Annotated in this window: 45 protein-coding genes and 2 tRNA genes (2 of these 47 only partly in view); 24 read left to right on the top strand and 23 right to left on the bottom strand. The window is 73.0% G+C overall.

Going from position 1 to position 57,671, the window contains the following annotated elements; all coding sequences use genetic code 11:
• The 3 genes from ACFQ46_RS16170 to ACFQ46_RS16160 form a co-directional block, all read right to left on the bottom strand.
• Nucleotides 1-732, bottom strand: partial view of an ABC transporter substrate-binding protein gene (locus ACFQ46_RS16170; protein ID WP_380260388.1) — the 5' portion only. 597 nt of this gene lie to the left of the window's left edge; the window shows 732 of its 1,329 coding nt (coding positions 1-732); it begins with the start codon at nucleotides 730-732; the stop codon falls past the left edge of the window.
• A 121-nt stretch (nucleotides 733-853) separates the two neighbouring features.
• Entirely contained in the window at nucleotides 854-3,193 is a 2,340-nt protein-coding gene (locus ACFQ46_RS16165; protein WP_380260387.1) for a beta-galactosidase, read from the bottom strand.
• A 71-nt stretch (nucleotides 3,194-3,264) separates the two neighbouring features.
• Nucleotides 3,265-4,140, bottom strand: a complete 876-nt coding sequence (locus ACFQ46_RS16160) for a helix-turn-helix domain-containing protein (protein WP_380260386.1) — start codon at nucleotides 4,138-4,140, stop codon at nucleotides 3,265-3,267.
• A 121-nt stretch (nucleotides 4,141-4,261) separates the two neighbouring features.
• Between ACFQ46_RS16160 and ACFQ46_RS16155 the strand changes: the two genes are divergently transcribed.
• Genes ACFQ46_RS16155 through ettA form a run of 3 tightly spaced genes read left to right on the top strand, consistent with a single transcriptional unit; the run spans nucleotide 4,262 to nucleotide 9,832 of the window.
• On the top strand, nucleotides 4,262-7,204 hold the full coding sequence (locus ACFQ46_RS16155) for a DUF5107 domain-containing protein (RefSeq protein WP_380260385.1): 2,943 nt from the start codon (nucleotides 4,262-4,264) through the stop codon (nucleotides 7,202-7,204).
• Complete coding sequence (locus ACFQ46_RS16150) at nucleotides 7,201-8,139, top strand: aldose 1-epimerase family protein (RefSeq protein ID WP_380260384.1); 939 nt, start codon at nucleotides 7,201-7,203, stop codon at nucleotides 8,137-8,139. The genes ACFQ46_RS16155 and ACFQ46_RS16150 overlap by 4 nt, the downstream gene beginning before the upstream one ends.
• Before the next feature lie 10 nt (nucleotides 8,140-8,149).
• Nucleotides 8,150-9,832: an energy-dependent translational throttle protein EttA gene (ettA, locus tag ACFQ46_RS16145; protein ID WP_328295314.1), complete on the top strand. Its 1,683-nt coding sequence runs from the start codon at nucleotides 8,150-8,152 to the stop codon at nucleotides 9,830-9,832.
• Here ettA and ACFQ46_RS16140 read toward each other — a convergent pair.
• The 3 genes from ACFQ46_RS16140 to ACFQ46_RS16130 all read right to left on the bottom strand — a co-directional run bounded on the left by ACFQ46_RS16140 (nucleotide 9,819) and on the right by ACFQ46_RS16130 (nucleotide 13,459).
• Entirely contained in the window at nucleotides 9,819-11,309 is a 1,491-nt protein-coding gene (locus tag ACFQ46_RS16140; RefSeq protein WP_380260383.1) for a diguanylate cyclase domain-containing protein, read from the bottom strand. The two genes, ettA and ACFQ46_RS16140, sit on opposite strands and share 14 nt — an antisense overlap.
• An 83-nt stretch (nucleotides 11,310-11,392) precedes the next feature.
• Nucleotides 11,393-12,553 (bottom strand): acyl-CoA dehydrogenase family protein, encoded by a 1,161-nt coding sequence (locus ACFQ46_RS16135; protein ID WP_380260382.1) that lies wholly within the window; start codon nucleotides 12,551-12,553, stop codon nucleotides 11,393-11,395.
• A 48-nt stretch (nucleotides 12,554-12,601) separates the two neighbouring features.
• The gene (locus ACFQ46_RS16130) at nucleotides 12,602-13,459 is read right to left on the bottom strand and encodes an acyl-CoA thioesterase (protein WP_380260381.1); all 858 of its coding nucleotides are present in this window, start codon (nucleotides 13,457-13,459) and stop codon (nucleotides 12,602-12,604) included.
• Nucleotides 13,460-13,496: 37 nt separating this feature from the next.
• On the opposite strand from ACFQ46_RS16130, the gene ACFQ46_RS16125 reads away from it, so the two are divergent.
• Nucleotides 13,497-14,480 (top strand): zinc-binding dehydrogenase, encoded by a 984-nt coding sequence (locus ACFQ46_RS16125; protein ID WP_380260380.1) that lies wholly within the window; start codon nucleotides 13,497-13,499, stop codon nucleotides 14,478-14,480.
• A gap of 14 nt (nucleotides 14,481-14,494) precedes the next feature.
• On the opposite strand, the gene ACFQ46_RS16120 is transcribed toward ACFQ46_RS16125, so the two are convergent.
• From ACFQ46_RS16120 to ACFQ46_RS16110, 3 genes are all read right to left on the bottom strand, one after another.
• On the bottom strand, nucleotides 14,495-16,120 hold the full coding sequence (locus ACFQ46_RS16120) for a glycoside hydrolase family 13 protein (RefSeq protein WP_380260379.1): 1,626 nt from the start codon (nucleotides 16,118-16,120) through the stop codon (nucleotides 14,495-14,497).
• The gene (locus tag ACFQ46_RS16115) at nucleotides 16,117-17,004 is read right to left on the bottom strand and encodes a phosphatase PAP2 family protein (protein WP_380260378.1); all 888 of its coding nucleotides are present in this window, start codon (nucleotides 17,002-17,004) and stop codon (nucleotides 16,117-16,119) included. The genes ACFQ46_RS16120 and ACFQ46_RS16115 overlap by 4 nt, the downstream gene beginning before the upstream one ends.
• A 95-nt stretch (nucleotides 17,005-17,099) precedes the next feature.
• Complete coding sequence (locus ACFQ46_RS16110; protein WP_380260377.1) at nucleotides 17,100-18,995, bottom strand: phosphoenolpyruvate carboxykinase (GTP); 1,896 nt, start codon at nucleotides 18,993-18,995, stop codon at nucleotides 17,100-17,102.
• Nucleotides 18,996-19,113: 118 nt separating this feature from the next.
• On the opposite strand from ACFQ46_RS16110, the gene ACFQ46_RS16105 reads away from it, so the two are divergent.
• The 5 genes from ACFQ46_RS16105 (at nucleotide 19,114) to egtD (ending at nucleotide 25,248) form a co-directional block, all read left to right on the top strand.
• Complete coding sequence (locus tag ACFQ46_RS16105; protein ID WP_380260376.1) at nucleotides 19,114-20,628, top strand: helix-turn-helix domain-containing protein; 1,515 nt, start codon at nucleotides 19,114-19,116, stop codon at nucleotides 20,626-20,628.
• A 353-nt stretch (nucleotides 20,629-20,981) separates the two neighbouring features.
• Entirely contained in the window at nucleotides 20,982-22,235 is a 1,254-nt protein-coding gene (locus ACFQ46_RS16100) for a glutamate-cysteine ligase family protein (RefSeq protein ID WP_380260375.1), read from the top strand.
• A complete protein-coding gene (gene egtB, locus ACFQ46_RS16095) occupies nucleotides 22,232-23,539 on the top strand; it encodes an ergothioneine biosynthesis protein EgtB (RefSeq protein WP_380260374.1) in 1,308 nt (435 codons plus the stop codon). Before ACFQ46_RS16100 ends, egtB begins: the two co-directional genes overlap by 4 nt.
• Nucleotides 23,540-24,262, top strand: coding sequence for an ergothioneine biosynthesis protein EgtC (gene egtC / locus ACFQ46_RS16090; protein WP_380260373.1), 723 nt, complete (start codon nucleotides 23,540-23,542; stop codon nucleotides 24,260-24,262).
• Nucleotides 24,259-25,248, top strand: a complete 990-nt coding sequence (gene egtD, locus ACFQ46_RS16085; protein WP_380260372.1) for an L-histidine N(alpha)-methyltransferase — start codon at nucleotides 24,259-24,261, stop codon at nucleotides 25,246-25,248. Before egtC ends, egtD begins: the two co-directional genes overlap by 4 nt.
• A 27-nt stretch (nucleotides 25,249-25,275) precedes the next feature.
• Here the strand turns inward: egtD and ACFQ46_RS16080 are convergent, their stop codons facing one another.
• A complete protein-coding gene (locus ACFQ46_RS16080) occupies nucleotides 25,276-25,887 on the bottom strand; it encodes a malonic semialdehyde reductase (protein WP_380260371.1) in 612 nt (203 codons plus the stop codon).
• 93 nt (nucleotides 25,888-25,980) lie between these two features.
• Between ACFQ46_RS16080 and ACFQ46_RS16075 the strand changes: the two genes are divergently transcribed.
• Nucleotides 25,981-26,349 (top strand): winged helix-turn-helix transcriptional regulator, encoded by a 369-nt coding sequence (locus ACFQ46_RS16075; protein WP_380260370.1) that lies wholly within the window; start codon nucleotides 25,981-25,983, stop codon nucleotides 26,347-26,349.
• Between the two features lie 7 nt (nucleotides 26,350-26,356).
• On the opposite strand, the gene ACFQ46_RS16070 is transcribed toward ACFQ46_RS16075, so the two are convergent.
• From ACFQ46_RS16070 to ACFQ46_RS16055, 4 genes are all read right to left on the bottom strand, one after another.
• Nucleotides 26,357-26,767 (bottom strand): globin, encoded by a 411-nt coding sequence (locus ACFQ46_RS16070; RefSeq protein ID WP_380260456.1) that lies wholly within the window; start codon nucleotides 26,765-26,767, stop codon nucleotides 26,357-26,359.
• A gap of 35 nt (nucleotides 26,768-26,802) precedes the next feature.
• Nucleotides 26,803-28,368: an SDR family oxidoreductase gene (locus tag ACFQ46_RS16065; protein WP_380260369.1), complete on the bottom strand. Its 1,566-nt coding sequence runs from the start codon at nucleotides 28,366-28,368 to the stop codon at nucleotides 26,803-26,805.
• 53 nt (nucleotides 28,369-28,421) lie between these two features.
• Complete coding sequence (locus tag ACFQ46_RS16060) at nucleotides 28,422-29,498, bottom strand: mechanosensitive ion channel family protein (protein ID WP_380260368.1); 1,077 nt, start codon at nucleotides 29,496-29,498, stop codon at nucleotides 28,422-28,424.
• 154 nt (nucleotides 29,499-29,652) lie between these two features.
• Nucleotides 29,653-31,794: a prolyl oligopeptidase family protein gene (locus ACFQ46_RS16055; protein WP_380260367.1), complete on the bottom strand. Its 2,142-nt coding sequence runs from the start codon at nucleotides 31,792-31,794 to the stop codon at nucleotides 29,653-29,655.
• Nucleotides 31,795-31,925: 131 nt separating this feature from the next.
• On the opposite strand from ACFQ46_RS16055, the gene malQ reads away from it, so the two are divergent.
• Nucleotides 31,926-34,079: a 4-alpha-glucanotransferase gene (gene malQ / locus ACFQ46_RS16050; protein ID WP_380260366.1), complete on the top strand. Its 2,154-nt coding sequence runs from the start codon at nucleotides 31,926-31,928 to the stop codon at nucleotides 34,077-34,079.
• 96 nt (nucleotides 34,080-34,175) lie between these two features.
• Here the strand turns inward: malQ and pepN are convergent, their stop codons facing one another.
• Nucleotides 34,176-36,731, bottom strand: a complete 2,556-nt coding sequence (gene pepN / locus ACFQ46_RS16045; protein ID WP_380260365.1) for an aminopeptidase N — start codon at nucleotides 36,729-36,731, stop codon at nucleotides 34,176-34,178.
• A 137-nt stretch (nucleotides 36,732-36,868) separates the two neighbouring features.
• On the opposite strand from pepN, the gene ACFQ46_RS16040 reads away from it, so the two are divergent.
• On the top strand, nucleotides 36,869-37,507 hold the full coding sequence (locus tag ACFQ46_RS16040) for a DsbA family protein (RefSeq protein ID WP_380260364.1): 639 nt from the start codon (nucleotides 36,869-36,871) through the stop codon (nucleotides 37,505-37,507).
• Between the two features lie 3 nt (nucleotides 37,508-37,510).
• Here the strand turns inward: ACFQ46_RS16040 and ACFQ46_RS16035 are convergent, their stop codons facing one another.
• Nucleotides 37,511-38,188 carry a DUF429 domain-containing protein gene (locus ACFQ46_RS16035; protein ID WP_380260363.1) on the bottom strand — a complete coding sequence of 226 codons (678 nt, stop codon included), beginning with the start codon at nucleotides 38,186-38,188 and terminating at the stop codon, nucleotides 37,511-37,513.
• Between the two features lie 36 nt (nucleotides 38,189-38,224).
• Between ACFQ46_RS16035 and ACFQ46_RS16030 the strand changes: the two genes are divergently transcribed.
• The 3 genes from ACFQ46_RS16030 to ACFQ46_RS16020 are packed head-to-tail and all read left to right on the top strand — an operon-like array spanning nucleotide 38,225 to nucleotide 40,689.
• Nucleotides 38,225-38,713, top strand: a complete 489-nt coding sequence (locus ACFQ46_RS16030; protein WP_380260362.1) for a ribose-5-phosphate isomerase — start codon at nucleotides 38,225-38,227, stop codon at nucleotides 38,711-38,713.
• Complete coding sequence (locus tag ACFQ46_RS16025; protein ID WP_380260361.1) at nucleotides 38,713-39,510, top strand: Fpg/Nei family DNA glycosylase; 798 nt, start codon at nucleotides 38,713-38,715, stop codon at nucleotides 39,508-39,510. Before ACFQ46_RS16030 ends, ACFQ46_RS16025 begins: the two co-directional genes overlap by 1 nt.
• A 54-nt stretch (nucleotides 39,511-39,564) precedes the next feature.
• Complete coding sequence (locus ACFQ46_RS16020; protein WP_380260360.1) at nucleotides 39,565-40,689, top strand: PP2C family protein-serine/threonine phosphatase; 1,125 nt, start codon at nucleotides 39,565-39,567, stop codon at nucleotides 40,687-40,689.
• Here the strand turns inward: ACFQ46_RS16020 and ACFQ46_RS16015 are convergent.
• Together ACFQ46_RS16015 and ACFQ46_RS16010 are read right to left on the bottom strand one after the other, a co-directional pair.
• Nucleotides 40,686-41,906 (bottom strand): glycerate kinase, encoded by a 1,221-nt coding sequence (locus tag ACFQ46_RS16015; protein ID WP_380260359.1) that lies wholly within the window; start codon nucleotides 41,904-41,906, stop codon nucleotides 40,686-40,688. The two genes, ACFQ46_RS16020 and ACFQ46_RS16015, sit on opposite strands and share 4 nt — an antisense overlap.
• A gap of 82 nt (nucleotides 41,907-41,988) precedes the next feature.
• Nucleotides 41,989-42,059 (bottom strand) — tRNA-Gly (locus ACFQ46_RS16010).
• 111 nt (nucleotides 42,060-42,170) lie between these two features.
• Between ACFQ46_RS16010 and ACFQ46_RS16005 the strand changes: the two genes are divergently transcribed.
• The 5 genes from ACFQ46_RS16005 to clpX all read left to right on the top strand — a co-directional run bounded on the left by ACFQ46_RS16005 (nucleotide 42,171) and on the right by clpX (nucleotide 46,829).
• Nucleotides 42,171-42,244 (top strand) — tRNA-Pro (locus tag ACFQ46_RS16005).
• Nucleotides 42,245-42,399: 155 nt separating this feature from the next.
• Nucleotides 42,400-43,806 carry a trigger factor gene (gene tig / locus ACFQ46_RS16000; protein WP_380260358.1) on the top strand — a complete coding sequence of 469 codons (1,407 nt, stop codon included), beginning with the start codon at nucleotides 42,400-42,402 and terminating at the stop codon, nucleotides 43,804-43,806.
• A gap of 189 nt (nucleotides 43,807-43,995) precedes the next feature.
• The gene (locus ACFQ46_RS15995; RefSeq protein ID WP_380260357.1) at nucleotides 43,996-44,637 is read left to right on the top strand and encodes an ATP-dependent Clp protease proteolytic subunit; all 642 of its coding nucleotides are present in this window, start codon (nucleotides 43,996-43,998) and stop codon (nucleotides 44,635-44,637) included.
• Nucleotides 44,638-44,680: 43 nt separating this feature from the next.
• Nucleotides 44,681-45,334, top strand: coding sequence for an ATP-dependent Clp protease proteolytic subunit (locus ACFQ46_RS15990; RefSeq protein WP_380260356.1), 654 nt, complete (start codon nucleotides 44,681-44,683; stop codon nucleotides 45,332-45,334).
• Nucleotides 45,335-45,536: 202 nt separating this feature from the next.
• Entirely contained in the window at nucleotides 45,537-46,829 is a 1,293-nt protein-coding gene (gene clpX / locus ACFQ46_RS15985; protein ID WP_380260355.1) for an ATP-dependent Clp protease ATP-binding subunit ClpX, read from the top strand.
• A 101-nt stretch (nucleotides 46,830-46,930) separates the two neighbouring features.
• On the opposite strand, the gene ACFQ46_RS15980 is transcribed toward clpX, so the two are convergent.
• The 4 genes from ACFQ46_RS15980 to ACFQ46_RS15965 all read right to left on the bottom strand — a co-directional run bounded on the left by ACFQ46_RS15980 (nucleotide 46,931) and on the right by ACFQ46_RS15965 (nucleotide 51,420).
• Nucleotides 46,931-47,770: a YceI family protein gene (locus ACFQ46_RS15980; protein ID WP_380260455.1), complete on the bottom strand. Its 840-nt coding sequence runs from the start codon at nucleotides 47,768-47,770 to the stop codon at nucleotides 46,931-46,933.
• A gap of 20 nt (nucleotides 47,771-47,790) precedes the next feature.
• Nucleotides 47,791-50,391, bottom strand: a complete 2,601-nt coding sequence (locus ACFQ46_RS15975) for an MFS transporter (RefSeq protein ID WP_380260354.1) — start codon at nucleotides 50,389-50,391, stop codon at nucleotides 47,791-47,793.
• Entirely contained in the window at nucleotides 50,388-50,888 is a 501-nt protein-coding gene (locus ACFQ46_RS15970; protein WP_380260353.1) for a MarR family winged helix-turn-helix transcriptional regulator, read from the bottom strand. Before ACFQ46_RS15970 ends, ACFQ46_RS15975 begins: the two co-directional genes overlap by 4 nt.
• A 103-nt stretch (nucleotides 50,889-50,991) precedes the next feature.
• Nucleotides 50,992-51,420 (bottom strand): MarR family winged helix-turn-helix transcriptional regulator, encoded by a 429-nt coding sequence (locus tag ACFQ46_RS15965; RefSeq protein ID WP_380260352.1) that lies wholly within the window; start codon nucleotides 51,418-51,420, stop codon nucleotides 50,992-50,994.
• A 137-nt stretch (nucleotides 51,421-51,557) separates the two neighbouring features.
• On the opposite strand from ACFQ46_RS15965, the gene ACFQ46_RS15960 reads away from it, so the two are divergent.
• Nucleotides 51,558-52,130: a PadR family transcriptional regulator gene (locus ACFQ46_RS15960; protein WP_328295345.1), complete on the top strand. Its 573-nt coding sequence runs from the start codon at nucleotides 51,558-51,560 to the stop codon at nucleotides 52,128-52,130.
• Nucleotides 52,127-53,212, top strand: a complete 1,086-nt coding sequence (locus tag ACFQ46_RS15955; RefSeq protein WP_380162176.1) for an inositol-3-phosphate synthase — start codon at nucleotides 52,127-52,129, stop codon at nucleotides 53,210-53,212. The genes ACFQ46_RS15960 and ACFQ46_RS15955 overlap by 4 nt, the downstream gene beginning before the upstream one ends.
• Before the next feature lie 75 nt (nucleotides 53,213-53,287).
• Here the strand turns inward: ACFQ46_RS15955 and valS are convergent, their stop codons facing one another.
• The gene (gene valS, locus ACFQ46_RS15950) at nucleotides 53,288-55,918 is read right to left on the bottom strand and encodes a valine--tRNA ligase (protein ID WP_380260351.1); all 2,631 of its coding nucleotides are present in this window, start codon (nucleotides 55,916-55,918) and stop codon (nucleotides 53,288-53,290) included.
• A gap of 95 nt (nucleotides 55,919-56,013) precedes the next feature.
• Here valS and ACFQ46_RS15945 point away from each other — a divergent pair, with 95 nt between their 5' ends.
• Nucleotides 56,014-57,489 (top strand): GGDEF domain-containing protein, encoded by a 1,476-nt coding sequence (locus ACFQ46_RS15945; RefSeq protein WP_380260350.1) that lies wholly within the window; start codon nucleotides 56,014-56,016, stop codon nucleotides 57,487-57,489.
• A gap of 52 nt (nucleotides 57,490-57,541) precedes the next feature.
• Nucleotides 57,542-57,671, top strand: the start of a protein-coding gene (locus ACFQ46_RS15940; protein ID WP_380260349.1) for a long-chain fatty acid--CoA ligase. 1,391 nt of this gene lie beyond the right edge of the window; the window shows 130 of its 1,521 coding nt (coding positions 1-130); the start codon lies at nucleotides 57,542-57,544; the stop codon falls past the right edge of the window.

Here is a 57,671-nt window from a genome sequence, read left to right as displayed (position 1 = left end):
GTCGACCGTCTCCACGGCCTCGGGGGAATCCAGGACGAGCTTCCCGTCCTCGTCGAAGAACCCGCCCCCGCGTTGCAGCAGCCACTGCAGCAGGGAGTTCGCGGTGTCGCCCGGGGTGCCGGTCCCGACCATGGCCAGCGACTGCCCGGTCCTGCGGTGCAGCGCCGCGCCGACCTCGAGGAGGTCCTCCCAGGTGTCGACATCGGTCGGGAGACCGTTCTTCGCGAACTCGTCCTCGCGGTACCAGTAGATGCTCAGGCAGGTGTCGGACTCGATCGCGTAGACACCCCCGTCGACGGAGTAGGGCTGTCGGCGCAGCAGGTCGTCGCCGTACTGCTCGAGGTCGTCGGTCCAGTCCACGAGGATGTCGCCGGCGACGCCGCTGCGCATGACGCGGTTGAACTGACCGACCTCGATGCCCGTGAGGTCCGGGGTGCCCTTGCCGACGATCGCCTGGTTGACGAACCGGGTCATGACGTCGCCGGCGGCGCTCTGGGTGACCTGGACGTCGTAGCGGAACGGGGACGTCGTCGAGAGTTCCGCGGCGGACTCGGTGAACGTCTTCACGTACCCGGGGTCGTGGGTCCACATCTGCAGGTCCACGGCGCCGGACGAGGCCGCGGGGCCATAGGCCGCGTCCGCGCAGCCGGCGAGGGAACCCGTCGCGGCGAGTCCGGCACCGGCCAGGAAGGTCCGGCGGGAGGGGGTGGGCTGGGGCCATCGGGTCTGCATCGCGTCCTCGTCGACTCGGGGGTGGGTGTCACGGGGGACCACGCCGTGGGTCCGACGTCGTCGTCCGCCCACGCCGTGACGCTACGTCGCGCGGAGTTCCCGCAACCATGGGTGATCCGACTCAGACCATGGACGAAACCCCGGTGGCCACGACCACCCGCGCGATCCGCACGACCTCGACGGAACGGACGTGGACACCGTCCGGCACGTCGCGCACGGACGGGTCCACGAACACCCCCGTCGCCACGCGCCACGGCAGGAGTTTCAGGTCGAGGCCGTCGCGGCTCACCGCGTCCCGCCACGGGGTCAGGTCGAGTTCCCACACCCGGCCGTGCCAGAAGTGGTCGCTGACCACGACCCCGTCGACCACGGCCCGGCCGACGTCACCGGTCCAGTCCACGCGCAGCAGCACCCGGTCGGTCCCGGTGAGGAGTTCCGGCGGGACGTCCACGTGGACCCGGGCCGCGCCGGAGAAGTCGGTGGGGGCGCTGAGCCGGTCCGCCGGCCCGCCGCGACGGGGCGCGGGCGGGGCCGGGGCGATCGGGTGCAGGTCGCGCAGCAGGGTCACCGTGCCGCTGCCGGCCACCGCCACCGTCCGCGTGGACCACGGGTCCTCCGCCCGGCCCGTCAGGACCGAGAGCGTGATCGCGTCCCGGTCGGTGTGCAGGACGAGCCCACCCTCGCCCGCGTAGAGCGGGGCGTCGCTGAGGACGAGGCGCCGCGCGCCGTCCAGGTCGAGGGCGTAGAGGCGGTTCGCGGTGGCCTCGTCGAGCACCACCACCCGCACCCCGGGGAGTTCGACGACGCACGAGGGACCGGGCTCCCGGGTGAGCGCGACGACGGTCGCGCCATCCCGCAACTGCGCGCGGGCGGTCCCGGACACCGCCGGCCGCCCCTCGAGGACGAGTTCGACGGGAACCCCGTCGGTGGCGACGAGGACCACGAACTCCTGCTCGGCCACGGTGGTCCGGGTGAGGACCTGCGCGGTGGCGCTGCGCAGGACGAGCCCGTCGGTGAGGGGGTAGCGGACCGGCCACGCCACCGACACCCCGGCGGGCAGGTCGACCGGGCGGCTGGGCAGGGTCACCGCGCCGTCGTCGAACTCCACGGTGAACCGGACCCCGGGCTGCGCCGCGAGGGGTCGGCGCGCCGGTTGGTAGGTGGTGACGAACACGTACCCGCGCCGGCCGTCGGAACGCACCGCCCAGCGCAGTTCCGCGGGGTCGTCGCTGCCGCCGCCGACGACGGTGGGCATCGTGGCCAGGGCCGGACCGTCCTCGGCGAGCCACAGGTGCTGGCGGCGCAGCAGGTGGTGGTGCCGGCGGACCTGCCCGTGCTCACCGATCGGGGCGGCGAAGTCGTAGCTGCGGGTGGGGACGTCGTTGGGGTACCCGGTGGCGTGGGACTCCTGCTGGGTCCCCTCCACCCCGGTCCGCTGGGTGCCCCCGGCGTAGACGTAGTACCCCTGCCAGACCGAGCCGCTGCCGATCTTCGCCAGGGCCAGTGCGGCGACGTCCTCGGGGGTGACGAGCGGTCGCCGGTGGTACGCGACGTGCATGCCGCCGCCGAGTTCGCAGGTGGCGAAGGGGAACGCGGTGTCGTCCGTGCGCGCCACCGCCGCGGAGGTGACCCCGTCCAGGGCGGCCCGCACGTCGGCCCCGACGCTGAGGTCGTCGCGGTCCTCGGTGTAGCGGAAGTGCAGGCGGCCGTAGGCCGGCCAGTCGGTGCCGGCCTCCTCCCAGAACCCGTCGGCGTAGGCGCCGTAGACCGGGAGCAGCGTGTCCGGGACCTGCGCCCCGCCCCAGCCGGTCGCGGTCCAGACCGGCACCCGGAGCCCGAGCTCCTCGGCGGTCTCGCGCAACCGGGCCAGGTGCTCCGGCTGGTCGTAGAGCTCGTTGTCGATCTGGACGGCCACGACCGGGCCCCCGGACGCGTGGGTCAGGTCGGCGACCTGGGCGGTGGTCTCGGCGTAGAAGCGGCGGGCGAGCTCGAGGTAGGCCGGGTCGTTCGTCCGGGTCGCCAGGTCACGGGCCACCAGCCAGTCCGGGAACCCGCCGTGCCGGGACTCGCCGTGGGCCCACGGGCCCAGCCGCAGCACGACGTCCAGGCCGTTCCCGGCCGCGGTCACCACGAAGGCGCGCAGGTCGAGGTCGCCGTCCCAGCGGAAGTCCCCGGGGGCGGGTTCGTGGGCGTTCCAGAACACGTAGGTGGCCACCGAGGTCAGCCCGCCGGCCCGGGCGTGGCCCAGGACCTCGGACCAGCGTTCCCGCGGCACGCGGGAGAAGTGGACCTCGCCCGTCACGGGGAACCACGGCCTGCCGCCCCGTTCGAGCCGGCCGCTGGTGACCTCGATGCGGTCCGGGGTGCCGGCGGGTTCCCCCAGCGGGAGGTGCTCCCGGCGGACGTCCGCGGGCCTCCCGGCGCGCAGGGTGCGGGTGGGGTGCGCGACGTCGGCGTCCATGACGGCTCAGGCTAGGTGCGCGCCCCGGTGGGGAACCATGGGTGATCCCGCGCCGGGGATGGACGAAACGCTCACGCGGTCCGGGCGCGGAACGCCGTCGGCGACTGGCCGTGGGTCCGGCTGAACTGGCGGGAGAAGTACAACCCGTCGTCGTAGCCGCAGGCGGTCGCGACCTCCGCCACGCTCAGCGACGTGCCGTCGAGCAGTTCGCGGGCGCGCGCCATCCGCAGGTCGCTCTGGTAGCGCAGCGGGGAGGTCCCGACGTGCTGGCGGAACAGGGTTCCCAGCTGCGAGGGACTGAGCCCGACCATCGCCGCGAGGGCGTCGACGGGGGTCCGGCGCGGCGTGGTCGCCCGCAGGTGCTCGACGGCCCGTTCCACCGGGCTCAGCGCGGGGCCGCGGGGCCGGCGCCCGGTGGCGATCACCTGCGTGAGCGCGTGGAACGCGGCCCCCGAGGCCTGGACGAGCCCCCCGGCCGTCCCGGTGTCGAGGGCGTCCAGCACTCCCGACACCAGGCTCGTCAGCGCACCGGGGTCGCGCAGGTGCGAGACCGGACCGCCCGCCGCGGAGGCCGCCGCGGTCAGCAGGTCGTCGGCGTCGGGGCCCGTGACGTGCATCCACCACAACGTCCACGGGTCCTCGCGGTCGGCCCCGTACTCGTGGGCGACCCCGGCGCGCAGCAGGACGGCGTCGCCGCGGTGCACGGGGTGGGAACCCTGCGGGGTGCGGCACCAGCCCGCACCGTCGGTGCAGAAGAGCACGACGTGCTGACGGGCACCCTGCGGGCGGCTGCGGCCGTGGTCGGCGGCGCGGGGGAAGAACCCGGCGTCGGTGACCAGCAGCCGGTCCGTCACGGGGCGGGTCGTCGCCTCCCGCACGACGGGCCGGGGGAGGACGAACATCCGCTGCCCGGCGAAACCGTCGCGCACCGGAACCACTTCGTCCATCCGGCCATGCAACGCGGTTCCCCGGCCGGGGTCAAGCGAGCCGCCGTCCGGTGGTTCGTCCATGCCCACCGTCGATCGGGCCATGGCGCCGGCGTCGTGGCCCGGCCTAGCGTGCTCGACCGTGGAGCAGAGAGCAGTCCCGGCCATCACCCTGCCCGAGGTCCCCGACGAGCTGCAGCCGGAACTGGCGGCGGGCTCGGCCGTGGCGTGGAACGCGCCCCTGACCATCCGGACCTACGAGGCGGGTGGACCCAGCCCGTTCCCGATGTACCTCGACCGCCGCGTCTACCAGGGCTCCAGCGGCACGGTGTACCCGCTGCCGTTCGTGGAGCACGTCGCCGACGAGGGCGTGGACCGGGAGTGGCAGGCGGTCCACCTGGAGAACCGCTACGTGCGGCTGGTGGTGCTGCCCGAACTCGGCGGCCGGATCCACGTCGGCCACGACAAGGTCACCGGGTACGACTTCTTCTACCGCAACGACGTGGTCAAACCCGCGCTCGTCGGGCTCGGTGGGCCGTGGATCAGCGGCGGGGTCGAGTTCAACTGGCCGCAGCACCACCGGCCCGGCACCTACCTCCCGGTCGAGACGACGATCGAGCACGACGAGGACGGGACCGTCACCGTCTGGTGCGGTGACCACGACCCGTTCCACCGCATGGCCGCCCAGCACGGGGTGCGGTTGCGCCGGGACAGCTCCGTCGTGGAACTCGCGGTGCGGTTGCACAACCGGACCAGCGAACGGCAGTCGTTCCTGTGGTGGGCCAACGTCGCGGCCCGCGTGCACGAGGAGTTCCAGTCGTTCTTCCCCGAAGACGTCCGCCACGTCGCCGACCACGCCCGGCGGGCGGTCACCGCGTTCCCGCGGGCCGATCGCCCCTACTACGGGGTCGACTACCCGCAGCGGGCCCGCGAGGAACCCGGCGCCGACCGGATCGACTTCTACCGCAACATCCCCGTCCCCACCTCGTACATGGTCATCGACTCCCAGGGCGACTTCTTCGGCGGGTACGACCACGCCGCCGGGGCGGGTTTCGTGCACTGGGCCGAGCGGCGGATCTCCCCCGGGAAGAAGCAGTGGACCTGGGGCGACGCACCGTTCGGGCACGCCTGGGACGCGCAGCTGAGCGACGACGGCGGTCCCTACGTGGAACTCATGGCCGGGGTCTACACCGACAACCAACCCGACTTCAGCTGGTTGCTGCCGGGGGAGACGAAGACGTTCGTGCAGCACTGGTACCCCGTCCCGGCCGTCGGCGTCGTGCACCAGGCCACGCCCGACGCCGCGGTGCACGTCGAGCGGGGTTCCGCGGTGGTGGCGCGCTGCGCGGTCACCTCGCCCCGGCCCGCCGCCGAACTCCGGATCCTGCGGGACGGCGAGGTCGTCGCCGCGCGGACGGCGGACCTGGTGCCGGGGGTTCCCGCGGAGCTGACCTGGGCAGGGTCCGGCGGGGGGCTCGGGGTGGAACTCCTCGACGCGGCCGGTCGCGTCCTCGTGCGCTGGGCTCCGGTCCAGGGGGGCGAGGTCGAGGCGGACGCCGGCGAACCCGAGGTCGCGGAGGAACCTCCCGCTCCCGAGGCGACGGGGTCGGTGGAGGAGTTGTTCCTCACCGGCCTGCACCTCAGCCAGTACCGCCACCCGACGCGGTCGCCGGTGCCGTACTGGCGCGAGGCGTTGCGTCGCGATCCCGGCGACGTCCGGACGAACCTCGCCCTGGCCGACCGGGCCTACCGCGCCGGGTCCTACGAGACGGCGCGGCGGGGGGTGGAGACGGCGTTGCGCCGCCTCACCCGCCGCAACGCCAACCCCCTCGACGCCGAGGCGTACTACCTGCACGGTCTGGTGCTGGCCCGGCTCGGCCGGGTCGAGGACGCCGAACGGGCGTTCGGGAAGGCCGGCTGGGACGGCACCTGGGCCGCGGCGGCGGGTCTGGAACTCGCCCGGTCGCTGGCGCGCCGGGGTCGTGACCGCGCCGCGCTGCGCGTCCTGGACACCCTGGACGGCGTGGTCGGTCACGACACCCGGCGGATCGCGGTGCGGGTGCTGCTCTGGCGTCGGAGCGGGAACCACCGGGGTGCGGCCGAGGTGCTGCGGGCCGCGCTCGCGGTGGACCCGCTGGACGCGACGCTGCGCTTCCTGGACCAGCGCGAGCTCGCCGACGACGCGGGTCTGCTCCTGGACGTCGCGCTCGACCTGCGCGCGGCCGGCGAGCGCGGGCAGGCCCTGCGGTTGCTCGAGCGCGTCGCCGCGGTCCCCGCCGGTGCCGCCGGGAACTTCCGGCCCGTCGCGGAGTACACGGCCGCGGTCGTCCACGAGGAACTCGGCTCCCCGGTGCAGGCGGCGGCGGCCCGCGAGCGGGCCCGGCGCAGCGACCCGACCCTGGCCTTCCCCGCCGGCCTCGACGCGCACGACGTCCTGCTCGCCGCCCTCGACGCCGATCCCGCGGACACCACCGCGGGGTTCCTGCTGGGGAACCTGCTCTACGCCCACGGTCGTCGGGTCGAGGCGACGGAACTCTGGGAGACGTGCGTCGCCCGGGGGATGCGTCACCCCGTCCTGCTGCGCAACGCGGGCCTCGCCGCCCACAACGTCTCCCACGACGACGAGCGCGCCTGGGCGCGCTACGCAGCGGCGGTCGAGGTCTCCGGTGCGGACGCGCGGCTGCGCTACGAGCAGGACCAGCTGGCCGTCCGGCTCGGCCACGACCCCGCGCAGCGCTTCGCGCGCCTGCGACCGGTCGAGGACCTCGTCCTGACCCGCGACGACCTGACGGTGGACTACGTCGCCCTGCTGCTCGACCAGGGGTTCGCGGCGCGGGCCCGCGAGATCCTCTCCACCCGCCCGTTCCACCCCTGGGAGGGCGGCGAGGGCCGGGTCGTCGCCGCCTGGGACGCGACCGCCGCCGCGCTCGGCGTGGACCCCGGGGACCCCCCGACCTCGCTCGGCGAGGCCCGCCCCCTCCACCCGGCCCCGGCGGCCGTGGGCGCCGACGGCGCCACCGACTACTTCGCCACCAGCCTCCCGGACCTCCTGCTCTTCGCGCGGGAGGACGGGGACGGGTGGTGAGCGTCCCGGGACGGGCGTTCCACCTGGTGGCCGCCGGGTACGAGGCCCACGTGGTGAGCGTCGGGGCGACGCTGCGCCGGCTGACGTCCCGGGGTCGCGACCTCGTCCTGCCCTTCGAGGCGGCCCAGGTGCGGCCGGCGATGTCGGGCGCGCTGCTGGCGCCCTGGCCCAACCGGGTCGGCGACGGTCGCTACGTCTTCGGGGGTGCGACGCACCAGCTCGACGTGAACGAGGTCGACCTGGGCAACGCCACGCACGGCCTCGTCGCGTGGTCGGACTTCGAGGGCGCCCGGACCGCGCCGGACCACGTGCGGCTCACCACGACGATCGAGCCCCGGCCGGGCTACCCCTGGCGCATCGACCTGTCGGTCGACCTCACCCTCGGGGAGTCCGGGCTGCGCCAGGAGGTCACGGCCGTCAACCGCAGCGGCTCTCCCGCGCCCTTCGGGGTGGGCGGACACCCGTACCTGCTGGCGGGGCCGCCGGGGGAGCGGGCGCTGGACGCCTGGTTCCTCGAGGTCCCCGCCGAGCGTGTGCTCACGACCGACGAGCGCCGGCTGCCGGTGGGGGACATCGCCGTCGCCGGCGCGCTCGACTTCCGAGCGCGGCGGCCCGTGGGTGACGTCGTCCTCGACCGGTCCTTCACGGGGCTGCGGGCGGGGCCCGACGGCCGCGTGCGGGTCCGGGTCACCGACGCCGGGGGCCGGGGCGCCGAGCTCGTCCTCGATCACCGCTGCCCCTGGGTCCACGTCTACTCCGCCGACCTCTCCACGGGAGCAGCCCACCGCGCCGCGCTCGCCGTCGAACCCCTGACCTGCCCGCCGGACGCGTTCCGTTCCGGCCGCGACCTCATCGGCCTGGCCCCGGGGGCCTCGACCACGGCGGGCTGGACGATCCGGGCCGTGGGTGGCGGCGGGGACGTGGCGAGCGACTAGCCTGGGGCCCGTGGCGGAATTCATCTACGTGATGTCCAAGGCTCGCAAGGCGCACGGGGACAAGGTCATCCTCGACGACGTCTCGATGTCGTTCTTCCCCGGCGCGAAGATCGGGGTCGTCGGCCCCAACGGTGCGGGCAAGTCGAGCGTGCTGAAGATCATGGCGGGGCTCGACCAGCCCTCCAACGGCGAGGCCCGCCTCTCGCCGGGCTACAGCGTCGGCATCCTCATGCAGGAGCCGGCCCTCGACGAGACCAAGACCGTGCTGCAGAACGTCCAGGACGGTCTCGGCGAGCTCAAGGTCAAGATGGACCGCTACAACGAGATCACCGGTCTCTTCGAGGACCCCGACGCCGACTTCGACGCCCTCATGTCGGAGATGGGCCAGCTGCAGGAGGAGCTCGACCACGCCAACGCGTGGGACATGGACTCCCAGCTCGAGCAGGCCATGGACGCGCTGCGCTGCCCGCCCGGCGACTCCGACGTCTCGGTCCTCTCCGGGGGGGAGAAGCGTCGCGTCGCCCTGTGCAAGCTGCTGCTCGAGCAGCCCGACCTGCTGCTGCTCGACGAACCGACCAACCACCTCGACGCCGAGTCGGTGACCTGGCTGGAGCAGCACCTCGCGAAGTACCCCGGTGCCGTGCTGGCCGTGACCCACGACCGCTACTTCCTGGACAACGTCGCGCAGTGGATCCTCGAGCTCGACCGCGGCCGCGCCTACCCCTACGAGGGCAACTACTCCACCTACCTGGAGAAGAAGCAGTCCCGCATGGAGGTCCAGGGCAAGAAGGACCTCAAGCTGGCCAAGCGCCTCAAGGACGAGCTCGAGTGGGTCCGCTCCAACGCCAAGGGCCGCCAGACCAAGTCCAAGGCGCGCCTGAACCGCTACGAGGAGATGGCCGCCGAGGCCGAGCGCACGCGCAAGCTCGACTTCGAGGAGATCCAGATCCCCGCCGGTCCCCGGCTGGGTCAGGTCGTCATCGAGGCGAAGGACCTCAAGAAGTCCTTCGGTGACCGCACCCTCATCGAGGGTCTGTCCTTCTCGTTGCCGCGCAACGGCATCGTCGGCGTCATCGGGCCCAACGGCGTCGGGAAGACGACGTTGTTCAAGACCATCGTCGGCCTCGAGGACCTCGACTCCGGCGACCTCAAGATCGGCGAGACGGTCAAGCTGTCCTACGTCGACCAGTCCCGCGGTGGCCTGGACGCGTCGAAGTCGCTGTGGGAGACCGTTTCCGACGGCCTGGACTACATCCAGGTCGGCAACCAGGAGATGCCCTCGCGGGCCTACGTCTCGGCGTTCGGCTTCAAGGGCCCGGACCAGCAGAAGCCGGCCGGCGTCCTCTCCGGCGGGGAGCGCAACCGCCTCAACCTGGCGCTGACGCTCAAGGAGGGCGGCAACGTCCTGCTCCTCGACGAACCCACCAACGACCTCGACGTCGAGACCCTGGGGTCGCTCGAGAACGCCCTGCTGGAGTTCCCCGGGTGCGCCGTCGTCGTGAGCCACGACCGCTGGTTCCTCGACCGGGTGACGACCCACATCCTGGCCTACGAGGGCACCGAGGAGAACCCGGGGAACTGGTACTGGTTCGAGGGGAACTTCGCCGGCTACGAGGAGAACAAGGTCTCCCGCCTCGGGCCGGACGCCGCGCGCCCGCACCGCGTGACGTACCGCAAGCTCACCCGCGACTGACGGGAACCTCCACCGGCGAGGGGGGTGCGGCGGCGACGACCCGGTCCCGCCCACCCTCCTTGGCCGCGTAGAGCGCGGTGTCGGCGCGGGCGAACAGCTCCGCCGGGCTCTCCAGCCCGTCCCAGCGCGCCACCCCGGCCGAGAACGTCTGCCCCGCCGGGGTGAGCCCGCGCAGGCCGTCGACGAGGGCGAGCGCCGCGTCGGGGTCGTGACCCAGCAGCAGCAGCACGAACTCCTCCCCGCCCCAGCGGCCCAGCATCGCCGCCCGGCCGGGGCCGACGGCGGCGTGCGCGGTCTCCAGACCGGTCCGCCACCCGGCCGCGGCCGCGACGAGCAGGCTGTCGCCGGCCTGGTGGCCGAAGGTGTCGTTGAAGGACTTGAAGCGGTCCAGGTCGAGGATCGCCACGTGCAGCGTCGAACCCTCCCCGCGGGCGCGGGTCTGCAGGCGCTCCAGCTCCGCGTCGCTGGTGCGACGGTTCGGCAGCCCGGTCAGGGCGTCGGTGCGGGCCAGGGCGGCGAGGCGGGCGGTCTGCCCCTCCAGGTGGCGCAGCAGCCCCGACATGCGCAGCACGACGAGCAGGAACAGCACCACCGAGGACAGCGCCACCGCCCACGCCTCCAGCTCCAGGCCCAGCGCGAGCTGGAGCATCAGCATCCCCGGGGAGACGAGGCTGGCCAGGGTCAGGGCGGTGAGGCGACCGCGGGTGAAGCGGGTGTCCCCCTCCCCGTCCACGACGTCGGTGAGGCGGCGCATCGAGGGGTGCAGGGCGGCCGCGGAGAAGGCGACGTAGCCCAGCAGCCAGGGCAGGGTGATCAGCCCGTGGGCGTCCGCGCCGGTCATCGTCGTGTACTGGTAGGCGCAGTCGGCCACCAGCAGCAGCGCGTTGGCGCCGACCAGCCAGCGGAACGCGACCGTGCGCGCGCCCCCCGTCGTGAGCAGACGCACCAGCAGGGCCAGCAGCAGCACGTCACCCAGCGGGTAGGCCGCGGCCAGCACCTGGGCGACGCGGGACCCCTCCGCGGCCGCCAGCCCCGGACGCATCAGCAGGACCCAGCTGACCAGGACGAAGCCGACGGTGAAGATCGCCGAGTCGATGAGGCCCTCGCGGTCGCGGCCGCCGCCGCGGGCCCGCACGAAGCGCCAGAACCCGGCGGCGATGAGGACGTAGCTGGTGAGGTACAGGACGTCGGCGGGCGAGGGGAACGGCGAGACGTGCAGGACCCAGGTGTAGGCGGCCCACAGCAGGTCGGCGCAGGCCCACACCCCGATGCCGGCCGTGACCAGCCACCAGCCGCCGGCGGCCCGCGGGGCGTGGCGCCGCACCCCCGCGGCCATCACCGCCACGCACCCGAAGCTGACGACCGTGTACAGGGCGTCGTGGCCGATCCCGGCGGGCAGCAGCACGCACAGGACGGAGAGCAGGGTGGCGACGATCAGGTGCACCCGGAACAACGTGTCGGGACGGCGGGGGGTCACGGTGGTGGATCGGCGCCGCGGCCGGTGCCGCTGAGGTGGGGCCACCCGTTCGGCCCTCTCCTGCGGGCCCCCGGACGCGCGCGTCAGCCCGCCGGCAGGTACCGCCGCGTCGCCGTCCCGTTGAGGTCGTGGTCGCCGATGGCGCGGCGGCGGTGGATCGCGGGGTTGTGGGTCGCGATCGTGCGGGCGTTGCGCCAGTGCCGGTCCAGCCCGAGGTCCACGTCGACGGCGGAGGCACCACCCACCTCGAACAGGTTCGCCGTCGCGTCGACGACCAGCGGCAGGACGACCTGCTGGGCGCGGTAGACCTCCAGCTGGGCCTGCAGCAGGACGTCGTGGTCCCCGTCGGCGAGGTGCCTGCTCAACGCGGCGTCCAGGGTGCGGGCCGCGCCGAGGACGATCGCCCGGGCCGCCGACGCCGCGCTGGAGAGCGCACCGACCTCGGCCTGCACCAGGTGGTGCTCACGGGGCAGCGCCTCCCCGGCGTAGCCGAAGATCCGCCGCCGGCCCCGGACGTAGTCGACGGTGTCGTCCAGGGCGGCGAAGCCGATCCCCGCGACCACCGCCAGCAGCACCAGCTGGAAGAACCCGAGCATGTACGTCTGCGCGTCGTCGTCGGGGTCGATCCGCCGCACGTGCCCGGGGTCGATCACGACGTCGGTGAACGTCGTCGTGCCGCTGCCGGTGAGGCGCTGCCCGAAACCCTTCCAGTCGTCGACGACCTCGACCCCGCTCGCGCCGGTCGGGACGAAGACCTGGACGCTGTCGCCCTCGAAGGCGGCGGAGGTGTCGATCCAGTCCGCGTAGATCGACCCCGTCGTGTAGAACTTCCGGCCCCGCAGCCGCAGACCCTCCGGCGTGCGTTCCAGGACGGTGGACAGGTCCGAGGTCGTCGAGGCCTCCGAGACGGCGTTGCCGACGAGGTCACCGTCCAGCACCCGCTTCCACCAGCCCTCGCGCGCCCCCGGGTCGGCCTCGAAGTACTGCTTCTCGACGAACGCGAGATGGCCGCGGAAGACGTGGGCGACGTTGCAGTCGGCCCGGGCCAACCGGATCAACCGGTCGAAGAGGACCTCCAACGAGGCCCCCTCGCCGCCGACCGACGCGGGGACGTGCGCGTTCGGGAACCCCGCCGCCGCGAGCTCGCGGACGAGTTCGCGGGGCAGTTCGCGGTCACGTTCGCGCTGGGCCGCCCCCGCGCGGACGCGGGTCAGCAGTTCCTCGAAGGTCTCCTCGCTCAGCACGCCGACACGGTGCCACACCGCCACCGGCCCCGGCCCGAGCGCCCGACGTCAGCCCGCGGACGGGACCCGCACCATGCCCTCCTGGGCGACCGTCGCGACCAGCCGGCGCTCGCGGTCGTACATCCGACCCGTCGAGAGACCCCGCGCGCCGGAGGCGTTCGGGCTCTCGACCGCGTACAGGAGCCACTCGTCGGCGCGGGCGGGGCGGTGCCACCACATCGCGTGGTCGAGGCTCGCCACGCTCGTCCCCGGGCTCGACCAGGCCAGCCCGTGCCGGCGCAGCACCGGTTCCAGCACGCTGAGGTCGCTGGCGTAGGCCAGCGCGCCCCGGTGCAGCAGGTCCTCGCCCGGCAGGGGCGCGTCGAGGCGGAACCACACCGACTGGTGCGCCCGGCGCTGCGGGTCGGCGCTCCCGTACAGCGCCGGTTCGACGTGGCGGATCTCGACGTGGCGGCCGCGGCCGATCTGGCGGGCGCGCGGGTCGTCGACCGCGTCCAGGATCTCGTAGTCGCTGCGCAGGTCCTCGGGCTCGGGGACGTCGGGGGCGGGTTCGAAGTGCTCCAGCCCCTCCGAGGCGGTCTGGAAGGAGGTGATCCCGGAGAGGATCGGCACCCCGTTCTGGGTGGCCTGGACCCGGCGGGCCGAGAAGGACCGCCCGTCGCGCAGGCGCTCCACCGAGAACGCGACCGCGACGTCCGGGTCGCCGGGACGCAGGAAGTAGGCGTGCAGCGAGTGCAGCCGCCGGTCCGCACCGACGGTGCGGCCGGCCGCGACGGCCACCTGCCCCAGCACCTGCCCGCCGAACAACCGGGCGCGCCAGTGCGGGAGGTTCGGGCCGGTGAACACGTCCAGTGCGTCGTCGGCCGGCTGGACGTCGAGCACGGGCAGCAGGGGACTGGTGGTCACCCGGGCACGCTACCGGGAGCGGGGGTAGCGTCGGCGCGTGCTCGCCGCCCGCGCCGTCCGCGCCCTCGAACCGGGGTCAGACGACCCGTTGTCCGCGCTGGAGGTGGCCGACGCCCCGGCCGCCGAGGCCCCACCGGGCTGGGTACGCGTCACCGTGGCGGCGGCCGCCCTCAACCGGCACGACCTGTGGAGCCTGCGCGGGGTCGGGTTGCCGCCCGAGCGACTGCCGATGGTCCTGGGCTGCGACGCCGCGGGGACGCTCGACGACGGTTCCGAGGTCATCGTGCACGCGGTCGTCTCCGACGAGGACCACGCGACGTACAGGGGTGACGAGACCCTCGACCCGCGGCGGACGCTGCTCTCCGAACTCCACCCCGGCACCCTCGCCGAGCACGTCTGGGTCCCGCGCCGCAACGTGCTGCCGCAACCCGCCGGGTGGAGCGTCGAACGGGCCGCGTCGCTGGGGGTGGCGTGGCTCACGGCCTACCGGATGCTGTTCACCCAGGCGCGGGCCGTCCCCGGCCAGACGGTGCTGGTCCAGGGGGCCGCCGGCGGGGTCTCCAACGCGCTCATCACCCTGGGATCCGCTGCGGGACTCCGGGTCTGGGTGACCGGGCGCACCCCGGAACGGCTCGAGAAGGCCCGTTCCTGGGGGGCGGCGGCGACGTTCGCGAGCGGGGAGCGGTTGCCCGGCCGGGTCGACGCGGTGTTCGAGACGGTCGGCAGGGCGACCTGGAAGCACTCCGTCCAGGCGCTGAAGCCCGGTGGCTGCGTCGTCGTGTCCGGCGCCACCACCGGCGGTGACGCCCCGGCGATGCTGGAGAACGTGTTCTTCAAGCAGCTGCGGGTCCTGGGTTCCACGATGGGCACCCGTGACGAGTTCGAGCGCCTGCTGCAGTTCTGCGTCACCGCCGGTCTGGAACCCGAGATCGACTCCGTCCACGCCCTCGCCGACGCCCGGGACGCGTTCGCGCGCCTGGACTCCGGCGAGGCCGTGGGGAAGGTCCTGGTCCGACCCTGACCTGACGACTCCCGTCAGGGGAGGCGGAACCAGGCGGCGGTGTCGGTGGGGACGCGGCCGGCGTCGAGGTCGCCGCTGGCCACCAGCAGGGTGGCCCCGGCGGGCACGGCGACGGGGTCCGGGCCGAGGTTCGCCACGACGAGGACGTCGGCGCTGGTGTAGGCGAGCACGTCGCCGCCGTCGATCTCGTCCCAGCGCAGGGTGCCGCGCCCGAGGTGGAGTTCCCGGCGCAGGGCGATCAGCGTGCGGTAGAGCTCCAGCGTCGACCCGGTGACACCCGTCTGGGCGGCGACGGACAACCGGCCCCAGAGTTCCGGCTGCGGCAGCCAGCTGGCCGGGCCCGGGCCGAAACCGTAGGACGGTTCCCCGCCCTCCCAGGGGATCGGGACCCGGCACCCGTCGCGGCCGGTGTCCTCGCCGTTCGTCCGGGCGAACGAGGGGTCCTGACGGACCTCGGCCGGCAACGTCGTCACCTCCGGCAGACCGAGTTCCTCACCCTGGTAGACGTAGGCGCCGCCCGGCAGGGCGAGCATGAACGTCGTCGCCGCGCGGGCCCGGCGCAGACCGAGCTCGGCGTCCGGTTGCGGGTCGTCGGGACCGACACCGCTGGTGGGTTCCTGCCCGGCGGGGTAGCCGAGGCGGCTGGCGTGCCGGACCACGTCGTGGTTGGAGAGGACCCAGGTCGCCGGGGCGCCGACGGTCTCGTGGGCGGCCAGCGTCGAGGTGATGACGGCACGGAGTTCCGTCGCGCGCCACGGGGCCCGGAGGTAGTCGAAGTTGAAGGCCTGGTGCATCTCGTCGCTGCGCAGGTAGCGCGCGAGACGCTCCGGCGGGGTGACCCACGCCTCCGCGACGAGCATCCGGTCACCCGGGTAGGCGTCCAGGACGCGACGCCAGCCGCGGTAGACCTCGTGCACGCCCTCCTGGTCCCACATCGGGGGACGCTCGCCGGTGGCGGCGGAGCCGTTCAGGAGGGCCTGGTCGTGGTCCCACTCGGGCAGGCCCTCGGCCTTGACCAGCCCGTGGGCGACGTCGATGCGGAACCCGTCGACCCCACGGTCCAGCCAGAACCGCAGGACGTCCTCGAACTCGGCGACGACCTCGGGGTTGGTCCAGTCCAGGTCGGGCTGGCTGGAGTCGAAGAGGTGCAGGTACCAGGAACCGTCCTCGACGCGCGTCCAGGCCGGACCCCCGAACACCGAGCGCCACGAGTTCGGCGGGGCGTCACCGTCCCCCGCGCGGAACAGGTAGCGCGCCCGCTCGGGCGAACCCGGGCCGGCGGCCAGGGCGGCCCGGAACCAGGCGTGGTCGGCGGAGGTGTGGTTCGGGACGAGGTCCATCACCACGCGCAGGCCGAGTTCGTGGGCGCGCTCCGACAGCCGTCCGAAGTCGTCGAGGGTCCCGAACATCGCCTCGATGCCGCGGTAGTCGGCGACGTCGTACCCCGCGTCCTTCTGCGGGGAGGGGTAGACGGGGGAGAGCCAGACGGCGTCGACGCCGAGCGCGGCGAGGTGCGGCAGACGCGCGGTGATGCCGGGCAGGTCGCCCATGCCGTCACCGTCGCCGTCGGCGAAGCTGCGCGGGTAGACCTGGTAGATGACGGCGTCACGCCACCAGGGGACGCTGTTCGGTTCGCTCACCGGTCCATCCTGCCGCCGGGCGGGGAGCGGTGCACCGTGGCCCCGGCCCCGCCGGGGGCGCGGCGCAGGGTGAGGAAGAGGCGGTGGCAGGTGACGACCACGCCGACCCAGGCCAGGCCCAGGGCCCAGCCGACGAGCACGTCGGTGAGCCAGTGGTGACCGAGGAAGACGCGGCTGAGTCCCATCGCGAGCGCGTAGGCGATCGCGAGGACCACGGTGAGCCTGCGCGCCCACCTCCGGTGCAGGCGACGCAGCAGGAGGTAGGCCACGATCCCGGCGAGGGCGACGGCGTTGAGGGAGTGCCCGCTGGGGAAGGAGAAGCCGAACTCGTAGGGCGGCACGGCGTCGGCGTGCGGTGGGCGGGCCCGGGTGACGGCCGCCTTGCCGGCCACCGTCAGGGCCAGCGAGCCGAGCATCGTGGTGACCACGAGCACGGCGGGTGTGCGGTGGCGCCAGAGGAGGGAGAGGACGGTCGCGGCGGTGACGGCCAGCACGGGTGCCCCCACCGGGCCGCCCACGTGGGTGAAACCGGTCACCAGCGAGTCCAGCAGGGGCGTGCGGTGGCGCATCGCCAGCGCCAGCGCGGGGTGGTCCAGCTCGGCCACGCCGTCGTCCTCCACGACGCTGTCGTAGACGCCGTCGACGAGCGCGGCCAGGACCGCGGTCAGCAGCAGGCCGACGCCCAGGGTGAGCAGGAGCACCTGGTGGGGGGCGAAGCGGTGCCCGAGGGCGAGGGCGAGGCGGACCAGGCGGCGTCCCGCGGCGGTGGGCCAGTGGGTGAGGTCGCGCCGGCCCACGAAGTCCTGGTCACGGCCCTCGGCGAGCTGCCGCGTCGCTCCGGGTTCCGCCCGGCCGGTCGCGTCGTCTGCTTCGTGCCGTGTCAACCTGCTCCACCCCGGTCGTCGATCTCGACGGGGCGCCGGTGCGCGCCCCACCGGAGCGACTGTGGCACGACGGGGCGTGGGGGGCCGCCCGAGGCTCAGGCGGCCAGATCGCCCCCGGTGGGCGGGTCGAGGCGGTAGCGCAGCAGGTCCAGGTGGCCCCGCAGTTCGGCGGGGAAGCGGTGGCCGAACTGCGCGAACCAGCGCTCGAGCCGGCCGACCTCGTCCAGCCACGCGGCCGGGTCGAGCGCGAAGAGTTCCGCGAGGTCGGCCGCCGGGAGGTCGAGTCCGGCCACGTTCAGACCCGACGGGGTCGGTACCAGGCCCACGGGGGTGTGCCGGGCGTCCGCACTGCCCTCCAGCCGTCGGCAGATCCACTCCACCACGCGGGAGTTCTCGCCGAACCCGGGCCAGAGGAACCGGCCGTCGTCACCGCGGCGGAACCAGTTGACGGAGAACACCTCGGGCAACCGCGTGAGCCGGTCCCGCATCGAGAGCCAGTGCCCGAAGTAGTCGGCCATGTTGTAGCCCGCGAAGGGCAGCATCGCGAACGGGTCGTGCCGCAGCTCACCCACGGTCCCCTCCGCGGCCGCGGTCCGCTCGCTCGAGATCGCGGCCCCCATGAACACGCCCTGGCTCCAGTCGCCGGCCTGGGCGACCAGCGGGACGTTCGAGCGGCGACGGCCACCGAAGAGGATCGCGTCGATCGCGACGCCCTCGGGCGCGTCGAACTCCTCGGCGATCGAGGGGCACTGCGCCGCGGACACCGTGAACCGCGCGTTCGGGTGCGCCGCGGGGGTCCCCGACCCCGGGGTCCAGGACCGGCCCCGCCAGTCGGTCAGGTGGTCCGGGGCCTCCTCCGTCATCCCCTCCCACCAGACGTCGCCGTCGTCGGTGAGGGCGACGTTGGTGAAGATGACGTTCTCGTGCAGCATCTCCATCGCCGTCGGGTTGCTCGACCAGCCCGTGCCCGGTGCGACCCCGAAGAACCCCGCCTCGGGGTTGATCGCGCGCAGTCCACCGTCCGGACCGGGACGCATCCAGGCGATGTCGTCGCCGATGGTCTCGACCCGCCAGCCGGGGAGCGTCGGGCGCAGCATCGCGAGGTTCGTCTTGCCGCAGGCCGAGGGGAACGCCGCCGCCAGGTGGAACACCCGCTGCTGCGGGGAGGTCACCTTGAGGACGAGCATGTGCTCGGCCAGCCAGCCCTCGTCGCGGGCCATCACCGAGGCGATCCGCAACGCGAAGCACTTCTTCCCCAGCAGGGCGTTGCCGCCGTAGCCGGAACCGAAGGAGAAGATCTCCCGGGTCTCGGGGAAGTGCGCGACGTACTTCAGGTCGTTGCACGGCCAGGCGACGTCGTCGCGGTGCCGTCCGACGGCGTCGACCAACGGCATCCCGACGCTGTGGACCGCGGGGACGAACGGGGTTCCCGGGGTGATGGCCGCGAGGGCGGCCGACCCCATCCGCGTCATGGTGCGCATGCTGACGACGACGTAGGGGGAGTCCGTCACCTGGATCCCGAGCTGCGAGATCGGGCCGCCGACGGGGCCCATCGAGAACGGGACGACGTACATCGTGCGACCGCGCATCGACCCCGTGAACACCCCGGCGAGTTCCTCGCGCAGCGCCTCCGGCTCGCGCCAGTTGTTCGTCGGCCCCGCGTCCTCGCGACGGTGCGAGGCGATGAACGTGCGGCTCTCGACCCGGGCGACGTCCGAGGGGGCGGAGCGGGCGAGGAAGCTGCCCGGACGCAGGTCCGGGTTCAGCGGGACCAGGGTGCCGGCGGCGACCATCTGCGCGGTGAGACGGTCGAACTCGGCCTGCGACCCGTCGCACCAGACGACCTCGTCGGGCTGGGTGAGCCGGGCGGCGGTCCGCACCCAGCTGAGCACGGCCTCGTTCGCCGTGGGGGTCCCCTCCAGCCGCAGGGTCGCCCGGGGCTGCCCGGTGGGTGTCCCGCTGTCCGTCTCACGCGTCACTTCGGTCGTCACGTCGGCGTGCCTCCTCGGAATCGGTGGTGGTTCGTGTTTCGACCCTGACGGCGACCGAGCGGTCGGACAACGGCCCGAGGCCGTGAAGAACGGCCGATCTTCACCTACCGTGAAGCACATGCCTCGATTGCGCGTCGCTGCGCTCGAACCGCTCACCGACCCGGCGCTCGCCCCGGCGGAACCCGGGACCGGGCTCGACGCCCTCACCGTGGGCCGCCGGATCCGGCACCACCGCGGGGTCAAGGGCTGGACGCTCGCCCAGCTCGGCGAAGCCGTCGGCACCGCGCCGAGCCAGCTCTCGCAGGTGGAGAACGGCAAGCGCGAACCCCGGCTCTCGCTCATCACGGCGCTCGCCCGCGCCCTCGAGGTCACCCCCGCCGAACTGCTCGACCCCTCGCCCCCGCCGACGCGACGCGCCGCGCTGGAGATCGAGCTCGACCACGCCCAACGCTCGCCGCTGGCCCGCACGCTCGGCCTCCCCGAGGTCAGCGCCGGCCGGAAGCTCCCCACCGACGCCCTGGAGTCCCTCGTCCGGCTCCACCGCGAACTGGCCCGGCGCCACGACGCGTCCCACGCGACCCCCGAGGAGGCCCGACGCGCCAACACCGAGATCCGCCTGCTCATGCGGCGCACCGACAACCACCTCCCCGAGATCGAGGAGCTCGCCGAGGACCTCGTCCGCTGCGCCGGGTACACCGTCGGCGCGCTCACCCACCGCCAGGTCGCGCGGATGGCCTCCGACCTCGGGTTCAGCATCATCCACGTCGAGGACCTGCCCCACTCCACCCGCACCGTCACCGACCTCGCCCACGGCCGGATCTACCTCCCGCCGGCCTCCATCCCCGGCGGCCACGGGCTGCGATCCCTCGCGCTGCAAGCCATCGGGCACCGCGTGCTCGGGCACGAACGCCCCGCCAGCTACACCCAGTTCCTCCGGCAACGACTCGAGATCAACTACTTCGCGGCGTCCTGCCTCCTCCCGCGCGCCGCCGCCGTGCAGTTCCTGTCGGCCGCCAAGGCCGACAAGGACCTCGCCGTCGAGGACTTCCGCGACGCCTTCGGCGTCACCCACGAGGCCGCCGCGCACCGGCTCACGAACCTGCTGACCTCCCACCTCGGCATCCCCCTGCACTTCCTGCGCGTCGGCGAGGACGGGGCGCTGTACCGCGGGTACGAGAACGACGGCGTGCCCTTCCCCCAGGACGCCTCCGGCAGCATCGAAGGACAGCCGGTCTGCCGCCGCTGGACCGCACGGACGGTGTTCGACGTCCGCAACCGCACCACCGAGAACTACCAGTACACCGACACCCCCGCCGGGACGTTCTGGTGCTCCAGCCAGACCGGGAGCAGCGGGGACGGAGGGTTCTCGATCACCGTCGGCGTGCCCTACGCCCACGCCAAGTGGTTCCGCGGGCGCGACACCCGGGTGCGGACCCGGAGCACCTGCCCCGACGGGGACTGCTGCCGCCGCCCACCCCTCGACCTCGTCGAGCGCTGGGCCGACGCGGCGTGGCCCTCGGCGCGCCTGCACGCGCAGACCCTGGCCCCGCTGCCGTCGGGACGTTTCCCCGGAGTGGACGACCGCGAGGTGTACTCGTTCCTCGCCTCGCACGCGCCCCCTGCGGGTGGGTGAGGCGCTGTCGGGGCTCGTTCCGGGCGGTGCGGTGACGGGGGTGGCGGATACTCCGTCCGCGCCTCGCCTCACGATCGTCGATCGGCGCTCACTCCGGACATCCGCCACCCCCTTCACCGCACCGCCCTTCCGGGACCCGTTCTCGCCCTCACCGTGCCGGGTGGGACGTGGCCGGTGGGGGTCTTGGGGGCCGGGGCCCCGGGCACCTGACTGCGGAGGGTGCTGGTGGGGGTCCGGGGGGCTGGTGTCGGGGGGGCGTGTCAGGGTGTCGGTGAGGCCACGGGAGTGGCCCCACGCCGACCCGCGGCTCAGGTCCACCGAGCCGGTCCGGACCTGGAAGGGGCCTGTACGACATGACGACACTGACCGGCGCAGCACCCGAGGTGGACTCCTCACCGTTGGACGTCGAGGCGGTGCGGGAGCGGGTGGCGACCGCGGCGCTGCGGCCCTCCGAGGTCGGGTCGGTGGGGCTCGAACTGGAACGGCACGTCGTGGACCTGCGTGACCCGGGGAGCCGGGTCGGCTGGGACCGGCTGACCGGTGTGCTGGCGGGTTTCGCGACGCCGCGGGGGTCGAAGGTCACGCTCGAGCCGGGTGGGCAGGTCGAACTGTCGACGCTGCCGGGTGACGGGGTGGTCGCCGCGGTCGAGGCGCTGCGCGTGGACGCGGACGCCCTCGACGCGCGGCTGGCGGCGGAGCGGCTGGTCCTGCAGTCGACGGGGACCGACCCGCTGCGCGCACCGCAGCGGGTGAACCCGGCGTCGCGCTACGTCTCGATGGAACGGCACTTCGCCTCCATCGGGGACACCGCCGGTCCGGCCATGATGAGTTCGACGGCGTCGCTGCAGGTGAACCTCGACGCAGGCCCGGCGCACGGCTGGGCCGACCGCCTCGCGCACGTCCACCGGCTGCTGCCGGTGTTCGTCGCGCTCGCCGCGAGCTCGCCCGTCCAGGGCGGCGCCCGGACCGGGTGGGCCTGTGCGCGGCAACGGATCTGGCAGGACCTGGAACCCGGCCGGAGCCGCGCCGGGACCGCCATGTCCGACCCGGTCCCAGCCTGGACGGAGTTCGCCCTCGCCGCGCCGGTGATGTTCGTCCGCGGCGGGGACGGGGAGTTCACCCCCGTCGAGGGGACCGTGTCGTTCGCGGCCTGGGCCGACGGCTCGGCGCGGCTCGGCGACCGCTCACCCACCGCCGCCGACGTCGACGCGCACCTCACGACGCTCTGGCCCCCGGTGCGGCTGCGCGGGTTCCTCGAACTGCGCGTGCTCGACGCCGTCCCCCGCGCGTGGTGGCCGGGGCTGGCCGCCGTCGTCACGACCGTCGTGGACGACCCCGTCGCGGCCGACCGCGCCGCCGAGGCGGCGCATCCCGTCGCGCACGCCCACCTCGAAGCCGCCCGCGACGGACTCGCCGACCCGCGGATCCGGACCGCTGCGCTCGGGGTGCTCGAGGCCGCCGCCGCCCGCGTCCCGGACGGGCTCGCCGCCGACGTCGAGCGTTGGCTGGAGGCCCTCGACCGCGGTCGCGGCCCGGCCGACCTCGTCCTCGACCGCTTCGAACGCTCCGGACCGACCGCCTGCCTGACCGCGGAGGAACTGCGATGAACGACACGACCCGGACCGACACGACCCTGACCGCTGACCTCGCCGTCGAGGCCCTCGACCGCGCCCGCGCCACCACGACGAAGCTCACCGACGCCGCCGACGCCGAACTCACCGTCCAGCACTCGACCCTCATGAGCCCCCTGGTCTGGGACCTCGCCCACATCGGCCAGCAGGAGGAGCTCTGGCTGCTCCAGCAGGACGGCCCCGACCGCACCCCGGTGTTCCACCCCACGATCGCCTGCCTCTACGACGCCGCCGAACACCCGCGGGCCACCCGGACCCGGCTCCCGCTGCTTGACCCGGCGCAGTCCCGGCGGGCCATCGCCGACGTCCGCCACCGGGTGCTCGACTCCCTCGCCCGGCTCGGACCGGAGGAGTCCGCGTTCGCCGCCGGCATGGTCGCCCAGCACGAGCACCAGCACGACGAGACGATGTTCGCCACGCACAACCTGCGCTCCGGCGACCCCCTCTTCACCGCCGCCCCCACCCCGCCGGGGCGTCTCGTCCCCGCCGCCGCCGTGCTCGTGCCGGCGGGGGAGTTCCTGCTCGGCGTGGACCCGGCGGAGGAACCCTGGGCCCTGGACAACGAGTCCCCCCAGCACCGCGTGCACGTGCCCGCCTTCCGGATCGGGCGGGTGCCCGTGACCAACGGCGAGTGGGCGCAGTTCGTCGAGGCCGGCGGCTACGACGACCCCCGGCTGTGGACGTCGGCGGGCTGGGCCCACCGGCAGGCCGACGACGTCTCGGCCCCGATGGGCTGGGCCGCCGACGGTGCCGGCGGCTGGACCCAGCGCCGGTTCGCGACCGAGCAGGCGCTCGACCCCGCGCGACCGGTGCAGCACGTCGACTTCCACGAGGCCTCCGCCTACGCCCGCTGGGCGGGGGCGCGGCTGCCCACCGAGGTCGAGTGGGAGAAGGCCTGCGCCTGGGACCCCGCCCTCGGGCGCCGGCGGCGGTGGCCGTGGGGTGACGGTCCGGCGACGCCGGAGCGGGTCAACCTCGGCGGCGGCGCCCTGGGACCCGCGCAGGTCGGCGCCTACCCGGACGGGGCCAGCGCCTACGGCGTCGAGCAGATGATGGGTGAGGTGTGGGAGTGGACGTCCTCGGCGTTCGCACCGTGGCCGGGGTTCTCACCCATGCTCTACGACACCTACTCCGCGCCGTACTTCGACGGCACCTACCGCGTGCTGCGCGGCGGCTCCTGGGCCAGCGACCCGGTGTCGGTGCGCCCCTCCTTCCGGAACTGGGACTTCCCGGTCCGGCGGCAGATCTTCACCGGTCTCCGACTCGCCTGGAGCGTCTGAGTGTGCCGCCACACGGCCTGGCTGGGCCGGCCCCGGAACCTGTCGGAGTTCCTGCTCGAGCGACCGCACGGGTTGCTGCAGCAGAGCTGGGCGCCGCGCCGGCAACGGCACGGGACGGTCAACGCCGACGGGTGGGGCGTCAGCTGGTGGAGCCCGCCCGAGGCCTCCTCCGTCCCGGGGCCGGCGCGCTGGCGCAGTTCCGGGCCGATGTGGTCCGACGCGTCGCTGGCCTCCGTCGCCGCCCACGTCGCGGCCGGGTGCGTGGTCGCGGCGGTGCGGGACGCGACGGTCGGGATGCCCACCGACGAGAGCGCCTGCGCCCCCTTCGTCCGCGACGGGTGGTCCCTCTCGCACAACGGCGTGCTCGACCGGTCGGTGCTGCCCGCGGACGCCTGGCCGCGGGCGGAGTCGGTGTGCGACTCCGCGGTCCTCGCGTCCTACCTGCTCGCCGCACCCGAGGAACTCGGCAAGCGGATCGCGGTCGTCGGTGCCGACGACCCCGCCGCCCGGCTCAACGTCCTGCTCGGCGACGGGGAGCGGCTGCTCGCCACCGCCTGGGGCGACACCCTCAGCGTCCTCGAGACCCCCGACGGGGTCGTCCTGGCCAGCGAACCGCACGACGACGACCCCCGCTGGCGCGACGTCCCCGACCGCACCCTCGTCGAGGCGCGCCTGCACGGTGGGCGCGTCGTCGTCACCGAAACCCCTCTGGAGACCGCGTGACCCCGCCCCGCCTGTCCCTGGAACGCCACCTCACCCCCGACGACCTGTCCCTGACGCTGCGCGCCGACGTCCGGGCGGGCCTGACGGCGAACGCGAAGACGTTGCCGCCCAAGTACTTCTACGACGAGCGCGGCAGCCGGTTGTTCGACGAGATCACCCGGTTGCCCGAGTACTACCCGACCCGGGCCGAACGTTCGCTGCTGGACCTGGTGGCCGGTGAGGTCGCGCAGATCACGGCGGCCGACGTCCTCGTCGAACTCGGCAGCGGCACGAGCGAGAAGACGCGGGTGCTGCTGCACGCCCTGCGCGACGCGGGGACGCTGCGGCGCTTCGTGCCCTTCGACGTCGACGAGACCGTCCTCGCCCAGGCCGGGACGGAGATCCTGGCGGAGTTCCCCGGGCTCGACGTGCAGGCCGTCGTCGGGGACTTCGAACGCCACCTCGGGGAACTCCCGCGGGAGGGCCGACGCCTGGTGGCGTTCCTGGGCTCGACCATCGGGAACCTGGAACCCGCCCCGCGGGCGAGGTTCCTGGGCGAGCTGGCCTCCGGGATGGGACCCGGGGACCACCTGCTGCTCGGGACGGACCTGGTGAAGGACACCGGCCGGCTCCTCGCCGCCTACGACGACAGCGCGGGGGTGACGGCGGCCTTCGACAAGAACGTCCTCTCGGTGCTCAACCGGGAACTCGGTGCCGACTTCGACCTCGACGCCTTCGACCACGTCGTCGTCTGGGACGCCGGGCTCGAACGCGTCGAGATGCGGCTGCGGGCCCGCCGCGCCCACGAGGTGCGGTTGCCCGGCCTCGACCTCGCGGTGCGCTTCGACGCGGGGGAGGAGGTGCGGACCGAGGTGTCCTCGAAGTTCCGCCGGGAATCGGTGGAGAGCGAACTCGCCGTCGCCGGTCTCGACCTCGTCCGCTGGTGGACCGACCCCGCGGGGGACGTGGCGCTCAGCCTCGCCGCCCCGCGGGCCGTCCCGGTCTGAGGCCAGACGTATCGTCATGGTCTGAGGTCAGACGAAGCGGACGACGTCCTCGACGTCGAGGCGCGGCAGTCGGGGACGGAACGCGTCCGGGCCCGGGTAGCCGATGTTCACGACGAGGTGCGAGCGCCAGTCGGTCCCGGCGAAGAACTCCGCGTCGACGGCGGCCCTGTCGAACCCACCCATCGGGCCGGCGGCCAGGCCCAGCGCGCGCACGGCGAGGATGAAGTACCCGGCCTGCATCGCCGAGCTGTAGGAGCCCATGCTCTCGCGCATCTCGGTGTTCTCCTCCAGCACCGGCTGCATGCCCGCCATGAACGGGGCGACGGTCGGGATGGCGTCGTGGAAGCGGTCGTCGACGGCCAGGACGGCGGTCACGGGGGCGCTCGCGGCGCGGTCGCGGTTGGTGTCATTGAGCAGCGGCACCAGGCGGGCCTTCGCCTCCGGGGTCCGGACGAAGAGGACGCGCATCGGCTGCAGGTTCGCACCGGTGGGGGCCCAGCGGGCCAGTTCCCAGACCTGGGCCAGCTGCTCGTCGGTGACGGGGGTGTCGGCGAAGGTGTTCGCGGTGTGGGCGTCGCCGAAGAGGGCGGCGCGCGCGGAGTCGTCGAGTCCGAGCGGACGTTCGTCCAACGTGGTCACAGCTGTTCTCCTCAGAGTCGCTTGGCATGCAGTCGCTACTTCGAAAAAAAGAGTAGCACTGGCGAGAGGAGTGTCAACGGGTACAGTCGTGGAGTGAGCGAGCAGGTGGAGGACGTGCAGGCCGAGCACACGGCGCGGTCGTGCGACGGTGCCCTGGCGCGCGCGTTCGGTTTCCTCGGCAAGCGGTGGAACGGGATCCTGCTCGCGACCCTCAGCTACGGCCCCACCGGGTTCTCCGAGCTGCGCCGCAACGTGGGCGGCATCAGCGACTCCGTGCTCGCGGACCGCCTCAGCGAGCTCGCCAAGGCCGGGCTCGTCACCCGCACGGTCCACGAGGGGCCGCCCGTCGCGGTCGTCTACGAGCTGACCGCCTCCGGACGCGCGCTGACCCCGGCCCTGCAGGAGCTCACGACGTGGGCCCGCGAGAACCTCACCGAGGACCGCTGCCGGGGCCAGGACTAGCGCCCCGCTACTCCTCGAAGGTGTTCAGCATGCTGTGCGCGGCGCGCTCCAGGTAGTCCCACAGGACCCCTTCCTGCGCCGGCACCAGGTGCAACGACTCGACGGCCGCACGCATGTGCTGCAGCCAGCGGTCCCGGGCGTCCGGGTTGACCTTGAACGGCGCGTGCCGCATCCGCAGCCGCGGGTGCCCACGCTGCTCGGAGTACGTCCCCGGACCACCCCAGTACTGCTCCAGGAACATCCGCAGCCGCTCCTTGGCCGGACCGAGGTCGGCCTCCGGGTACATCGGACGGAGCACCTCGTCCTCGGCGACGCCCGCGTAGAAGGCGTCGACGAGCGTCACGAACGTCGCGTGCCCGCCGACCTCGTCGTAGAAGCTGCGGGTCCCACCGTCCGGCCCCGCCGGCGTGCGGCCGATGAGGTTCTGCGGGCGGACGAACGGCAGGTCGGGGCTCACCCCACCAGTGTCGCGCCCTCGCGGACCTCGACCGCACCGGGACCCGTGGACGCCAGGCTCGTCGGACCCCCGTGACGGGCCGCGGCCTCCGCCGCGTCCTTCACGTTCTTCTGCATGCCACCGAACACGACCCCGTGGAACGGGCTGATCGCCGCCCAGTAGGCCTGGCCCGCCAGACCGCGGGGGTGGAAGAGGGCCCGCTGGTGGAAGAGCGTGCGCCCCACGGCGTCCGTCTCGACCCGCAGGTCCAGCCAGGCCAGCCCCGGCAGCTTCATCTCGGCGCGCAGCCGCAGCAGCCGGTCGGCCTGACGGTCCTCCACGCGCCACCAGTCCACGGCGTCGCCGATCATCAGGTGCTTGGGATCACGCCGACCCCGGCGCAGCCCCGGACCCCCGGAGAAGCGGTCCATCACGCCGCGGACCGCCCACGCCATCGGCCACGAGTACCAGCCCTGCTCGCCGCCGATCCCCTCCAGCACCTCCCACAGCACGTGCGGCGGGGCGTCGACGACGGTCGTGCGCTCGTCGACGTAGAGGCTGCCACCGGCCCAGTCCGGGTCGGAGGGCAGCGGGTCGCTGGGGGCGCCCGGCACGGACGCCGAACTCCACCGCGTCTCGACGTTGGCGTCCTGGATGCGCTGCAGGGCCAGCGCCACCGCGCGCTTGAAGGGGATGAGGCCCTCCGCCGGGTCCGGGACGTACCCGGCGATGTCGTGCTCCTGGCAGAACACCTCGTGCACCAGGCTCTCCACCAGCGGACGGGCGATGGACTTGGGGACGGGGGTCACCGTCCCGACCCAGTGGCTGGACAGCTTGGGGGACATCACCTTCACGGGGAGGACGTAGCGCTTGGGGAGGCCGGCCACCTCCGCGTACCCGCGCATCATGTCGAGGTAGGTCATGACGTCGGGGCCACCGATGTCGAAGGTGCGGTTGACGTCCGCGGGCATCGAGGCCGAGGCGACGAGGTAGCGCAGCACGTCGCGCACCGCGATCGGCTGGATCCGGTTGTGCACCCAGCGCGGGCACACCATCACGGGCAGCCGCTCGGTGAGGTAGCGCATCATCTCGAAGCTCGCCGAGCCGGAGCCGAGGATCACCGCCGCCTGCAGCACCGTCGTCGGGACGGGGGAGTCGAGCAGGATCTCGCCCACCTCCCGGCGCGACTCGAGGTGGGTGGAGAGCTCCTCGCCCTCGGGGTGCATGCCGCCGAGGTAGACGACCCGGGAGACCCCCTGCTCCGCCGCCGCCCGCGCGAAGGTCCGGGCGGTGCGGCGGTCCTTGGAGGAGAAGTGCCCGCCGCCGCTCATCGCGTGGATCAGGTAGTAGGCGACGTCGACGCCCTCCAGCGCGGCGGTGACCTGCCCGGCGTCGGAGGCGTCGGCCTGCACGACCTCGACGTCCTCGATCCAGGGCCGGTCCCGCAACGCCTCGGGGCGGCGCGCCATCGCCCGCACCCGGAAACCGGCCTCGAGCAGCTCGGGGACCAGCCGACCACCGATGTACCCGGTCACCCCGGTCACCAGCGCGAGCCGGCCCTCACCTGCTGCGATGTCGCTCATGGCCCCAGTGTCCGAGCGGAACACCACCCCCGCGACTCGGCGGGCCCGCGGCCTCAGAGACCGCGGTTCGTCGTCCCCGGATCCGCGGCCGCGGCGTCCTGGGCCGCGACGTCCGCCTCGCTCGGGGCAGGCGGCTGCGGGGTGAGCGCCGCGGTGGGGTCGCTCAGGCGACGGGCCTGCGGAGCGTGGTCGTCGTGGCGCAGGAACACGGTGCGCTGGGCCAGGGGGAACTCGATCCCCTCGGCGTCGAAGACGGCCTTGATGCGGCGCAGCAGCTCGCGCTGGACGGCCCACTGCTGCATCGGACGGGTCTTCACGACGAGGCGCAGGACGATCCCGTCGGTCGTCATCTTCTCGACGCCCCACACCTCGGGGGCGTCCATCACGAGAGGGCTCCAGTCGTCCTCGGCGACCAGGTCGTCCGCGATGCGCTGCAGGACCTCCTGCACGCGGGCGAGGTTCTCCCCGTAGGCGACGGAGACGTCGACGACGGCCCGGGCCCAGCCCTGGCTCTGGTTCCCGACCCGCACGATCTCACCGTTGCGGACGTACCAGACGGTGCCCTTGACGTCGCGCAACCGCGTCACCCGCAGGCCGACGGCCTCCACGGTGCCCGAGGCGTCCCCGAGGTCGACGGAGTCACCCACGCCGTACTGGTCCTCGGCGAGCATGAACACGCCCGACAGGAAGTCCTTCACCAGCGCCTGCGCACCGAACCCCAGCGCGACCCCCGCGATCCCGGCCGAGGCCAGGAACGGTGCGATGGCGATGCCGATGGTGTCGAGCACCACGAGGACGGCCAGGATCCCCAGCACGAACGTGACGGTCGACTTGAGCACCGAGGCGAGGGTCTCGGCCCGTTGCTGACGGCGTTCGTTGAGCAACGGCGAGGACTCGAGCAGCCCGTTGCGGCGGCCGCCGCTGCCGCCGAGCTTCCCGGCCCCCGTCGAGATCCCCGTCGCGACCCGGCCGATGACCCGCATCAGCAGGAACCGGGCGATCCAGCAGATCAGCAGGACGATGACGATCTTCAGGGGCTTGTCGAGCAGGAACGTGACGACGCTCTGGGCGCCGTCGGCGGCGTCCTCCGAGGTGACGCCGGTGAGGGCGTGGGTGATCGAGTCCAGCACGGGGTGGGACGACTCCTTCTGCGTGGTGTTCCTGCGTGGTGTTCCTGCGTGGTGTTCCTGCGTGGTGTTCCTGCGTGGTGTTCCTGCGTGGTGTTCCTGCGTGGTGTTCCTGCGTGGTGTTCCTGCGTGGTGTTCCTGCGTGGTGTTCCGGGGGTCAGCCGAGGTCGAGGCCGGTGGCCCGCGCCGCGAAGGCGAGGGTGTCGCGCACGAGACCGGCGCTGCGCGAGAGCGAACGGGCACCGTGCCCCACGTCCTTCTCCCGGCGCAACAGCACCGGGCGGGTGCCCGGGTCGCTCGCGGTCGCGTGCTGCAGGGCGGCGCACAGCTTCCGGGCGTGCAACGGGTCCACCCGGGAGTCCCCGTCGAACACGGTGAACAGCACGGCCGGGTAGGCGGTCCCCGCCACCACGCGGTGGTACGGCGAGTACGCGTGCAACCACCCGAACTCCGTCGCGTCGGCGGCGCTCCCGTACTCGTCGCTCCAGGTGGCGCCCAGACCGTGCAGTTCGTAGCGGACCATGTCCAGCAGGGGGGCGCTGCAGACGACGCCCGCGAACAGCGACGGTTCCTGGGTGGCGGCCGCTCCGACCAGCAGCCCGCCGTTGGAGCCGCCGTGCACGCACAACTGCTCGTGGGTCGTGAACCCCCGCGCGACGAGGAAGCGGGCCGCCGCGTGGAAGTCGTCGAACACGTTCTGCTTGTGCTCGCGCATCCCCGCGCGGTGCCAGTCCTCGCCCTCCTCGCCGCCGCCGCGCAGGTTCGCCACCGCGTACACGCCGCCCGCCTCCACCCAGGCCAGCGCGTCGGGTGCGTAGTGCGGGGACAGGCTGATGCCGAACCCCCCGTAGCCGTAGAGGATCGCGGGCACCGGGGCGGTGGGGACGCCGTCGGCGTCGAGCAGGTCGGCGCGGACCGTGACCTGCAACCGGACGGTCGTGCCGTCGAGGCTCGGGTACTCCAGCAGCGTGCTGACCACCGCGGGGACCTCGACCGCACCGGGGGGCGCGGACTCCACGGAGAGTTCCCGGGTCCGGGCGTCGAAGTGCCAGACGTGCGTCGGGGTCGTCGCGTCGCTGTAGCCGAACCACAGGTCGTGGCCGGGTTCGGGACGTCCCACGAGACCGCCGATGGAGCCCGTCCCGGGCAGCTCGACGCGGCCCAGGTCACCCGGCAACCGTTCACCGGTCTCGAGGTCGTGCACCGTCACCGAACTCACGGCGTGCTCGGTCCAGCCCACGACCAGCAGGGGACGGGCGAGTTCGGGTCCGTCGAGGACCGCGACGTCGTCGAGCAGGGCCCGGCCCTGGGGGACGAGGTCGCGCCAGTGCTCCACCTCCGGGGTGGCCGGGTCGGTGACGGCGAGGCGGCCGCGGGGGGCGTCGAGGTCGGTGAACACGTAGAGGCGACCGTCACGGCCGACCCAGGCGCTGGTCTGCGCGTCCCGACCCGCCACCACGGTCCGCAGCTGCGGCGCCCCCGGGGCGGAGGTGGAGAGGTCGGCCAGCCAGAGGTCGTTGCGCGGCGCCGTCCCGTCCGAGGCGCTGACGACCAGCCAGCGGCCGTCGCGCGAGGTCCAGACGCCGTAGTAGTTCGTCACCGACAGCCCGTCGCCGAACACCTCGACGTCGCGGGCGGGATCGGTCCCCACCACGTGCAGGTAGACCCGGCGGTGGTACTGGCGCTCCTCGGCGGGCACGGCCTCGGCCGGCAACCGGCGGACGTAGTAGAACGAGCGCTCGCCGTCCGCGCCGGCGGGCAACCAGGCGATGGGGGAGTAGCGGGCCCGGTCGACCGGACCGTCCACGACCTCCCCCGTCGCGACGTCGAGCACCCGCAGGACGCTCTCCTCGCTGCCGCCCTCGGAGAGCTGGTAGGCCAGCAGGTCCCCCTCCACGCTGGGACGCCAACCGTCCAGGGTCGTCGTCCCCGACGGGTCCAGCGCGATCGGGTCGATCAGCGTCCGGGGCGCCGCACCGGGGTCCTCCACCTGCAGGACACCGTGCTCCGCGGTCGGCTCGCGACGGGTCCGGAACACCCGTTCCCCGCGGTGGACCGGGCTGCCGACGGAACCCGTCGCCATCAGCTCCCGCACCCGTCGTTCCACGCGGTCACGGCCCGGCAGCGTCGCGGCGTGGGCCGCCCACGCCTCGTCCTGCCACCGCGACCAGGCGAGCGTGCGCTCGTCCTCGACGTCCTCGAGCCAGCGGTAGGGGTCGGGGACCGCGACCCCGTGCAGCTCGTCGACGAGGTCGAGGCGCGGGGCGGGAGCCTCGCCTGCGGAGGTCGGGGTGCTCATGGGCGACCACCCTAGGCGCGGCCCCCGACGCGGCGCCCCGACGGGCACGGGTCCCGGATTCGAACGCGGTCACCCGGCGACGCGCACCCCGTGGACGAGCCTCCGCCGGTGTCCTCTGGCAGAGTCGCGGGGTGTCTTCTGACGTCGCCGACCCGGCCGTCCTCGCCGACCTCGCCACCGCCTGCGGGGTCGCCACGACCTTCACCGACTGGCAGGGGAAGTCGACCACCGTCCCCGCCAGCACCGTCACCGCCGTGCTCACCGCCATGGGGTTCGACGTGAGCACCACCGCCGCGGCTCGTCGTGCCCTGCACGACGTCAAGCTCGCCCCGTGGCGACGGGTGCTGCCACCGGTCGTGGTCGCCCGCGAGGGACGGCTCCACCACGTCCCCGTCCACGTCGCCCACGGTGACCCCGTCGACGTCGTCGTGGACCTCGAGGACGACGGCGGCTGGGCCCCGCTGCGCCAGGTCGACCGCTGGATCGACCCCGTGGACGTCGACGGCCGCCTCACCGGCCGCGCCACCTTCGAACTCCCCGACGACCTGCCGCTGGGCTGGCACGTCCTGCGCGCGCGCACCCCGGCGGGCGAGACCGAGTGCCCCGTCGTGGTCACCCCGGACGTGCTCGAACTGCCGCCGACGCTGCGCAGCGGCCGCAGCTGGGGGTACCAGACCCAGCTGTACTCGGTGCGCTCCTCGCGCTCCTGGGGCATCGGCGACCTCGCCGACCTCGCCGACCTCTCGGCCGTGGGGGCCTCCCAGGGGGCGGGCTGGATCCTGGTGAACCCGCTCGCCGCGGCCTCGCCCGTCCCGCCGATGGAGGCCTCGCCGTACCTGCCGACCACCCGGCGCTTCGTGAACCCCGTCTACCTGCGCGTCGAGGACGTCCACGAGGTCGCCTACCTCTCGCCCGGCGACCGGGCGCTGGTCGAACGCCTCGCCGAACGCGTCCGGCCCGCCGACCACGACGCGGGCGAGATCGACCGCGACGCCGCCTGGGCCGCGAAGCGGCAGGCGCTGGACGTCGTCTACGCGCACGGCCGGACCACCGCCCGGGAGGCCGCCTTCCGCCGCTACGTCGCCACCGAGGAGCCGGGGCTCTCCGGTTTCGCCACCTGGTGCGCGCTGGCCGAGCACTTCGGGCTGCCCGCCTCGGAGTGGCCGGCCGAGGCGGCCGACCCCGCGGCGGCCCAGGCCTCCGGGCTGGTCGACGAGCTCGCCGACCGCATCGAGTTCCACCGCTGGCTGCAGTGGCAGTGCGACGAGCAGCTGCGCACCGCCCAGGACGCCGCGACGGCGCCGGGCACCGGCCCGGGGATCGTCCACGACCTCGCCGTCGGCGTGCACCCCGACGGGGCCGACGTCTGGTCGCTGGGCGACGCCCTCGCGCACGGGGTCACCGTCGGCGCCCCGCCGGACGCGTTCAACCAGCAGGGCCAGGACTGGAGCCAGCCGCCGTGGCGGCCCGACCGCCTCGCCGACCTGGCCTACCGCCCCTTCCGCGACATGGTCCGCACGATCCTGCGGCACGCCGGTGGCCTGCGGGTCGACCACGTGCTGGGGCTGTTCCGGCTGTGGTGGATCCCGCAGGACGCTCCGCCCGCGGAGGGGACCTACGTCCGCTTCGACCACGAGGCCCTCATCGGCATCCTCGCGCTGGAGGCCCAGCGCGCCGGTGCCGTCCTCGTCGGCGAGGACCTCGGGACCGTCGAGCCGTGGGTGCGCGACTACCTCGCCGACCGCGGGATCCTCGGCAGCGCCGTCCTCTGGTTCGAGTACGACGAGGCCGAGCCGAAGGCGCCCGAGGACTTCCGCGAACTCGCGCTGGCCAGCGTCACCGTGCACGACCTCCCGCCGACCGCCGGCTACCTCGCCCAGGAGCACGTCGCCCTGCGCGACCGGCTCGGGCTGCTGACCCGGCCGGTCGCCGAGGAACGCGCCCGCGACGCCGCCGAGCAGGAACGCATCCTCGGTCTGGTCCGCGACCGCGGGCTGCTCGCCGCGGGCGCCGACGAGCAGGCGACCGTCGAGGCGCTGCACCGCTACCTCGCGCTGTCGCCCTCGCTGATGGTCGGGGTCTCGCTGGTCGACGCCGTGGGGGACCGCCGGACCCAGAACCAGCCGGGGACCTCCTCGGAGTACCCGAACTGGCGGATGCCCCTGACCGGACCCGACGGCGAGGTCGTCCTGCTCGAGGACCTGCCCACCAACCCCCGGGTGCAGTCGCTGGCCCGGGCCGTCGAGCAGGCGCTCGCGGAACCGGGCGACCCCGCGCAGCGGTGATGCAGGTCTGACACCCGCTTTCCGACCCCCGGCGTCGAGGTCGGCGCTGGACACGGCGGGACCGGGTGCCGCGAGGCACCCGGTCCCGTGCTCACGTCAGTGCGTGTCGCGCTCCTGGGCCCGCAGTGCGCGGGCCACACCGTCGCGGTTCTCCAGGACCAGCCGGCGCAGGGCCGGCGGCGCGTCGGGTTCGTCCTCGAGCCACCGGTCGGTGCGCTCCACGAGGGCGCTGTCCGCCAGCTCGAGCGGGTAGAGGCCCGTCACGATCTGCTGGGCCATCTCGTTGGTGCGCTCCGCCCACACCTCGCGCAGGGCGGCGAAGTACGGCTCCACGAACGGACGCAGCAGCGCCTCGTCGTGAGCCCGGCCGAAGCCGCCGATCACCGAGGCCTGCACGGCGTTCGGCAGGTCCCCCTCGGTCACGACGGCGTCCCACGCCCGCTGCTTGGCCGCCGGCGTCGGCAGGGCCGCGCGGGCGGCGGCGGCGGAGCGCTGCCCGGTGGCCGTCGCGTCGCGCGCCAGTTCGGCGTCGATCGCGTCGGCGCCGAGGGTGCCGCCGGCGACGAGCGCGGTCAGCAGGACCCAGCGCATGTCGGCGTCGACCTCGAGACCGTCGATGACCTGCGACCCGTCGTAGAGACCGGCGACGATCGCGAGGTGGGCCTCGCTGCGGGCCAAGGACGCGAACGCACGCACGAACTGCAGCTGGGTGTCGCTGCCGGCCGGTGCAGCCCGGAGCAGCTCCAGCAGCGTGTCCGCGGTGCGGGAGCGGACCTCGTCGCGGTGGGCCGGGGCGGTGTACAGCTCCACCGTCGTGCTCAGCTGGCGCAGCAGCACCAGCGCGACCGTGGAGTCGGCCCGGGCCGCGTCCCCGGGCAGCAGCGTCGTGAGCAGCAGGTCGACGTAGTCGCGGGCGGGGGACTCCCCGTCGCGCGTCATGTCCCACAGCGCCGCCGACACCAGCGAGCGCGGCAGCGAGTCGCGGAAGGCGTCGAGGTGCTGCAGCGCCGTGGTGAGCGAGGCCTCGTCGAGCCGGATCTTGGCGTAGGCGAGGTCGTCGTCGTTGACCAGCAGCAGGTCGGGACGCTTGCGGCCCACCAGTTGCGGCAGGTCGGTGCTCGCCCCCGCCGCGTCCAGCTCGATGCGGTCGGTGCGTTCGAAGGTGCCGTCGACGAGGTCGTAGCACCCGAGGGCGATCCGGTGCGCCCGCAGGTGCGGGTGCGCGGACGGGGCCTCCTGGACCAGGGCGGCCGCCGTGACGGTGCCGTCCGCGTCGGTGCTCAGCACCGGGCGCAGCGTCGCGACGCCCGCGGTCTCCAGCCACTCCCGCGACCAGGCGCCGAGGTCACGGCCGGAGGTCTTCTCCAGCTCCCGCAGCAGGTCCACGAGTTCGGTGTTGCCGAAGGCGTGGCGGGCGAAGTAGGCCCGGACCCCGGCCAGGAACTCCTCACGGCCGACGTAGGCCACGAGCTGCTTCAGGACGCTGGCGCCCTTGGCGTAGGTGATGCCGTCGAAGTTCACCTCGACGTCCTCGAGGTCATTGATCTCGGCGACGATGGGGTGCGTCGTGGGGAGCTGGTCCTGGCGGTAGGCCCAGGACTTCTCCAGGGAGTTGAACGTCGTCCAGGAACCCCGCCACTCCGTCGCCTCGGCCGCGCAGAGCGTCGACGCGAACTCCGCGAAGGACTCGTTGAGCCACAGGTCGTTCCACCAGCGCATCGTCACCAGGTCGCCGAACCACATGTGCGCCAGCTCGTGCAGGATGGTGACGACCCGGCGTTCGACGGTGGCCTGGGGGACCTTGGAGCGGAAGACGTAGCTCTCCACGAAGGTCACCGCCCCGGCGTTCTCCATCGCCCCAGCGTTGAACTCCGGGACGAACACCTGGTCGTACTTCGCGAAGGGGTAGGCGCGGTCGAACTCGCGCTCGAAGAACTCGAACCCGGCCTTCGTCGCGGCGACGACGTTGTGCGCGTCGAGGTGCTGGGCCAGCGACTTGCGGCAGTAGACGCCCAACGGGATCGTCCGGCCGTCGGAGGAGACCAGGGAGTCCTCGGAACCCTCGTAGGGCCCGGCGATGATCGCCGTCACGTAGGAGGAGAGCCGCGGGGTCGGTGCGAAGGTCGTCCGCCGGCCCGCGGTGACGTCCTCGGTCGAGGCGACGGGGGAGTTGGAGACGACGCGCCAGTGCGCCGGTGCCGTCACCACGAAGGTGAACTCGGCCTTGAGGTCGGGCTGCTCGAACACCGCGTAGACGCGTCGCGAGTCGGCGACCTCGAACTGGGAGTAGAGGTACACCTCGTCGTCGACGGGGTCGACGAAGCGGTGCAGCCCCTCGCCGGTGTTCATGTAGCGGCAGTCCGCGACCACGCGCAGCTCGTTCTCGGCGGCGAGGCCGTCGAGGGCGATGCGGGCCTCGTCGGCCACGACGGCGGGGTCGAGGGAGGTCCCGTTGAGGACCACCTCATGCACGCCGGCGCTGATGAGGTCGATGAAGGTGGAGGCGCCGGCGGTCGCGGTGAAGCGCACCGTCGTCGTCGAGCGGAACGTGCTGGGGCCGGTCGTCAGGTCCAGGTCGACGTCGTAGTGCTCGACCTGCACGAGCCCCGCACGGGTCCGCGCCTCCTCGCGCGTCAGGTTCTCGCCGGGCACCGCACGTCCTCTCGTCGTTGGAGCGTCGCCACGGGATGTCCCCCTGGACGACGCGAAGCACTCTGCCACGAGCCCCCGGCCCGTGGCCTGTCGCACCCGGCTGTCCCGTGTCGCCGGTCGGGAGCAGGATGACCGTCATGACCGCCACGACGCTCGAGAACACCACCGACACCACGACCGCGACCGCCGACTTCTGGTTCGACCCGCTGTGCCCGTGGGCCTGGATGACCTCCCGCTGGATCCTCGAGGTCGAGCAGGTGCGCGACATCACCGTCCGCTGGCACGTCATGAGCCTCTCCGTCCTCAACGAGGGCCGGGACCTCCCGCAGGAGTACCAGGAGCTGATGGCGAAGGGCTGGGGCCCGGTCCGGGTCGTCACCGCCGCGCGCAGCCTGCACGGCGACGAGGTGGTCCTGCCGCTGTACACGGCCATGGGCACCCGGATCCACCCCGGTGGCGACAAGGACTTCGACGTCGTGATCCGCGAGGCGCTCGCCGAGGTGGGACTGCCCGCCGACCTCGCGGCCGCCGCGCACACGGACACCTACGACGCCGAGCTGCGCGCCTCCCACCAGGAAGGGATCACCCGGGTCGGCGAGGACGTCGGGACGCCCGTCGTGGCCTTCGGCGACGTCGCCTTCTTCGGACCCGTCGTGACCCCCACACCCAAGGGCGAGGACGCGGGCCGACTGTGGGACGGCTGCGTCCTCGTCGCCGGGACCCCGGGGTTCTTCGAGCTCAAGCGCACCCGCACCCAGGGTCCCGTCTTCGACTGACCGTCAGGTCACGATCCGCTGGGGGAGTCCGCGCTCGTCCGGCTCCCCGCCGAGGACATCGGCGACACCCTCGACGAACCGCAACGCCGACCACGCGCACGCGGCCGCGTCGAGGTGGTCGTCGCCCGGGGGTGCGGGCGGCCCGTCCAGCCAGCCGGCGAGGGCCGCGACGCGTGCCTCGCGCCCGGCGGCGGTCTTCTTCGACGGCAGGACCGCCCCGGTCATCGCGGCGAACGAGAGCTCGGGGTGGGTCTCCACCGCGAGCCGCCGCACCCGGTCCTGCGTCAGGGCCTCGTCGAGGGCGAGGACGGGCCCGCGCAACCCCCACGTCTGGGCCGAGAGACCCTTCCCCCGCAGGAGCTCGCGGGACACCTGCCGCGCCGCGGTGTAGTCGGGTGCCCGCAGCACCGCGCGCGGCGGGACGAGGAAGACCCGGGCGTGGGCGCGACCGAGGGCCCGCTTCGCGAGCCGGTCGGCGGGGCGCCAGTCGTCGCGGGGCAGGCCGATCGGGACGTCGAAGCCGACGGCGAGGGCACCGGGCGCCGTCGCGAGGACCGTCTCGACGCCGGGTCCGGGCGCCGACCGCCACGCGAGGAGCCGCGCGGAGTGCGACGTGCCCTCGACGACGGCCACGGCCCAGCCCCCGCGAGCGCCGTCCACCCCGAGCACCACCGACCCCATGACGCGATCCTGGCAGGGGACTGCCAAGCTGGCTCCATGCGCGTCCACGTCGGTACCGACCACGCCGGGTTCGAGCTCAAGGAGCACCTCGTCGCCCACCTGCGCGAGCAGGGGCACGACGTCGTGGACCACGGGGCGCCGGTCTACGACTCCGTCGACGACTACCCGCCCTTCATCCTGCGCGCCGCGCTCGCCGTGTCGCAGGAGCCGGGCAGCCTCGGCATCGTCATCGGCGGCTCCGGCAACGGGGAGCAGATCGCGGCGAACGTCGTCCCCGGCATCCGGTGCGCGCTGGCGTGGTCCGTCGACACCGCCCGGCTGGCCCGCGAGCACAACAACGCCCAGTGCGTCGGCATCGGCGCCCGCATGCACAGCCTCGAGGAGGCCACGCTGCTGGCCGACACCTTCCTCGCGACGCCGTTCTCGAACGACCCGCGCCACGTGCGGCGCATCGAGATGCTCGACGACTTCGCCCGCACGGGGGAGCTGCCGCCCCTGCCGGCGAGCGCCACCGACGGGTCCTGATGCCGGAGGGCCACACCGTCCACGGCAACGCCCGTGACCTCTTCGCGCGCTTCGGTCGGTCGCCGGTCTGGGTGAGCAGCCCGCAGGGGCGCTTCACCGAGGGGGCCGCGCTGCTGCACGACGCGACGCTGGTCGCCACCGACGCGCACGGCAAGCACCTGCTCGCGCGCTTCGACAGCGGGCGCGTCCTGCACGTCCACCTCGGCCTGTACGGCAAGTGGACGGCCGGGGACGGGCAGCCGGAGCCGCCGCGTGGTCAGGTCCGGGTGCGCCTGGAGGCGGAGGGCGGCTGGGCGGACCTGCGCGGTCCGACCGCCTGCGAGGTCCTGGATCCCGGGGGTGTCGAGGCGCTGCACGCCCGGCTGGGGCAGGACCCGCTGCGTTCCGACGCCGACCAGGCCGTCGCCTTCGCACGGATCAGCCGCAGCCGGACGACCCTCGGTGCGCTGCTCATGCAGCAGGAGGTCGTCGCCGGGGTGGGAGCGGTCTACCGGGCGGAGGTGCTCTTCCGTGCGGGCGTCAACCCCTACCGTCCCGGCCGTGAGGTGACCCGGGAGGAGTGGGAGTCCGTCTGGAGCGACCTGGTGGTGCTCATGGGGGCCGGCCTGAAGGCCGGCCGGATCGTGACGACCCGTCCCGAGCACCGCGCGAAGCGGAAGGGGACGCCGACCCGGGGCGATGCGTTCTACGTCTACCGCCGGGCGGGTGAGCCGTGCCGGTTGTGCTCCACGCCGGTCGAGCACGCGCAGATGGTCAACCGGAACCTGACGTGGTGCCCGACCTGCCAACCCCGCTAGTTGAATACCACCAGTCGCACTCCATGGACGGAGAGTGACGACTAGAGTGCTCCCATGCAGCGGTCAACCCCGCGGCCACCACGCAGCGTGGCGTCGCGACGGTCGGGGCTGCTCAGCGCCGCACAGCGTGCGTCCTGGCGCCGGTTGCTCGCCCGCCCACCCCAGACACCGGCGCTGATCGTCCTCTCCGCGGTCGTGCTCGGCGTGGGTCTGGGCTCGGCCTTCACGAGCTGGGTCCCGTTGACGGCGTTCGTGCCCGCGATCCTGATCGGTGCCTTCGTGCTGCGGATGCCGAGGATGCTGGCGCTCTGCCTCGTGGCGGTCCCGGCGATGTTCGTCGCGATCGTCGCTCGCGCCGACGACCCCCGGCCCGTGTCACCGAGCGTTCTCGTCGTCATCGCGATCACGGCCGGCATGGCGCTCGTCTTCGCCCGGGGACGCGACCAGCTCGGACTGACCGGCTACCTCGGCGAGGCCATGCTCGTCGACCTGCGTGACCGGCTGATGGCCCAGGGGGACCTGCCGGAACTGCCCCCGGGGTGGCACGTCGAAGGTCTGCTGCAGCCCGCGCACGGCGACGCGTTCTCGGGTGACGTCCTGCTCGCCTCCGTCTCGCCCGACCGCGCCCGGTTCGAGGTGGTCCTGGTCGACGTCTCTGGGAAGGGGCAGGACGCGGGCAGTCGCGGACTGCTGCTCTCGGGGGCCTTCGGCGGGCTGCTCGGATCGGTGTCGCCGCACGAGTTCCTCCCCGCCGCCAACCGCTACGTGCTGCGCCAGGACTGGTTCGAGGGCTTCGCGACGGCCGTGCACCTGGCGCTCGACCTCACCTCGGGCAAGGTGACCGTCTCCTCGGCCGGACACCCGCCGGCCGTGCACGCGCACTCCGTCGAGAGCGCGGAGCTGCTGGACGCGGCGCACGGGCCCCTGCTCGGTGTCGTCCCCGACGCGGACTTCCCGGCCGTCACGGCGACCCTCGAACCCGGGGACGCCCTGCTCGTCTACTCCGACGGGGTCGTCGAGCAACGCGACGTCGACCTCGGCGAGGGCATCGGTTCCCTGGTCCGCAGGCTGGTGGCCCTCACCCCCGACCAGCGGTCCGGGTCGCTGCCCCGGCTCGTCGCGGACGGGGCCGACGGCGACGCCGACGACCGCACCGCGCTGCTGCTCTGGCGCGACTAGCCCGGCGCCGGGCGCTCTCCCCGGGCCCCTGTCGCGGCGCGTTCGCCGTGCTCGGCGCCGAGGTCGGCGGCCAGTCGCCGCAGCAACGGGGCCGCGTCGCGCACGCAGACCCGCGGGTCGGGTTCGAGGTCCGTCAACGCCCGCGCGTCCGCGAAGCCCGCAGCCCGCCACCGCTGCTCCGGGAGGTCCCGCCGGCCGCTGAGCACGACCACCGGGACCCCCGTCCTCGCGGCCGCCGTCGCGATCCCCACCGGGGTCTTCCCGCCCAGGGACTGCTCGTCGAAGCTGCCCTCGCCGGTGATGACGAGGTCGGCGCCCGCGGTGCGGTGGTCCCAGCCCGCGAACTCCAGCACGACCTCGATGCCCGGGCGGCGGACCGCGCCGAACAGGCCGAGGGCCACCAGACCCGTCCCGCCCGCGGCCCCCGCACCCGGGGTGTCGCGCGCGTCCACGCCGGTCGTGGCGGCCAGGACGTCGGCGAAGCGGGTCAGCGCGCGCTCGAGCAGGTCGACGTCGGCGGGGGAGGCACCCTTCTGCGGTGCGAACACGGCGGCCGCCCCCCGCGGCCCCAGCAGCGGGTGGTCGACGTCGGCGGCGAGCGTCCAGCGCGCGGCGCGCGCCCTCGGATCGAGTCCGATGAGGTCGATGCGGTCGAGGTCGAGCAGGGCCGCCCCGCCGTCGGGCAGGTCGTGGCCGTCCGCGTCCAGGAGCCGGGCGCCCAGGCCGACGAGGATCCCGGCGCCGCCGTCGGTGCTCGCACTGCCGCCGACGGCCAGGACGACGTGCTCGGCGGCGAAGTCGAGGGCGGAGCGGACCAACTGCCCGGTGCCGCGGGTCGTGGCGGTCAGCGGAGCGGGTACCCCGCCCGGCAACCGGTCCAGCCCGGAGGCCTGCGCCATCTCCACGACCGCGGTGCCACCGTCGCGGGCGAAGGTCGCCTCCAGAGTCTCCCCGGTCGGGCCGGCGACGCGGGTCGCCACGGCCCGGAAGCCCGCCGAGCGCAGCGCCGCCTCCACCGTCCCCTCGCCCCCGTCGGCGACGGGGACCTCGGTCGAGGTGAACGTGCGACCCGTGGTGTCGACGTCACGGGTGAGCTCCCCGAAGGCGCCCTCGAAGCCCTCGCGGAAGCCGTCCGCGATCGTGCGGGCGACCTCGGTGGCGGTGAGCGAGCCCTTGAACTTGTCCGGGGCCACGACGACGTGGAAGTCACACAGCATGGCGGGACCCTAGCGATCACCACCGCAGCGCCCGGGGACGACGAAGCGGCCGGCCCCCGAGGGGACCGGCCGCCGACGTCGGAGCGGGTGACGAGAATCGAACTCGCGTAGCTAGTTTGGAAGACTAGGGCTCTACCATTGAGCTACACCCGCGTGCACGGTAGAGCGTGCCACAACCCTGCGGGCAGGAGCAGCGCACCGTGCGGGGACAGCGTAACGGGTCCGGAGCGGTAGCCTGCTCCAGTACCGCCTGCGTGGTGGTCGCGGGGTGTGGCGCAGCTTGGTAGCGCGTCCGCTTTGGGAGCGGAAGGCCCCCGGTTCGAATCCGGGTACCCCGACGGACACGCGGGTGTCGCCGTACGTGGCGGCGCTCGCGCACGAAAGAGCCCCGACGCGGCAGCTAGCATTCCGCGGTGCGCCGGGGCTGCCCGGCGTGCCGCACGCCTGACCACGACCTCCGCAGGACGCGGAGAGATCCCAGGAGAACCCCGCTGTGAAGAGCGACGTCGAGACCCTCAACGCGACCCGGGTGAAGTTCACCGTCGAGGTCGGCTACGACGAGCTGAAGCCCAGTCTCGACAAGGCCTACAAGACCATCGGTGGTCAGGTCCAGGTGCCGGGCTTCCGCAAGGGCAAGGTCCCCGCGCGCGTCATCGACCAGCGCGTCGGCCGCGGTGTCGTGCTCGAGGAAGCCGTCAACGACGCCCTGCCGAAGTTCTACCAGCAGGCCGTCGAGGCCTCGGACTTCCTGCCGCTGGGCCAGCCCACCGTGGACGTCACCCAGGCCCCCGACGTCAAGGACGGCGGTGACCTCAAGTTCTCCGTCGAGGTCGACGTGCGCCCGACGATCGAGCTGCCGGACCTGTCCACCATCACCGTCACGGTCGACGACCTCGAGGTCCCGGCCGAGGAGGTCGAGACCCGTCTCACCTCGCTGCGCGAGCGCTTCGGCACCCTCACCGGTGTCGACCGCGCGGCCGCCGACGGCGACTTCGTCTCCATCGACCTGCACGCCGAGATCGACGGCGAGGAGATCGAGACCGCCAAGGGCATCAGCTACCGCATCGGTCAGGGCAACATGATCGAGGGCCTGGACGAGGCGCTGACCGGCGTCGCGGCCGAGGGCACCGTGACCTTCTCCGCCCCCCTCGCCGGAGGCGAGCGCAAGGGCGAGGACGCCTCCATCACCGTGACCGTGCAGTCGGTCAAGGAGCGCGTGCTGCCCGAGGCGGACGACGACTTCGCCCAGCTGGCGAGCGAGTTCGACACGCTCGAGGAGCTCAACGCCGACCTGCTCAACCAGGTCGAGCAGGCCAAGAAGTTCGAGCAGGGTCTGCAGGCCCGCGACAAGGTCCTCGAGAAGCTCCTCGAGACCGTCGAGGTCCCGGTCCCCGAGTCCCTCGTCGAGGCCGAGATCCACGCCCACCTCGAGCGCGAGAGCCGCCTCGAGGACGCCGAGCACCGCGCCGAGATCGAGGACTCCACCCGTCAGGCGATCCGCAGCCAGCTGCTGCTGGACGCCCTCGCCGACGCCGAGGAGATCGGTGTCGACCAGGGCGAGCTGATCGAGTACCTCGTCGGCCAGGCGCAGCAGTACGGCATGGAGCCCCAGCAGTTCGTCCAGATGGTCGACGGTGCCGGCCAGGTGCCCGCCATGGTCTCCGAGGTCCGTCGCCGCAAGGCGCTGGCCGTCGCCATGGAGAAGGCCACCGTGACCGACGCCTCCGGCAACGCCGTGGACCTCGAGGAGCTCGTGGGCGGCGACGAGGACGAGGACGGCGCGGAAGCCCTCGAGTCCGGCAGCGAGTCCGCCGACGAGGCCGGTCAGACCGTCGACCCGACCGGTGAGGACGAGCAGGCCGCCGCCGAGGAGACCGCGGAAGAGCCCTCGAAGAGCTGATCCCCGCCGCTGTCGGCGCGCTGTTCCCGGACCCGGGATCAGTGCGCCGACAGCGAAAAGGGCCCCGCCCCGACATGGTCGTCGGGGGCTGCGCGTTAGGGTCGATCGAGATCGGCGGAGCATCCGCCGAACCCTCCCGGACCAGGTCCGGGGTGGGTGGTCGATGCCAGGAGAGGGCCAGGGAACAGCGTGAGCGAGATCTTGAGCGCACCGGGACTGGTGACGCCGCAGCAGGCTCGAACGGGTACGCCGGGAGCGGGCCTGGACGACAACGTCTACCAGCGACTCCTGCAGCAGCGGATCATCTGGCTCGGGACCGAGGTCCGGGACGACATGGCCAACGCCATCTGCGCGCAGCTGCTGCTGCTGGCCGCCGAGGACCCCGACGCGGACATCTTCATGTACATCAACTCGCCCGGCGGATCGGTGTCCGCGGGCATGTCGATCTACGACACCATGCAGTACATCAAGCCGGACGTGGCCACGATCGCGACCGGCATGGCGGCCTCCATGGGGCAGTTCCTGCTCGCCGCGGGTGCGGCCGGCAAGCGTTCCGCCCTGCCGCACGCGAAGATCATGATGCACCAGCCGCTGGGTGGCCTCGGTGGTTCCGCCAGCGACATCAAGATCCTGGCCGAGCAGATCATCGCCACCAAGCGGCAGATGGCCGAGCTGATCGCGTTCCACTCGGGGCAGACCTTCGAGACGATCACGCGCGACTCCGACCGGGACCGCTGGTTCTCCGCGCAGGAGGCCAAGGACTACGGGCTCATCGACCACGTCGTCGGTCACACGAGCGAGGTCGAAGGCGGGGGCGGCACCGATGCGTGAGCCGTTCCGTCCTCCGTTCACCGCCCAGATGGGAGACCGCCCGATGAACCCCCAGTCGCGCCTCAACCCGGCCTACGACCAGAACGCGCGCTACGTGCTGCCGCAGTTCGAGGAGCGCACCTCCTACGGGATGAAGCGTTCCGACCCGTACACCAAGCTCTTCGAGGACCGCATCATCTTCCTCGGCGTGCAGGTGGACGACGCCTCGGCGGACGACATCATCGCGCAGCTCATCGTCCTGGAGTCCCAGGACACCGAGCGCGACATCATCATGTACATCAACTCGCCCGGTGGGTCCTTCACGGCCCTCACGGCGATCTACGACACCATGCAGTACATCCGTCCGGACATCCAGACGTACTGCATGGGTCAGGCCGCCTCGGCCGCGGCCGTCCTGCTCGGCGCCGGTGCGCCGGGGAAGCGGTTCGCGCTGCCGAACTCGCGCATCCTCATCCACCAGCCGGCCATGGCCGGTGGCGACTACGGCCAGGCCTCCGACCTGGAGATCCAGGCCAACGAGATCCTGCGCATGCGGTCCTGGCTGGAGAGCACGCTCGCCTTCCACTCCAACCGCACCGCCGACCAGGTGCGCGAGGACATCGAGCGCGACAAGTTCCTCACCGCCAAGGAGGCCGTCGAGTACGGCCTCATCGACGAGGTGCTCCAGAGCCGCAAGGCGTCTGCCCCGTCGCTCTGAGCACGGAACGTCACTCGCGCGCAGCAATGCGCGAGTCGTAGGCGCGCACCCGGGGGGCCGGTCTGGCACCGTGTCCCCCGGAGGCGTCTAATGAGTCGGGCGAGGGGTACCCGGCAGGTAGCGTGGTCAGCACGCGACGCGTCCGGTCCGCTCGGCGGCCTCCGGGTCGTGGGTCCAGCAGCACGAGGAGAGGAAGCCGTCGGTGGCACGCATCGGTGACGGGGGCGATCTGCTGAAGTGCTCGTTCTGCGGCAAGAGCCAGAAGCAGGTCAAGAAGCTCATCGCGGGCCCTGGCGTCTACATCTGCGACGAGTGCATCGACCTCTGCAACGAGATCATCGAGGAGGAGCTCGCCGAGGCCAACGACCTGGGCCTGGTGGAGCTGCCCAAGCCGAAGGAGATCTTCGACTTCCTCGACCAGTACGTCATCGGCCAGAGCTCGGCGAAGAAGTCCCTCGCCGTGGCCGTCTACAACCACTACAAGCGCATCCAGATCGGTGAGCCCTCGGCGAAGAACCGTGACGACGCCGTCGAGATCTCCAAGTCGAACATCCTGCTGATCGGCCCCACGGGCTGCGGCAAGACGTACCTCGCGCAGACGCTCGCCAAGATGCTCAACGTCCCCTTCGCGATCGCCGACGCCACGGCGCTGACCGAGGCCGGCTACGTCGGCGAGGACGTCGAGAACATCCTGCTGAAGCTCATCCAGGCCGCTGACTACGACGTCAAGAAGGCCGAGACGGGCATCATCTACATCGACGAGGTCGACAAGATCGCCCGCAAGTCCGAGAACCCCTCCATCACGCGTGACGTGTCGGGGGAGGGAGTCCAGCAGGCGCTGCTGAAGATCCTCGAGGGGACCACGGCCAGCGTCCCGCCCCAGGGTGGACGCAAGCACCCCCACCAGGAGTTCATCCAGATCGACACGACGAACGTGCTGTTCATCGTGGGTGGGGCCTTCGCCGGCCTCGACCGGATCATCGAGGCGCGCTCCGGCAAGCAGGGGCTCGGCTTCGGCGCGCAGCTGCGCTCGACGGAGAAGAAGGCGACCGAGCCGTCCTTCGCCGAGGTCATGCCCGAGGACCTCATGAAGTTCGGGCTGATCCCCGAGTTCATCGGTCGTCTGCCCGTCATCACCTCGGTGGAGAACCTGGACCAGGAAGCCCTGGTGCAGATCCTCACCAAACCGCGCAACGCCCTCGCCAAGCAGTACCAGCGGATGTTCGAGCTGGACGGGGTGGAGCTGGAGTTCACCGACGACGCCCTGGAGGCCGTCGCCGACCAGGCGATCCTCCGCGGGACCGGTGCGCGAGGGCTCCGCGCGATCATCGAGGAGGTCCTCCTCCCGGTGATGTTCGACGTGCCCAGCCGCGACGACATCGCCCGGGTCGTCGTGACCCGTGAGGTCGTGCTGAAGAACGTGAACCCGACGCTCGTGCCCCGTGAGGCCCCGGCCCGCAAACCCACCCGGGAGCGCCGCGAGAAGTCCGCCTGACCCCAGGACGACGAAGGCCCCGCACCTCCTCGAGGTGCGGGGCCTTCCTCGCTTCCCGTGATCTCGCAGGGAGTCCCAGCGGGATCACGGGTGGGTGAGGGTCACTGCTGGAGGACGGCCTCGACGTCGATCGCGACCTTGAGCGTGGTCCCGAAGACGGCGACACCGATGCCGACGGCCTGGTTCCAGTTCATCTTGAAGTCGTCGCGGTGCAGCTCGGCCGTGGCCGAGAACGCCGCGCGGGTGCCACCCCACGGGTCGGGACCGCTGCCGGAGTAGGACAGCTGCAGCTGCACGGGCCGGGTGGTGGCCAGCAGGGTCAGGTCCCCGGCGAGGACCCACCCGTCGGCTCCGCGCTGCAGGCCCGTCGCCCGGAACGACAACGTCGGGAACTCCGCGGTGTTGAGGAAGTCCGCCGAGCGCAGGTGCTCGTCGCGCTGGGCGTTGCCGGTGTCGATCGAGGTCGCGTCGATCTCGACCTCGACGCGGGAACGGGTGACGTCCTCGGGGACGGTGATCACCCCGGAGAAGCTGGTGAAGCGTCCGGTGACCGCCGAGAGGCCCAGGTGGTGGGCCCGCGCGGAGATCGTCGAGTGCGTGACGTCGATCGCCCAGATCCCGGGCGGGGGGACGTCGCTGCCACCCTGACGGCGCAGACGAACCTCCCCGACGTGCCAGGCCCCGTCGGCCGGGACGACGACGGTCGTGGCCCGCGGCTCGTGCGCCGGGGCCGCGACGAGCATCGTCGCGGCGCCGGCCGGGACGCCGTCGAGGGAGAAGACCCCGTCGCCGGCGGTCACCGCCCGGGCCACCTGAGCGCCGTCGGCGCCGAGCAGCGTGACCGAGGCGCCGGTGACGGGCCACCCCTCGCGGGTCAGCACCTTCCCCTCACCGGTGACTCCCGCGCCGGCCTGCGCGCCGACGGTCCGGTCGGCGCGCAGGTCGGTCTCGCGGTCGGGACTCACCGCTGGTCGCCGATCTGGGAGTTCGTCTCGAAGCGGGTCAGGTCCAGCGTGGTGCCGGCCTGGCCGGAGCCCAGGGTCAGCTGGGCGGCGGAGACGGTGTCCTCCTCGATGTCGACGGCCGTGGCCACCGGAGCGAACCCGGCGGCGGTGAGCGTGTAGTGCCCGCCCGCCAGGTCCTCGAAGGAGTAGCTGCCGTCGGTGCCGGTGACGACGGAGCCGACGACCTCACCGGAGGAGTCGACGAGGGTCACGGACGCCTCGCGCACGACCCGTCCGTCGCTCGCGGCGACGACGGTACCGGTGAGGCGGCCGCCGCCGGTGAGGACGAGGTCGCAGGCCAGGGCGCCGGAGTCGGGGACCTCGACGCTGCGGGCCAGCGGACGGTGCGACTCGTTCTGCGCGGTCAGCACGTAGCTGCCGCCCATGAGCTGGTCGAAGGCGTAGCTGCCGCCACCGTCGGTGCGGGTGGAGCCGACGACCTCGCCGGTCACGTCGGTCAGGGTGACGAGCGCGCCCTGGACCCCGTGGTGGTTGCCGGAGTCGACGCCGTCGTGGATCTCGTGGGCCAGGACCCGGCCGGTGATGGCCGAGCGACCCGAGAGCACCACGTCGCGGGTGACGGAGGTGTCCCCGATCCCGACGAGGGTCGCCGACGGGGCGACGTGGGCCGCCGCGACGATCAGCAGGTAGGTCCCGCCGGTCGGCAGCGCGAGGCGGTAGGTGCCGTCCTCGCGGGTCGAGGTGCGGGCCACCTGCTGGCCGGACTGGTCGGCGAGGGTCACGACGGCACCCGGCAGCGGGCGCCGGTCGTGGTGGCGGACGGAACCGGACAGCGAGAGCCCGGTGTCGGTGCGGGTGGACTGAGCGGACACGCCCGTCGTCTCCTCCCGGTCGTGGTGCGCGACACCGTTGAGCGCTGCGGCGGCACCGTTCACGGACCCGTTCACCGAGTTGCTGTGCGAACCCTCGACCGCAGCGTGCCCGGCCGGGGAGTCCTGGACCGCCGCGGGAGCGGTGGTCGCCACCTGGGCATCCTGTCCGGTCTCCTCGCCGCCGCGCAACGCCCGCTCCTTGAAGAAGAACGTGATGACGAACGCGAAGAGGGCGAACGGGGCCGCGATGAGGAAGACCTCGGCGATCGAGGAGCCGTAGGCGGCCTGGACGATGCCGCGGACGGGCTCGGGGATCGTGGCCAGGTCCGGCACCCCGGTGCTGGAACCGAGCGAGCGAGCCGCTGCGGCGGGGTCGATGCCGGCGGAGCGCAGACCCGAGGTCAGGTGGCTGGTCACGCGGTGGCCGAGGACGGCACCGAGGGCCGAGACGCCGATGGCTCCGCCGAGGCTGCGGGCGAAGGCCACGAAGGACGACGCGGAGCCGAGGTCACGGGGTTCGACGACGTTCTGGACCGCGAGCACGAGGTTCTGCATCATCATGCCGACGCCCAGGCCGACGAGGGCCATGTACGGCGCGACGACCCAGTAGTTGGTGTCGTACTCGATGGTGCCCATGAGGCCGAGACCGACGGTGAGGAGCAGGCCGCCCACGACGAGCCAGCTCTTCCAGCGTCCGGTCTTGGTGATGAACCGGCCGGCGATGGTCGAGGACAGGAAGAGCCCGATGATCATCGGGATGGTCATGATCCCGGCCCTGGTCGGGGTCTCCCCGCGGGCCAGCTGGAAGTACTGGCCGAGGAAGATCGTGGCGGCGAACAGGGCGACACCGACGAAGAGGCTCGCGGCGGCGGAGAGGGCGATCGTCGGGTTGCGGAAGAACTTCAGCGGGACGATCGGCTCCTTGGCGCGGTGCTCGGCCAGGACGGCGAGGCCCAGGAAGACGACACCCCCGGCGACCAGGGCGACGGTCCACCAGGAGCCCCAGGCGAACTGGGTGCCGGCGAGGGAGACCCAGACGAGCAGGGCGGAGATGCCGGCGGCGAGGAGGAAGGCGCCCAGGTAGTCGATGGAGACGGCGCGCTTGGCCTGCGGCGGCAGCTTCAGCTTGAACTGGAGCACGAAGAAGGCGATGACGGCGAAGGGGACACCGACGTAGAAGCACCAGTGCCAGGACAGGTGCTGGGTGAGGACCCCGCCGATCAGCGGGCCCCCGACGGTGGCGAGGGCGAAGGTCGCGCCGAGGTAGCCGGAGTACCGGCCGCGTTCCCGGGGGCTGACCATCGACGCCAGCACGACCTGGGTGAGGGCGAGCAGACCGCCACCGCCGATGCCCTGGAAGACGCGCAGCGTGATGAGCATGCCCATGTTGGTGGACAGGCCCGCGACGACCGAGGCGATCACGTAGATGATGAGCGCCGTCTGCACGAGCAGCTTCTTGGAGAACAGGTCCGAGAGCTTGCCCCAGATGGGGGTGGAGATCGTCGTCGCGAGCAGCGCGGCGGTGACGACCCAGGTGTAGCCGGACTCCGTGCCGTGGAGGTCGTTGACGATGGTCGGGAGGGCGTTCGAGACGACCGTCGAGGACAGGATCGCCACGAACATCCCGAGGAGCAGGCCGGACAGCGCCTCGAGGACCTCCTTGTGGGACATCTTCGGCGCGGCACTGTCGGAGGGCGCGAGGTGGGTGTCTGTGGTGGTGCTCATGCGTTCGCCTGCAACTCTTTCTCCCGCTCTGGAACGAGCTCGGTGTTCTCCGGCGACGCTGCCGCTGACGTGGTGACCGCGCACTCGGCGGTGGCGGTCGTGACGAGTTTCCCGAGGAGCCGGGTGAGGTCGCCGACCTCGTGGTCAGGCCAGGCGTCGAGGCGCTCGACGAGCTTGCCCACGATGGCCCGGCGGTGGTGGCGGAGTTCTTCGACACCCTCGGCGCTGACGGTCAGCCGCTGCGAGCGGCCGTCGTCGGGGTCGGGGGCGGAGTCGAGGAACCCCTTCTGCCGCAGGTGGGTCACCTGGCGGCTGACGGTGGAGAGGTCGAGCGAGAGGTGCTCGGCGACTTCGCTGATCCGCATCGAACCCCGCTGGTGCACGACGGCCAGCGTCGCGATCGCGGGGGTGTTCAGCGTGCCGACGAGCGTGCGGCGTGCGCGGAGCAGGTCCGGGAACACGTCGACGAGCGCGGCACACGCGTGAGGTGTGGCCATGTCGACCTTCGAGCTCGGTTGGTGTGTGCAAGCAACGATATGCCCGGATGGTTGCAGCATGCAACCCCGAGGTCCCCAGGAGCCGCCGTCGGGGGAGGGGAGGTCAGATCAGGGCGTTGAGGCGGCCGAGGAGGGTGGCGAGCTCGGTCATGTCGTCCTCGGGCCAGCCCTCGAGGCGGGAGTGCAGGCGCTGCCGGCGGGCCGAACGTGCCGCGTGCACCTTCTCCAGGCCCTCGGGGGAGAGGGTCAGCCGCACGGCGCGACCGTCCGTGGGGTCGGCTTCGCGGGTCACCAGCCCGAGGCGTTCGAGGAGCTGGACCTGGCGCGACAGGGTGGGCTTGCCGATCCCGAAGAACGTCGCGAGGTCGGAGGGACGGGTCTCGCCGACGTCGTCGAGACGGACGAGCAGGCTGTACGCCTCGGGTTCGAGGTCGGGGTGCACGCTGCGCGCGGTCTCCCGGTTGATCGCGCGTGAGCGGCGCAACAGCACGGCGAGTTCGCGTTCCAGTGCTTCGGCAGGACCCGTGACCATCCGAGGAACCTACCGGTCCGCGCGGGGCGGTACGTGCCACGCACCCGACGCGCCGGGCCCGGCGGCTTGTCCAGGGGCCTCGGTCCCCGTACTGTCCCCATCGATGCATCGAACCGATGCATCGGAACGGAGAACCTGTGGTCCGCAAACGCGGCGACGTCCTGCTCCTCGCGGTCCTGGCGCTGCTGGCCGACGGCCCGCTGCACGGCTACGAGGTCCGCAAGCGTCTCGACCTGCGCCTCGGTGTGTTCCGGGCGCTGTCCTACGGGACGCTCTACCCCGCGTTGCGCGCCCTGCAGGCCGGTGGCTGCATCACCGAGACGACCGAGGAACGCATCCCGGGCACCGTCAGTCCGAAGCGGGCGCGCGTCGTCTACGAGATCACCCGCCACGGCAAGGACCGGCTCGGGCAGATGCTCGAGGAGTCCGGTCCCGACGCGTGGGAGGACGACGCGTTCGGCGTCCACTTCGCCCTCTTCACCCGGGTCGCCCCGCGCACGCGGTTGCGCATCCTCGAAGGCCGCCGGGCCCGTCTGCTGGAACGTCTCGAGCAGATGAACCGCTCCATCGACCGCACCCAGGCCCAGCTCGACTCCTACGCCCTCGAGGCGCAGCGGCACGGCCTGGAGACCGTCCGCAGCGAGGTCGACTGGCTCGAACGCCTCATCTCCGCAGAGCACCACCCCGAGAAACCAGAGGAGAACCCCTGATGGCAGGACCCATCCGCGTCGCGATCGTCGGTGTCGGCAACTGCGCCGCCTCGCTCGTCCAGGGCGTGCACTACTACCGCGACGCCGACCCGACGCAGAGCGTCCCCGGTCTCATGCACGTCCAGTTCGGCGACTACCACGTGCGCGACATCGAGTTCGTCGCCGCGTTCGACGTCGACGACAAGAAGGTCGGCACCGACCTCGCCGACGCCATCGGCGCCAGCGAGAACAACACCATCAAGATCTGCGACGTCCCGACCACCGGGGTGACCGTCCAGCGCGGCCCCACCCTCGACGGCCTCGGGAAGTACTACCGCGAGACCATCACCGAGTCCGACGCCGAACCCGTCGACGTCGTCGCCGCGCTGCGCGAGGCGAAGGCCGACGTCCTCGTCTGCTACCTGCCCGTCGGTTCCGAGGACGCGGCGATGTTCTACGCCCAGGCCGCGATCGACGCGCACGTCGCCTTCGTCAACGCGCTGCCCGTCTTCATCGCCGGCACCCCGGAGTGGGCGCAGAAGTTCACCGACGCCGGTGTCCCGATCGTCGGCGACGACATCAAGTCCCAGGTCGGTGCGACGATCACCCACCGGGTCCTCGCGAAGCTCCTCGAGGACCGCGGCATCAAGCTGGAACGCACCTACCAGCTGAACGTCGGCGGCAACATGGACTTCAAGAACATGCTGGAACGCGACCGCCTGGAGTCGAAGAAGATCTCCAAGACCCAGGCCGTCACGTCGAACGTGCACGCCGACTTCGGCACCCGCAACGTGCACATCGGCCCCAGCGACTACGTCCAGTGGCTCGACGACCGCAAGTGGGCCTACGTCCGCCTCGAGGGCAAGGCCTTCGGTGACGTCCCGCTGAACCTGGAGTACAAGCTCGAGGTCTGGGACTCCCCGAACTCCGCCGGCGTCATCATCGACGCCGTCCGGGCCGCGAAGATCGGTCTGGACCGGGGGATCGGCGGTCCGCTGCTGTCCCCGTCGGCGTACTTCATGAAGTCCCCGCCGCAGCAGCGTGACGACGAGGCCGGCCGCCACGGCGTCGAGGCGTTCATCGCGGGCACCGTCGACCGCTGACCCCCACCCCCGGTTGGGACCGTTGACGCTTCGGGCCAATAGGTTCGGCCCGTCGCGTCAACGGTCCGCCCCGCGTCAGTCGGTGGGGGCGATCTCGGCCTTCGCCGTCAGGGTCTCCGCACCCTCGACGACCTCCCAGCTGATCGAGGCCGCGCGCGAGGCGGCCAGCAGGTCACCCTCGGCGCGGCGGGCGGCCTCCACGAGCGCGGCCGGACCGGACAGGGTGGCCGCGGTGAGCGGGGTCTTCTGCGAGACCTTGGCCTCGCTCTTCACCTTGCGCAGCGCCGAGAGCGCCTGCCCCGCAGCGGAGAGCACGCCGAGCGCACCGTCGTCGGTCGCCCCCAGGTCGTCCAGGACGGGCCAGGCGCTGGTGTGCACCGAGCCGTCCTGCCACCACGACCAGACCTCTTCGGCCGCGTAGGGCAGGAACGGCGCGAACAGGCGCAGCAGCGTCCGCAACGCGATCGCCGCCGTCGCCCGGGCGCTGGCCGCGGCCGCCGGACCGCGGGAACCGTAGGCGCGGTCCTTGACCAGCTCCACCCAGTCGTCGCAGAAGTTCCAGAAGAACTTCTCGGTCACGTCCAGCGCGCTCGCGTGGTCGTAGCGCTCGAACGCCTCGGTGGCCTGGCGCACCACGACGGACAACCCCGCGAGCACGCTCGCGTCGATGGGTTCCGTCACCGCGGCCGGCTCCGCCGCCGTGCCGCGTTCGACCCCGAGTCCGAGGACGAACTTCGAGGCGTTGAGCAGCTTCATCGCCAACCGGCGCCCGATCTTCATCTGGCCGGTGTCGAACGTCGCGTCGGTGCCCAACCGGGAGGACGCGGCCCAGTAGCGCACGGCGTCGGAGCCGAACTCCTCCAGCAGCGCCAACGGCGTGACGACGTTGCCCTTGGACTTCGACATCTTCTTGCGGTCCGGGTCCAGGATCCAGCCCGAGAGCGCCGTCCGCGCCCAGGGCAGACCGCCGAACTCCAGGTGCGAGCGCACCACGGTGGAGAACAGCCAGGTGCGGATGATGTCCTGGCCCTGCGGGCGCAGGTCCATCGGGTAGACCCGGGAGAACAGGTCCTCGTCCCGTTCCCAGCCACCGGCCAGCAGCGGGGTCAGCGACGACGTCGCCCAGGTGTCCATCACGTCGGGGTCGGCGGCGAAACCACCCGGCACCCCGCGCTGGTCCTCGGTGAAGCCGGGAGCGGCCTCCGCCGCCGGGTCCACCGGCAGCGCCGACTCCTCGGGGACGATCGGGGAGTCGTAGGCGGGTTCACCGTCGGCGTCGAGGCGGTACCAGACCGGGAACGGCACCCCGAAGAAGCGCTGACGCGAGATCAGCCAGTCCCCGTTGAGCCCCGTGACCCAGTGGTCGTAGCGGTGCTTCATGTGCTCGGGGTGCCAGGCCAGCTCCCCACCGCGGGCGAGCAGCGCGGAGCGCAGGTCGGTGTCGCGGCCCCCGTTGCGCAGGTACCACTGACGGGTCGAGACGATCTCGAGCGGGCGGTCGCCCTTCTCGTAGTACTTCACCGGGTGGGTGATCTTCTTCGGCTCGCCGACCATGTCGCCGGAGGCCTGCAGGGCCTCGACGACGGTCTTCTGCGCGCTGAACACCGTCGCGCCGGCGATGCTCTCGTAGAACCCGGCGCCGTCGGGGGTGGTCAGCCACGCGGGGGTCTCGCGCAGCAGGCGCCCGTCGCGCCCGATGACGGCGCGGTTGGGCAGCTGCAGCTCACGCCACCAGGTGATGTCGGTCGTGTCGCCGAAGGTGCAGATCATCGCGATCCCGGACCCCTTCTCGGGGTCGGCCAGCCGGTGCGCCACCACGGGGACCTCCACGCCGAACAGCGGCGTCGTCACCGTCTTCCCGAACAGCGGCTGGTAGCGCTCGTCGTCGGGGTGGGCGACGAGGGCCACGCAGGCCGGCAGCAGCACCGGGCGGGTCGTCTCGATGTGGACGGTCTCGCCGCCGTCGGTGGGGGTGAACCCGATCCGGTGGTAGGCGCCCTCGGTGTCCTTGTCCTCCAGCTCGGCCTGCGCGACGGCGGTGCGGAACGTCGTGTCCCACAGCGTCGGTGCCTGCTGGGAGTAGGCCTCGCCGCGCGCGAGGTTGCGCAGGAAGGCGCGCTGGGCCGTGGCCCGCGAGGTCGCCGAGATCGTGGAGTAGGTGTGCGACCAGTCCACCGAGAGGCCGAGACGGCGCCACAGCGACTCGAAGACCTGCTCGTCCTCGGCCGTCAGCCGGTCGCAGAGCTCGACGAAGTTGCGCCGCGAGATCTGGACGAAGTCGCGGTCGTTCTTCGGTGCCTTCTCCGGCGGCACGAACGAGGCGTCGTAGGGCAGCGTCGGGTCGCAGCGCACGCCGTAGTAGTTCTGCACCCGGCGTTCGGTCGGCAGGCCGTTGTCGTCCCAGCCCATCGGGTAGAAGACGGACTTGCCGCGCATGCGCTGGAAGCGCGCGACGACGTCAGTGTGGGTGTAGCTGAAGACGTGCCCGACGTGCAGCGAACCGGACACCGTCGGCGGCGGGGTGTCGATGGAGTAGACGTCGGCGCGCTGGGAGGTGCGGTCGAAGGCGTAGGTGCCCTCCTCCTGCCACGTCGGGGCCCAGCGCTCCTCCAGCCCGTCCACCGTGGGACGGTCGGGTACCTCGACACCGGGCGCGACGTTCGTCTGGAACTGGGGTGCGGGCGCTGCGGGCGTGGCGTCGGACATGACCCCATCATTCCAGCCGCGACCGGGCCCCCGCTCCGGCACCCGATCCGGTGACGGGTGCTGAAGGTGCGCCCGGGACCCGCCGATGCTGCGGTATGCCCTCCGCCCGACGTCTGCTGCCCTGGCAGGCCTACGCCGTCGGTGGTGCGCTCGCCGCTGCCGCGGGGGTCGCGCTGCCTCCCGGGATGCTCAACGACGCCCTGTTCGCGCTCGTCAGCGTCTCCGCCGCCGTGGCGACCGCCGTCGGCACCCGCCTGCACCGACCGCAGCGCGCCTCGGCCTGGTGGCTGCTGACCGCCGGTCTGCTGGCCTGGGCACTGGGTGACGCCTCCTACGCCGTCTGCTACACCTGGCTCGGCTGGGACGCCTTCCCCAGCGTCCCCGACGTCTTCTACCTGCTCGCCTACCCCCTCATCGCCGTCGCGATGCTGCGGATGGCCCGCCAGGCCCGGCCCGGGGCCGACCGCGAGGGCGTCATCGACGCCGCGATCCTCGCCGTCGGCTTCGGTCTGCTGTCCTGGACCTTCCTCGTGCGCCCCGCGCTGGCCGCCCTGCCGCAGGACCTGCCCGCCGGACTCGTCTCGCTGGCCTACCCCGTGGGCGACGTCGTCGTCCTGGCGATGCTGGTGCGGGTCCTGAGCGCCGCCGGGCCGCGCTCGGCCGCGGCCGGGCTGCTGGGCGCGGCGGCGGCCCTGATGCTGACGGCCGACACCCTCTGGCAGTACTCCGACGCCTACGCCACCCTGGACGACACCTGGGTCGACCTGGCCTTCACCGCCTCCTACGTGCTGTGGGGGATGGCCGCGCTGCACCCCTCGATGCGCCGCCTCTCCGACCCCTCGCCCAGCAGCCGGCACGAGTTCAGCCCGTTGCGCCTGGCCGTCCTCACCGGCGCCAGCCTCCTGGCCCCCGGCACCCTGGCCCTGCAGCTGACCCTGGGGCTGCCGACCGAGGGCTGGGCCGTCGTCGTGGGCGCCACCACCCTGTTCCTGCTCGTGGTGGCCCGGATGTCGACCCTGCTGCGCCGGCTGCGCGAGCAGACCGACCTGCTGGGCGACCTCGCTCGCACCGACCCCCTCACCGGCCTGCTCAACCGGCGCAGCGCCGACGCCGAGCTGCAGCGGGCGCAGGAGCGGGCCCGGGGCGAGGGGGTCCCCCTCGTCGTCGCCCTGCTCGACCTCGACCACTTCAAGGCCTTCAACGACACCTACGGCCACCCCGCCGGTGACGCCCTCCTGGTGGGGGCGGCGACCGCCTGGAGCACCGCGCTGGCCGGGACGGGGGCCCAGCTCGCGCGGTGGGGCGGGGAGGAGTTCCTCCTCGTCATCACCGGGTGGGAGCCCGCGCGCGTCGAGCTGCTGCTGGACGAGCTGCGCGCGGTGGTGCCCGCGGGGCAGGCGTTCTCGGCGGGCCTGGCCGGCTGGGACGGGCGCGAGGAGACCGGCGTCCTCGTCGGCCGGGCCGACGAGGCCCTCTACGCCGCCAAGCACGCCGGGCGCGCCTGCAGCCGCACCGCCGTCGCACACCGCCCCGAGAAGCAACCGGGGGAGTACTCGCGCCCCAGCGCCTGACGTGTGTGAAACTCGCAGGAACACGCGGCCGACGACGTCTGCAGGAGTTCCGATGAGCACCACGTTCAGCACCACCCTGGCCGAGCACGCCCGCAGCCGGCCCGACGGCGTCGCCGTCCGACTCGACGAGCACACCCTCACGTGGCGCGGGTTCGACGACGCCACCGCCCGGGTCGCGACCC

It is taken from the genome of Kineococcus sp. GCM10028916 (assembly GCF_042674865.1).
In the GTDB taxonomy this organism is placed as follows: domain Bacteria; phylum Actinomycetota; class Actinomycetes; order Actinomycetales; family Kineococcaceae; genus Kineococcus.
This window is presented reverse-complemented; position numbering and strand designations above follow the sequence as displayed.

Coding starts and splice junctions, on each gene's coding strand:
- ACFQ46_RS16160 (WP_380260386.1), bottom strand. CDS start 4,140: ATGGACGAAGTGGTTCCGGTGCGCGACGGTTTCGCCGGGCAGCGGATG.
- valS (WP_380260351.1), bottom strand. CDS start 55,918: ATGTCCGACGCCACGCCCGCAGCGCCCGCACCCCAGTTCCAGACGAAC.
- ACFQ46_RS16035 (WP_380260363.1), bottom strand. CDS start 38,188: ATGGGGTCGGTGGTGCTCGGGGTGGACGGCGCTCGCGGGGGCTGGGCC.
- ACFQ46_RS16065 (WP_380260369.1), bottom strand. CDS start 28,368: ATGAGCGACATCGCAGCAGGTGAGGGCCGGCTCGCGCTGGTGACCGGG.
- ACFQ46_RS15970 (WP_380260353.1), bottom strand. CDS start 50,888: ATGGCCACACCTCACGCGTGTGCCGCGCTCGTCGACGTGTTCCCGGAC.
- ACFQ46_RS16040 (WP_380260364.1), top strand. CDS start 36,869: ATGACCGCCACGACGCTCGAGAACACCACCGACACCACGACCGCGACC.
- ACFQ46_RS16055 (WP_380260367.1), bottom strand. CDS start 31,794: ATGAGCACCCCGACCTCCGCAGGCGAGGCTCCCGCCCCGCGCCTCGAC.
- egtB (WP_380260374.1), top strand. CDS start 22,232: ATGAACGACACGACCCGGACCGACACGACCCTGACCGCTGACCTCGCC.
- ACFQ46_RS16165 (WP_380260387.1), bottom strand. CDS start 3,193: ATGGACGCCGACGTCGCGCACCCCACCCGCACCCTGCGCGCCGGGAGG.
- ACFQ46_RS16015 (WP_380260359.1), bottom strand. CDS start 41,906: ATGCTGTGTGACTTCCACGTCGTCGTGGCCCCGGACAAGTTCAAGGGC.
- ACFQ46_RS16105 (WP_380260376.1), top strand. CDS start 19,114: ATGCCTCGATTGCGCGTCGCTGCGCTCGAACCGCTCACCGACCCGGCG.
- ACFQ46_RS15965 (WP_380260352.1), bottom strand. CDS start 51,420: ATGGTCACGGGTCCTGCCGAAGCACTGGAACGCGAACTCGCCGTGCTG.
- ACFQ46_RS16100 (WP_380260375.1), top strand. CDS start 20,982: ATGACGACACTGACCGGCGCAGCACCCGAGGTGGACTCCTCACCGTTG.
- ACFQ46_RS16025 (WP_380260361.1), top strand. CDS start 38,713: ATGCCGGAGGGCCACACCGTCCACGGCAACGCCCGTGACCTCTTCGCG.
- ACFQ46_RS15945 (WP_380260350.1), top strand. CDS start 56,014: ATGCCCTCCGCCCGACGTCTGCTGCCCTGGCAGGCCTACGCCGTCGGT.
- ACFQ46_RS16020 (WP_380260360.1), top strand. CDS start 39,565: ATGCAGCGGTCAACCCCGCGGCCACCACGCAGCGTGGCGTCGCGACGG.
- ACFQ46_RS16030 (WP_380260362.1), top strand. CDS start 38,225: ATGCGCGTCCACGTCGGTACCGACCACGCCGGGTTCGAGCTCAAGGAG.
- ACFQ46_RS15975 (WP_380260354.1), bottom strand. CDS start 50,391: ATGAGCACCACCACAGACACCCACCTCGCGCCCTCCGACAGTGCCGCG.
- ACFQ46_RS15990 (WP_380260356.1), top strand. CDS start 44,681: ATGAACCCCCAGTCGCGCCTCAACCCGGCCTACGACCAGAACGCGCGC.